The 57,671-nt window shown below is 36.1% G+C and carries 61 protein-coding genes, 2 tRNA genes and 3 pseudogenes (2 of these 66 only partly in view); 21 read left to right on the forward strand and 45 right to left on the reverse strand.

All coding sequences use genetic code 11. From position 1 onward, the window contains the following. A protein-coding gene (gene msrA / locus HUE58_RS03100) for a peptide-methionine (S)-S-oxide reductase MsrA (protein ID WP_174605586.1) crosses the window boundary here: on the reverse strand, positions 1–324 show its 5' portion. 168 nt of this gene lie to the left of the window's left edge; 324 of the gene's 492 nt are visible here — the first part of the coding sequence; it begins with the start codon at positions 322–324; the stop codon falls past the left edge of the window. 846 nt (positions 325–1,170) lie between these two features. Here msrA and HUE58_RS03105 point away from each other — a divergent pair. Then, positions 1,171–1,641 carry a hypothetical protein gene (locus HUE58_RS03105; RefSeq protein ID WP_174605587.1) on the forward strand — a complete coding sequence of 157 codons (471 nt, stop codon included), beginning with the start codon at positions 1,171–1,173 and terminating at the stop codon, positions 1,639–1,641. 67 nt (positions 1,642–1,708) lie between these two features. Here HUE58_RS03105 and HUE58_RS03110 read toward each other — a convergent pair whose 3' ends face one another. The 16 genes and pseudogenes from HUE58_RS03110 to HUE58_RS03190 all read right to left on the reverse strand — a co-directional run bounded on the left by HUE58_RS03110 (position 1,709) and on the right by HUE58_RS03190 (position 17,121). Then, positions 1,709–1,996 (reverse strand): integration host factor subunit alpha, encoded by a 288-nt coding sequence (locus HUE58_RS03110; protein WP_174605588.1) that lies wholly within the window; start codon positions 1,994–1,996, stop codon positions 1,709–1,711. Continuing rightward, a complete protein-coding gene (gene pheT, locus HUE58_RS03115; RefSeq protein WP_174605589.1) occupies positions 1,996–4,362 on the reverse strand; it encodes a phenylalanine--tRNA ligase subunit beta in 2,367 nt (788 codons plus the stop codon). The genes HUE58_RS03110 and pheT overlap by 1 nt, the downstream gene beginning before the upstream one ends. Beyond that, the gene (gene pheS / locus HUE58_RS03120) at positions 4,359–5,372 is read right to left on the reverse strand and encodes a phenylalanine--tRNA ligase subunit alpha (protein ID WP_422851478.1); all 1,014 of its coding nucleotides are present in this window, start codon (positions 5,370–5,372) and stop codon (positions 4,359–4,361) included. Before pheS ends, pheT begins: the two co-directional genes overlap by 4 nt. Before the next feature lie 7 nt (positions 5,373–5,379). Further along, positions 5,380–5,832, reverse strand: a complete 453-nt coding sequence (locus tag HUE58_RS03125; protein WP_174605591.1) for an outer membrane lipoprotein — start codon at positions 5,830–5,832, stop codon at positions 5,380–5,382. Between the two features lie 22 nt (positions 5,833–5,854). Then, entirely contained in the window at positions 5,855–6,214 is a 360-nt protein-coding gene (gene rplT, locus HUE58_RS03130; RefSeq protein WP_174605592.1) for a 50S ribosomal protein L20, read from the reverse strand. Between the two features lie 17 nt (positions 6,215–6,231). After that, a complete protein-coding gene (gene rpmI, locus HUE58_RS03135) occupies positions 6,232–6,429 on the reverse strand; it encodes a 50S ribosomal protein L35 (protein ID WP_071563888.1) in 198 nt (65 codons plus the stop codon). A gap of 60 nt (positions 6,430–6,489) precedes the next feature. Beyond that, a complete protein-coding gene (infC, locus tag HUE58_RS03140; RefSeq protein ID WP_174606229.1) occupies positions 6,490–7,023 on the reverse strand; it encodes a translation initiation factor IF-3 in 534 nt (177 codons plus the stop codon). Then, on the reverse strand, positions 6,999–8,915 hold the full coding sequence (thrS, locus tag HUE58_RS03145) for a threonine--tRNA ligase (RefSeq protein ID WP_174605593.1): 1,917 nt from the start codon (positions 8,913–8,915) through the stop codon (positions 6,999–7,001). The genes infC and thrS overlap by 25 nt, the downstream gene beginning before the upstream one ends. Before the next feature lie 77 nt (positions 8,916–8,992). After that, a pseudogene (locus HUE58_RS03150) lies at positions 8,993–10,391 on the reverse strand (type I restriction enzyme endonuclease domain-containing protein); the annotation flags it as partial. Positions 10,392–10,528: 137 nt separating this feature from the next. Next, positions 10,529–10,843 carry a virulence RhuM family protein gene (locus tag HUE58_RS03155; protein WP_174605594.1) on the reverse strand — a complete coding sequence of 105 codons (315 nt, stop codon included), beginning with the start codon at positions 10,841–10,843 and terminating at the stop codon, positions 10,529–10,531. After that, positions 10,836–11,987: pseudogene (locus HUE58_RS03160) on the reverse strand (N-6 DNA methylase). Before HUE58_RS03160 ends, HUE58_RS03155 begins: the two are co-directional and overlap by 8 nt. 7 nt (positions 11,988–11,994) lie before the next feature. Then, complete coding sequence (gene recJ, locus HUE58_RS03170) at positions 11,995–13,689, reverse strand: single-stranded-DNA-specific exonuclease RecJ (protein WP_174605596.1); 1,695 nt, start codon at positions 13,687–13,689, stop codon at positions 11,995–11,997. After that, positions 13,679–14,230: an Lcl C-terminal domain-containing protein gene (locus HUE58_RS03175; protein ID WP_174605597.1), complete on the reverse strand. Its 552-nt coding sequence runs from the start codon at positions 14,228–14,230 to the stop codon at positions 13,679–13,681. Before HUE58_RS03175 ends, recJ begins: the two co-directional genes overlap by 11 nt. Then, a complete protein-coding gene (locus tag HUE58_RS03180; protein ID WP_174605598.1) occupies positions 14,223–15,209 on the reverse strand; it encodes an NAD(P)/FAD-dependent oxidoreductase in 987 nt (328 codons plus the stop codon). Before HUE58_RS03180 ends, HUE58_RS03175 begins: the two co-directional genes overlap by 8 nt. After that, on the reverse strand, positions 15,206–15,664 hold the full coding sequence (gene lspA / locus HUE58_RS03185) for a signal peptidase II (protein ID WP_174605599.1): 459 nt from the start codon (positions 15,662–15,664) through the stop codon (positions 15,206–15,208). The genes HUE58_RS03180 and lspA overlap by 4 nt, the downstream gene beginning before the upstream one ends. Then, positions 15,661–17,121 carry an MFS transporter gene (locus HUE58_RS03190; RefSeq protein WP_174605600.1) on the reverse strand — a complete coding sequence of 487 codons (1,461 nt, stop codon included), beginning with the start codon at positions 17,119–17,121 and terminating at the stop codon, positions 15,661–15,663. The genes lspA and HUE58_RS03190 overlap by 4 nt, the downstream gene beginning before the upstream one ends. A 92-nt stretch (positions 17,122–17,213) precedes the next feature. On the opposite strand from HUE58_RS03190, the gene HUE58_RS03195 reads away from it, so the two are divergent. Beyond that, on the forward strand, positions 17,214–17,996 hold the full coding sequence (locus HUE58_RS03195) for an enoyl-ACP reductase FabI (RefSeq protein ID WP_174605601.1): 783 nt from the start codon (positions 17,214–17,216) through the stop codon (positions 17,994–17,996). 720 nt (positions 17,997–18,716) lie between these two features. Here HUE58_RS03195 and HUE58_RS03200 read toward each other — a convergent pair. From HUE58_RS03200 to HUE58_RS07335, 11 genes are all read right to left on the reverse strand, one after another. After that, on the reverse strand, positions 18,717–19,007 hold the full coding sequence (locus HUE58_RS03200) for a hypothetical protein (RefSeq protein ID WP_174605602.1): 291 nt from the start codon (positions 19,005–19,007) through the stop codon (positions 18,717–18,719). Between the two features lie 277 nt (positions 19,008–19,284). Further along, positions 19,285–21,138, reverse strand: a complete 1,854-nt coding sequence (locus HUE58_RS03205) for a SurA N-terminal domain-containing protein (protein ID WP_174605603.1) — start codon at positions 21,136–21,138, stop codon at positions 19,285–19,287. A gap of 161 nt (positions 21,139–21,299) precedes the next feature. Further along, positions 21,300–21,376 (reverse strand) — tRNA-Asp (locus HUE58_RS03210). Between the two features lie 9 nt (positions 21,377–21,385). Beyond that, positions 21,386–21,461: transfer RNA gene (locus tag HUE58_RS03215), tRNA-Val, on the reverse strand. 55 nt (positions 21,462–21,516) lie between these two features. Continuing rightward, entirely contained in the window at positions 21,517–21,792 is a 276-nt protein-coding gene (locus tag HUE58_RS03220; RefSeq protein ID WP_174605604.1) for an HU family DNA-binding protein, read from the reverse strand. 149 nt (positions 21,793–21,941) lie between these two features. Then, on the reverse strand, positions 21,942–22,472 hold the full coding sequence (locus HUE58_RS03225; RefSeq protein WP_174605605.1) for a DsbE family thiol:disulfide interchange protein: 531 nt from the start codon (positions 22,470–22,472) through the stop codon (positions 21,942–21,944). Then, complete coding sequence (gene ccmE / locus HUE58_RS03230; protein ID WP_174606230.1) at positions 22,469–22,894, reverse strand: cytochrome c maturation protein CcmE; 426 nt, start codon at positions 22,892–22,894, stop codon at positions 22,469–22,471. Before ccmE ends, HUE58_RS03225 begins: the two co-directional genes overlap by 4 nt. Further along, entirely contained in the window at positions 22,894–23,064 is a 171-nt protein-coding gene (ccmD, locus tag HUE58_RS07225; RefSeq protein ID WP_174605606.1) for a heme exporter protein CcmD, read from the reverse strand. Before ccmD ends, ccmE begins: the two co-directional genes overlap by 1 nt. Before the next feature lie 3 nt (positions 23,065–23,067). Then, positions 23,068–23,805 carry a heme ABC transporter permease gene (locus HUE58_RS03240; protein ID WP_174605607.1) on the reverse strand — a complete coding sequence of 246 codons (738 nt, stop codon included), beginning with the start codon at positions 23,803–23,805 and terminating at the stop codon, positions 23,068–23,070. Positions 23,806–23,928: 123 nt separating this feature from the next. Then, positions 23,929–24,588 (reverse strand): tRNA (adenosine(37)-N6)-threonylcarbamoyltransferase complex dimerization subunit type 1 TsaB, encoded by a 660-nt coding sequence (gene tsaB / locus HUE58_RS03245; protein WP_174605608.1) that lies wholly within the window; start codon positions 24,586–24,588, stop codon positions 23,929–23,931. A 26-nt stretch (positions 24,589–24,614) separates the two neighbouring features. Continuing rightward, positions 24,615–24,749: a hypothetical protein gene (locus HUE58_RS07335; RefSeq protein ID WP_174605609.1), complete on the reverse strand. Its 135-nt coding sequence runs from the start codon at positions 24,747–24,749 to the stop codon at positions 24,615–24,617. A gap of 506 nt (positions 24,750–25,255) precedes the next feature. Here HUE58_RS07335 and rpsF point away from each other — a divergent pair. From rpsF to der, 11 genes are all read left to right on the forward strand, one after another. After that, positions 25,256–25,597: a 30S ribosomal protein S6 gene (rpsF, locus tag HUE58_RS03255; protein ID WP_174605610.1), complete on the forward strand. Its 342-nt coding sequence runs from the start codon at positions 25,256–25,258 to the stop codon at positions 25,595–25,597. Then, complete coding sequence (rpsR, locus tag HUE58_RS03260; RefSeq protein WP_174605611.1) at positions 25,597–25,851, forward strand: 30S ribosomal protein S18; 255 nt, start codon at positions 25,597–25,599, stop codon at positions 25,849–25,851. Before rpsF ends, rpsR begins: the two co-directional genes overlap by 1 nt. 9 nt (positions 25,852–25,860) lie before the next feature. Then, the gene (gene rplI / locus HUE58_RS03265; protein WP_174605612.1) at positions 25,861–26,304 is read left to right on the forward strand and encodes a 50S ribosomal protein L9; all 444 of its coding nucleotides are present in this window, start codon (positions 25,861–25,863) and stop codon (positions 26,302–26,304) included. Between the two features lie 102 nt (positions 26,305–26,406). Beyond that, entirely contained in the window at positions 26,407–27,852 is a 1,446-nt protein-coding gene (gene dnaB / locus HUE58_RS03270; RefSeq protein ID WP_174605613.1) for a replicative DNA helicase, read from the forward strand. A 15-nt stretch (positions 27,853–27,867) separates the two neighbouring features. After that, complete coding sequence (gene alr / locus HUE58_RS03275) at positions 27,868–28,917, forward strand: alanine racemase (protein WP_174605614.1); 1,050 nt, start codon at positions 27,868–27,870, stop codon at positions 28,915–28,917. Then, positions 28,914–29,615 (forward strand): metallophosphoesterase family protein, encoded by a 702-nt coding sequence (locus tag HUE58_RS03280; protein ID WP_174605615.1) that lies wholly within the window; start codon positions 28,914–28,916, stop codon positions 29,613–29,615. The genes alr and HUE58_RS03280 overlap by 4 nt, the downstream gene beginning before the upstream one ends. Continuing rightward, the gene (locus tag HUE58_RS03285; RefSeq protein WP_174605616.1) at positions 29,606–29,842 is read left to right on the forward strand and encodes a hypothetical protein; all 237 of its coding nucleotides are present in this window, start codon (positions 29,606–29,608) and stop codon (positions 29,840–29,842) included. The genes HUE58_RS03280 and HUE58_RS03285 overlap by 10 nt, the downstream gene beginning before the upstream one ends. A gap of 145 nt (positions 29,843–29,987) precedes the next feature. Continuing rightward, positions 29,988–30,878, forward strand: coding sequence for a 5'-nucleotidase (locus HUE58_RS03290; RefSeq protein ID WP_174605617.1), 891 nt, complete (start codon positions 29,988–29,990; stop codon positions 30,876–30,878). Positions 30,879–31,334: 456 nt separating this feature from the next. After that, on the forward strand, positions 31,335–32,603 hold the full coding sequence (gene hisS, locus HUE58_RS03295) for a histidine--tRNA ligase (protein WP_174605618.1): 1,269 nt from the start codon (positions 31,335–31,337) through the stop codon (positions 32,601–32,603). Further along, a complete protein-coding gene (locus HUE58_RS03300; RefSeq protein ID WP_174605619.1) occupies positions 32,600–33,217 on the forward strand; it encodes a YfgM family protein in 618 nt (205 codons plus the stop codon). The genes hisS and HUE58_RS03300 overlap by 4 nt, the downstream gene beginning before the upstream one ends. 6 nt (positions 33,218–33,223) lie before the next feature. Then, positions 33,224–34,624 carry a ribosome biogenesis GTPase Der gene (der, locus tag HUE58_RS03305; protein ID WP_174605620.1) on the forward strand — a complete coding sequence of 467 codons (1,401 nt, stop codon included), beginning with the start codon at positions 33,224–33,226 and terminating at the stop codon, positions 34,622–34,624. Between the two features lie 391 nt (positions 34,625–35,015). On the opposite strand, the gene HUE58_RS07135 is transcribed toward der, so the two are convergent. Together HUE58_RS07135 and HUE58_RS03310 are read right to left on the reverse strand one after the other, a co-directional pair. Beyond that, complete coding sequence (locus tag HUE58_RS07135; RefSeq protein WP_277997987.1) at positions 35,016–35,138, reverse strand: hypothetical protein; 123 nt, start codon at positions 35,136–35,138, stop codon at positions 35,016–35,018. Between the two features lie 211 nt (positions 35,139–35,349). Continuing rightward, a complete protein-coding gene (locus HUE58_RS03310; protein WP_174605621.1) occupies positions 35,350–36,987 on the reverse strand; it encodes a CTP synthase in 1,638 nt (545 codons plus the stop codon). Between the two features lie 80 nt (positions 36,988–37,067). Here HUE58_RS03310 and msbA point away from each other — a divergent pair, with 80 nt between their 5' ends. Next, positions 37,068–38,789 (forward strand): lipid A export permease/ATP-binding protein MsbA, encoded by a 1,722-nt coding sequence (gene msbA, locus HUE58_RS03315; protein WP_174605622.1) that lies wholly within the window; start codon positions 37,068–37,070, stop codon positions 38,787–38,789. Between the two features lie 222 nt (positions 38,790–39,011). On the opposite strand, the pseudogene HUE58_RS03320 reads toward msbA, so the two are convergent. The 10 genes and pseudogenes from HUE58_RS03320 to HUE58_RS03370 form a co-directional block, all read right to left on the reverse strand. Continuing rightward, positions 39,012–39,550 (reverse strand): annotated as a pseudogene (locus HUE58_RS03320) (glutamate synthase-related protein); the annotation flags it as partial. 724 nt (positions 39,551–40,274) lie between these two features. Beyond that, positions 40,275–40,472, reverse strand: a complete 198-nt coding sequence (locus HUE58_RS03330; protein WP_174605623.1) for a multinuclear nonheme iron-dependent oxidase — start codon at positions 40,470–40,472, stop codon at positions 40,275–40,277. 34 nt (positions 40,473–40,506) lie between these two features. Further along, positions 40,507–40,662, reverse strand: a complete 156-nt coding sequence (locus HUE58_RS07340; RefSeq protein WP_422851484.1) for a multinuclear nonheme iron-dependent oxidase — start codon at positions 40,660–40,662, stop codon at positions 40,507–40,509. 198 nt (positions 40,663–40,860) lie between these two features. Further along, the gene (locus HUE58_RS03340) at positions 40,861–41,028 is read right to left on the reverse strand and encodes a hypothetical protein (RefSeq protein ID WP_174605624.1); all 168 of its coding nucleotides are present in this window, start codon (positions 41,026–41,028) and stop codon (positions 40,861–40,863) included. A gap of 322 nt (positions 41,029–41,350) precedes the next feature. Continuing rightward, positions 41,351–41,578 carry a pyridoxal-dependent decarboxylase gene (locus HUE58_RS06855; protein WP_246260726.1) on the reverse strand — a complete coding sequence of 76 codons (228 nt, stop codon included), beginning with the start codon at positions 41,576–41,578 and terminating at the stop codon, positions 41,351–41,353. Between the two features lie 258 nt (positions 41,579–41,836). Then, complete coding sequence (locus HUE58_RS03350; RefSeq protein ID WP_174605625.1) at positions 41,837–42,901, reverse strand: anthranilate phosphoribosyltransferase; 1,065 nt, start codon at positions 42,899–42,901, stop codon at positions 41,837–41,839. A 4-nt stretch (positions 42,902–42,905) separates the two neighbouring features. Further along, on the reverse strand, positions 42,906–43,202 hold the full coding sequence (locus HUE58_RS03355; protein WP_174605626.1) for a Rieske (2Fe-2S) protein: 297 nt from the start codon (positions 43,200–43,202) through the stop codon (positions 42,906–42,908). Between the two features lie 5 nt (positions 43,203–43,207). Beyond that, a complete protein-coding gene (locus tag HUE58_RS03360) occupies positions 43,208–43,816 on the reverse strand; it encodes a transglycosylase SLT domain-containing protein (protein WP_174605627.1) in 609 nt (202 codons plus the stop codon). Next, entirely contained in the window at positions 43,813–44,127 is a 315-nt protein-coding gene (locus HUE58_RS03365) for a cold-shock protein (RefSeq protein WP_174605628.1), read from the reverse strand. Before HUE58_RS03365 ends, HUE58_RS03360 begins: the two co-directional genes overlap by 4 nt. A gap of 8 nt (positions 44,128–44,135) precedes the next feature. After that, a complete protein-coding gene (locus tag HUE58_RS03370) occupies positions 44,136–44,636 on the reverse strand; it encodes a class I SAM-dependent methyltransferase (RefSeq protein ID WP_174605629.1) in 501 nt (166 codons plus the stop codon). A 15-nt stretch (positions 44,637–44,651) separates the two neighbouring features. Here HUE58_RS03370 and HUE58_RS03375 point away from each other — a divergent pair, with 15 nt between their 5' ends. From HUE58_RS03375 to HUE58_RS03385, 3 genes are read left to right on the forward strand one after another with little or no spacing between them, the layout of a single operon-like run. Further along, positions 44,652–45,134, forward strand: a complete 483-nt coding sequence (locus HUE58_RS03375) for a redoxin domain-containing protein (RefSeq protein WP_174605630.1) — start codon at positions 44,652–44,654, stop codon at positions 45,132–45,134. Continuing rightward, the gene (gene ung, locus HUE58_RS03380) at positions 45,131–45,790 is read left to right on the forward strand and encodes a uracil-DNA glycosylase (protein WP_174605631.1); all 660 of its coding nucleotides are present in this window, start codon (positions 45,131–45,133) and stop codon (positions 45,788–45,790) included. The genes HUE58_RS03375 and ung overlap by 4 nt, the downstream gene beginning before the upstream one ends. Next, positions 45,790–46,827, forward strand: a complete 1,038-nt coding sequence (locus tag HUE58_RS03385) for a 4-phosphoerythronate dehydrogenase (protein ID WP_174605632.1) — start codon at positions 45,790–45,792, stop codon at positions 46,825–46,827. Before ung ends, HUE58_RS03385 begins: the two co-directional genes overlap by 1 nt. On the opposite strand, the gene HUE58_RS03390 is transcribed toward HUE58_RS03385, so the two are convergent. The 4 genes from HUE58_RS03390 to nirB are packed head-to-tail and all read right to left on the reverse strand — an operon-like array spanning position 46,824 to position 53,851. Continuing rightward, positions 46,824–48,281 carry a molybdopterin oxidoreductase family protein gene (locus tag HUE58_RS03390; RefSeq protein ID WP_174605633.1) on the reverse strand — a complete coding sequence of 486 codons (1,458 nt, stop codon included), beginning with the start codon at positions 48,279–48,281 and terminating at the stop codon, positions 46,824–46,826. The genes HUE58_RS03385 and HUE58_RS03390 overlap by 4 nt on opposite strands. A gap of 9 nt (positions 48,282–48,290) precedes the next feature. After that, the gene (locus HUE58_RS03395) at positions 48,291–49,991 is read right to left on the reverse strand and encodes a bifunctional protein-serine/threonine kinase/phosphatase (protein WP_174605634.1); all 1,701 of its coding nucleotides are present in this window, start codon (positions 49,989–49,991) and stop codon (positions 48,291–48,293) included. Positions 49,992–49,993: 2 nt separating this feature from the next. Further along, positions 49,994–51,460, reverse strand: coding sequence for an MFS transporter (locus HUE58_RS03400; protein ID WP_174605635.1), 1,467 nt, complete (start codon positions 51,458–51,460; stop codon positions 49,994–49,996). A 15-nt stretch (positions 51,461–51,475) separates the two neighbouring features. Next, the gene (gene nirB / locus HUE58_RS03405) at positions 51,476–53,851 is read right to left on the reverse strand and encodes a nitrite reductase large subunit NirB (protein WP_174605636.1); all 2,376 of its coding nucleotides are present in this window, start codon (positions 53,849–53,851) and stop codon (positions 51,476–51,478) included. Positions 53,852–54,147: 296 nt separating this feature from the next. On the opposite strand from nirB, the gene HUE58_RS03410 reads away from it, so the two are divergent. Further along, the gene (locus tag HUE58_RS03410; protein WP_174605637.1) at positions 54,148–54,597 is read left to right on the forward strand and encodes a molybdenum cofactor biosynthesis protein MoaE; all 450 of its coding nucleotides are present in this window, start codon (positions 54,148–54,150) and stop codon (positions 54,595–54,597) included. Positions 54,598–54,602: 5 nt separating this feature from the next. Here the strand turns inward: HUE58_RS03410 and mobA are convergent, their stop codons facing one another. Continuing rightward, positions 54,603–55,184, reverse strand: coding sequence for a molybdenum cofactor guanylyltransferase MobA (gene mobA / locus HUE58_RS03415; protein ID WP_174605638.1), 582 nt, complete (start codon positions 55,182–55,184; stop codon positions 54,603–54,605). Positions 55,185–55,264: 80 nt separating this feature from the next. On the opposite strand from mobA, the gene HUE58_RS03420 reads away from it, so the two are divergent. The 3 genes in view from HUE58_RS03420 to moaA are tightly spaced (each overlapping or abutting the next) and all read left to right on the forward strand, a layout consistent with a single transcriptional unit that may run on beyond the window. Then, entirely contained in the window at positions 55,265–56,533 is a 1,269-nt protein-coding gene (locus HUE58_RS03420; protein ID WP_174605639.1) for a molybdopterin molybdotransferase MoeA, read from the forward strand. Further along, positions 56,530–57,042, forward strand: coding sequence for a cyclic pyranopterin monophosphate synthase MoaC (gene moaC / locus HUE58_RS03425; RefSeq protein WP_174605640.1), 513 nt, complete (start codon positions 56,530–56,532; stop codon positions 57,040–57,042). The genes HUE58_RS03420 and moaC overlap by 4 nt, the downstream gene beginning before the upstream one ends. Continuing rightward, positions 57,035–57,671: the 5' portion of a GTP 3',8-cyclase MoaA gene (moaA, locus tag HUE58_RS03430; protein ID WP_174605641.1), read on the forward strand. The gene runs 359 nt beyond the window's last position; the window shows 637 of its 996 coding nt (coding positions 1–637); the start codon lies at positions 57,035–57,037; the stop codon falls past the right edge of the window. Before moaC ends, moaA begins: the two co-directional genes overlap by 8 nt.

Raw genomic sequence — 57,671 nt, forward strand, 5'->3', positions numbered from 1 at the left:
TGCTTGAGATTGCTGCTCGTCGTTGGTATAAAAAATGGCAGAACGATACTGCGTGCCACGATCATTACCTTGTTGATTTAGTGTGGTTGGGTCGTGCGTTTCAAAAAAAACGTTTAATAAAATCTTAAAAGATACTTTTGACTCATCAAACTCAATCTTAACCACCTCAGCATGCTCAGTTGTGCCTGTACAAATATCTTGATAAGTAGGGTCAACAGTGTTGCCATTGCAATAACCAGAGGTGAGCTTAGTAACCCCCTCAATGCGTTGAAAAATTGCCTCAACACACCAAAAACATCCACCAGCAAAGTAGGCTATTTGCATGTATGATTGTCCACTAACAAATTAAAGTATTAGTATAACTGATGAGCAGTGATGACCATCAAGCAACACAGCTATTTTTGCAAAAAAACTACAAACAACTACCCAGAACGACTTTAAGATATGTTACCAGAGAGTGCATATCTGAAAACCAACAATAAGATTACTCTATTTAAAAGGTAAATTTTAATGTTTCAGATCAGTTTTTATGTCCCTGAAACAAAACTAGAACTTGTAAAAAATACCATGTTTAAAGGGAGTGCTGGCAGGTTTTCGATGATTATGAAAATTGCGCTTGGCAAACGATTGGCATGGGTCAATTTAGATCCATTAAAAACGCTAGTCCCGTAATTGGGCGCTTGGATAAACTTGAAACTATTAAAGAATATAAAGTGGAGATGATATGTACAAATGATTATCTTAACTCGGTTATTAGTGCCATGAAATTCGCACACTCTTACAAAGTAAGTAGTTTACACTGTTATTAAAATGGAAAACCAATGGATAGTAGTACACAAAAACCTTTTGAATTGAACATAGATTTATGCTGAGCTTATTACTTTCATATTGATGGAAAAAAGTTGTAGAACGCATCAAAAGCTTATCGCCACTTGAGGCGCAAATACACTAGACCATACTCTATCACGGTGTTATCCACTTTGACTGGCATTATACAATTTGGCATTTTAGGCTTGTTTATTGGCTCTATTATTACCGCGATGGCCATTAGTATTTTTGATATTTATAGCATAAGATATAATGAAGATAGATTTGACTCATAAGCACGCTTACCAAGAATGGCTCATTATATTTGATTATAATAGTGGATTATAACTAAACGTCGTAACCATGCTCAAAAGACTTGTTGAATTTTTACAAAACAATTATCCTGATGCCAATATTAATGAACATTTAGATGCAAAATATATTCAGCTTAACAATCCTCAACTTAAGCAAATTGCTAATGCACTTCAAAGTGGCGAATTAAGCATAAAATCTGCATCAAATTGTAGTGCAAGCCACTTTATTTTTCATTTTGGCTCAACCCTTGTTTTGCTACAAAAAGATACAACAAATTCAGATATAGCCTATCAGGCAGAACTTGCGTGGGAAACTGACTTTTTATCGGTTAGATCTGTTAGAGACAAAGCCAAAGGTTTTTATTTTATAAATTTTGAATTTGATGATGATTACAACACAACCTTACAAGAGACAAAAAAAACCATCAAAGATCATGTGAGCAATACTGCTAAAAATCAAGAAATTATTGACAAGATAATGCCGATATTAAAAGGTTTTATGTCAGCCATCACAGATTAACAAGTAATTCTAATAATATTGGGAGATTTTAGCACTGCAATTTGCACTTTTTAAGATATGTTTACGATTATTTGCCTTTTTGGGTGGCTGATTTAAGCTTTGGTCCTGATTTAAATACCACCACTTTTCTGGCTGAAATTTCAACCACTTCACCAGTTTTAGGGTTTCTACCCGGTCTGGCAGATTTCTCTTTAATCACAAAGTTACCAAAACTAGACAACTTTACCGACTCTCCAGAGGCTAGCGTTTGTTTGATTTGGTCAAAAAAGTCATGTGTAATTGCTAATGCCTGAACATAGGTTATGTCCATGCTTTTTGCTAATGCGCTGGCAATATTTTTTTTAATAATTGACATTATCTAAGTGTGGCTGAATATTGAGTTTGCATTAACAGCAGTACTTCATCAACTTTAGCATTAAGTTGAACCTCTGTTAATGTGCCTTTTAGTGACTGATAAGTTAAATTAAGTGCAACACTTTTTTTACCTGGCTCAACACCCTCACCTATGTAAACATCAAACAAGTAAACATCAACAAAATATTGTTGTTGCATAGTCTTAACGCTTTGAATTAACTCAGCCACAGGGACAGCCTCATCAAGCACTAAAGCAATATCACGTCCAGATTGTTGGTATGTTGAAAGTGCTTTATATTGAGTAATATTGCGCGATTTTATACTGGCCAAGTCAATTTCAAACAAATAACATTTAGGCAATGATAATTGTTTTTGCACTATTGGTGATAACGCACCTATCCAACCTACTTGTTCACCATTTAATATAATTTTGGCTGTTTGTCCTTTTTGTAAGGCTGTGTGTTGTGCTGCTTCAAAGAAAAATTCAGCATTTGTTAATACCAGTAATGATTCCAAATCAGCCTTAATGTCAAAAAAATCCAAGGGTTGTAAATCAGCTGACCACTGTGCATCAAAGCGATTACCTGTGACAATAGCGGCTAATTTATTAGATTGTTCATCCGCCTTAATGCCGTCAAAACATAGGCCAATTTCAAAGAACCTAGCATCTGTATGTCCGCGCCTTTGGTTAGATTCTACTGTTTGTAACAAGCCTGATATGAGCGAGGAGCGCATGATTGACATATCGGCTGAAATTGGGTTTGAAAGCCTGATTTTTTTTGCATCTGGACTGATTAAATTTTGGTACTTTTCAGAAATAAAACTATAAGTAATAACCTCTTGGTAACCACGATTAACCAAGCTTTGCATAATATCATACTGGTCAATATCAGCCTCAGAAGTGGTGCTAATATTGGCCTCTAAAGACAGTTTTTGTACAGGTAATTTATCATAACCATATAGCCTTGCCAATTCTTCAATCAAATCAACAGGAATGCGAATATCAAATCTAGCACTTGGTGGAATAATAGTCCATGAATTATTGGTTTGTTGTGATATTTCAAACCCGAGATTAATAAATTTTTGCTCAATCCACTTTGCATCTAACTCAAAGCCTAAAACCTTTTGAATTTTTTCTTGACTAATGGTAATTGGCTTTAATTCTGGCAATGTGCTTTTGTCAATACAGGCATTATTAACTTTACTTGCTTGACCGCCACAAATATCAACAATAAGTTGTGTGGCACGATCCATTGCCAACTCAGTCATTTTAAAATCCACACCACGTTCAAAACGCAAGGATGACTCGGTATGTAGGCCATAGCTTCTAGCTTTTCCTGCAATGGATACTGGTTCAAAAAAAGCACTTTCTAGTAATATACTACTAGAACTATCTTGAGTAGAACTATCCATACCGCCCATAACACCTGCAATAGCAAGCACTGAGTTACTATCAGCAATGACCAAGGTATCTGCTTTTAATTTTAGTGTGGTTTCGTTCAACAGCTCAAGTTGTTCACCAGATTTTGCCATTCTAACTTTGATATCACCTGTTAACTTTGACAAATCAAATGCGTGCATTGGCTGACCCAATTCTAGCAAAACAAAATTGGTAATATCGACCACAGGGGAATAGAGTTGTTGACCAGAGTGCACTAGCTTATCAGCCATCCACTTGGGCGTTTTAACTGTATTGTCAATATCTGTGATGGTTCTTATTAAATACTTTGGACAAGCTTGTGTATTACTAACACTAGCGCCAATGGCGCAATCGCCCTGTGCAAATACTTCAAATTTGGGCAGATCAAAAGCCAAACTATAATGAGCACTCACTTCACGAGCAACACCTAAAATTGAAAAACAATCACCACGATTAGGTGTGATGTCTAATTCAATAACATAATCATCAAGATTTAAGTACACTCTAATATCTTGCCCAATAGGTGCATCATCTTCAAGCTCAGCAATGCCTTGTGATAAATCAGCCATGCCTAATTCAGATTTTGAGCAAATCATGCCAAACGACTCAACACCTTTCAATTTGGCTTTTTTAATCCTTAAACTATCTGACAATTGAGCACCAACCGTAGCAACAATCACTTTCAAGCCTGAGCGGATGTTTTTAGCGCCACAAATAATTTGTAAATTTTCAGCCTCACCCACATCAACTTGGCACAAATTTAGCTTGTCAACATTAGGATGTTGATTACAAGAAACAACACAACCTACAACAACACCTTTAAAAGCTGGTGCAATAGGCACAATACCGCCAACCTCAAGCCCTGCCATGGTTAATTCTTCTGTTAATATTTCATCAGTTACATTAGGATTGACCCACTCACGCAACCAACTTGATAAAATATTCATCTAAACTGTCTCAAGAAACGACTGTCATTTTCAAAGAAAAGGCGCAAATCATTCACACCATAACGCAACATTGCCAAACGCTCAATTCCTATCCCAAATGCCAACCCAGTATAAATCTCTGAGTCAATATTGACTGATGACAACACATTAGGATGAACAACACCACAACCCAACACTTCAAGCCAACCCGTTTTTTCACACACTCGACAGCCTTTACCGCTACAAATAACACATTCAATATCAGCTTCTGCAGATGGTTCGGTGAATGGAAAATACGAAGGACGAAAACGCACTTTCAACGCTTCTTTTTCAAAGTAAGCACGTAAGAAATCAATCAACAAACCCTTAAGTTGTGCAAAATTTGCATGTTTATCAACAATTAAACCTTCGACTTGGTGAAACATGGGGGTGTGTGTAATATCTGAATCGCAACGATAAACTCGCCCAGGTGCAATGATACGCACTGGTGGTTTTTGTTTTTCCAATGTGCGAATTTGCACAGGGGATGTGTGCGTTCTTAGTACCGTATTTTTATCAAAATAAAACGTATCATGCATAGCACGCGCTGGATGATGCTCAGGGATGTTAAGTGCGGTAAAATTATGAAAATCGTCTTCTATTTCAGGGCCTAGTGTCACTTCAAAAGCATTCTTTGCAAATAAGGATTGAATGCGATTAAGCGTTATTGTAATTGGGTGCAATCCACCCATCTCAGCATGTCGCCCCGGCAGAGATACATCAATTTTTTCTGCCAATAGAAACTTTTCTAATACAATAAGTTCTAAGTGATTTTTTTTATCAGTTAGTAATGTTTGTATTCTAATTTTAGTCTGATTAATGGCTTCACCCATTGTAGGACGTTGCTCTTTTGAGAGTTTGCCTAAGCCTTTTAATAAAGCGGTTAGTTCACCTTTTTTACCTAAAAAACTAATTCTTAAATCTTCAAGCTCTTGTAAGTTTTGTGTTTTTGCAATAGAGGTCTTAGCCCTATCAAGAATAGCGCCTATCACAATCAAACTATTGATGTGTCAGACGCACTGTTTGTCCACCTTGAATAGCATAAACCTGATCGCCAACTCTTAGTCCTTGTTGAGACTTTTGCACAAAAGCTTTGATTTGTCCATTACTTAACTTAAGTAAAAATTCAAACCCAGTTTCAGTAGTTGTATTTTCTTCAACAGCCCGACCCGCTATAGCACCAAGCAAACCACCTACAATAGCGGTAGGTATTTTATCTCTTCCACCACCCACTGCACTTGCCGAAACAACAACACCTAAAGCTTTAGAGCCTGATAATTTAATAGGTTTAATAGAAATAATACGCCCTTCTAGCGCGCTAGATAATTGACCAGTTTCGGCAGAAAAATATGTATTTGCACCTCTTTCATCTTGAGTAAATCGATTCATTGACGATTGACAAGATGAAAGAAATATAACGAATAACGCTAAAAAAACAATTCTATTCTTCATACCTAACTCCTACTATTATTTATTATGCAATCAAAGCCTGTTTTGCTTGATCTGCAATTCTTGCAAATGCCGCTTTATCAAAAATAGCAATGTCTGATAAAACCTTACGATCAATTTCAATACCTGCTTTGCTCATACCATCAATCATTCTTGAATAGCCTAAACCATTATTACGTGCCTCAGCATTAATACGCACAATCCAAAGCCGGCGAAATTGACGACGTCTTTGACGACGATCACGATACGCGTACTGTCCTGCTTTAATAACCGCTTGTTTAGCAACGCGATATACCTTAGACCTTGCGCCATAGTAACCCTTGACTTTCTTTAAAATTTTCTTATGTTTTGCGTGCGCTTGCACACCTCTTGATACTCTTGCCATTTTCTTCTACTCCTAAATTAACTATACGGTAACATTTTACGAACCATTGGTACATCGGCTTTCTCAACCGTGTCTGGTGCGCGCAAACTGCGTTTTCTAGAAGTACTCTTCTTGGTCAGAATATGACGTAGGTGGGAGTGTTTACATTTATAACCGCCACTGGCAGTTTTTTTGAAGCGCTTTGCAGCCCCCCTATTGGTTTTTAACTTTGGCATCATTTACTCCTTTTATTACCCTATCAGGCTTTTTTTATATTTTCAGACTTTTTTTAAATCTTACTTTTTCTTTGATTTGGGTGCCAGCATCATGCCTAGCTGACGACCCTCTAATTTTGCCTTTTGTTCTACATTGGCAAATTCCTCTGTGTCCTTTTCAATTCTGTCTAGCATTTCCATGCCCAGTTCCTTGTGTTGCATTTCGCGACCGCGGAACCAAATACTCACCTTCACCTTGTCACCATTATTTAAGAACTTCACCAAGTTCTTAAATTTAATTTGGTAATCACCCTCTTCAGTGCCTGGACGGTACTTAATAGTTTTAACTGTGTTTCTTTTTTGTTTTTTTTTGGTTTCTTTCTTTTGCTGCTTTAATTCATAAAGAAACTTGCCAAAATCCATAATCTTGCAAACAGGTGGCTGAGCATTGGGAGAAACCTCTACTAAATCTAGCCCAGCCTGCGTTGCTTTTTGCTTTGCAATATCGGTATCAACAATACCAAGCTGCTCGCCTTTAGCGTCAATCAATCGAACTTCTGCTACTCTAATGGTGCCATTAATTTGAGTTTTTACTTTATTTGTTTTTTTAATAATGTCTCCTGGTTTACCTTTTCTACAAACACTTCAATATTCATTGCACCTAAATCTTCACCGCCACGTTTTCGCACTGAAATTTGACCTTTTTCCATCTCTCGATTACCCACTATTAAAATATAAGGATAACGTTGTAATGAATGCTCGCGTATTTTAAAGCCTATCTTCTCATTTCGCAAGTCCGAAATGATCCTAAGTCCTTGTTTTTTTAACTTTTTAGTCATACCAACAACAAAATCTGCTTGTTTTTCAGAAATATTAATAATAACTGCTTGAATAGGTGCCAACCAACAAGGGTACGCGCCTTCGTAATGTTCAATCAAAATACCCACAAATCGTTCTAGTGAACCCACAATTGCACGATGTAACATGACGGGGGTTTGCTTTACACTATCTTCATCAATAAATTGCGCACCTAAACGTTCTGGCATAGAAAAATCAACCTGCAATGTACCGCACTGCCACTGCCGATCCAGACAATCTTTTAATACAAACTCAATTTTAGGTCCGTAGAATGCGCCTTCACCCTCCTGCAACTCCCATTTAATGCCCTTAGTGTCAAGCGCCTCTTCTAACGCTGCCTCGGCTTTGTCCCATACCTCGTCTGAACCCACACGATTTTCTGGACGGGTTGAAAGGTTGATATCAACCTTATCAAAGCCAAAATGCTTATACACAGCAAAAGTCAAATCAATAAAGGTTGAAACCTCATCTTGAATTTGCTTAGATGTACAAAAAATATGACCATCATCTTGTACAAAATTACGCACACGCATAATACCGTGCAACGTACCTGAAGGCTCATTACGATGGCACGAGCCAAACTCTGCTAAACGTAGTGGCAAATCACGATAAGATTTTAGACCTTGGTTATAAATTTGGATATGTGCAGGGCAATTCATGGGTTTTACAGCATAATCACGATTTTCAGAACTGGTGGTAAACATAGTATCGCCAAATTTATCCCAATGGCCTGATTTTTCCCAAAGACTTTTATCAATTAATTGTGGTGTATGTACCTCTTGATAGCCATTATCTTTGAAAATATCACGCATATATTGTTCAAGCAATTGGTACAACGTCCAACCTTTAGCGTGCCAAAACACCATGCCAGGCGCCTCTTCTTGCATGTGAAATAAATCTTGAATTTTGCCAATTTTACGATGGTCACGCTTTGAAGCCTCTTCCAATCTGTGCAAATGTGTCTCTAAATCTTGTTTAGTTGCCCAAGCCGTGCCGTACACACGTTGTAACATTTCATTATTAGAGTCACCACGCCAGTAAGCACCTGCCAATCTCATTAATTTAAAGGCTCTTAGCTTGGCAGTTGAAGGCACATGTGGCCCACGACAAAGGTCAATAAAATCCCCCTGCTTATATAAAAACAGCGTTTGATCAGCAGAAATTGATTCAATAATTTCAGCCTTGTAGTACTCGCCCTTATCTTTAAGAAATTGTACCGCTTCATCACGACCCATCTCAAATCTTTCAATCTTAAGATTTTGTTTGACCAGCTTGTGCATATTTTTTTCAATTTTAGCTAAATCACCCTCTGAAAAACCATCTGAATATGCAAAATCATAATAAAAACCATTGTCAATCACAGGACCAATTGTCACTTGTGCATCTGGATAAAGCATTTGCGTGGCTTGTGCCAATAAGTGCGCTGTAGAATGGCGAATAACTTCAAGCCCTTTCTCATCACTCGCTGTAATAATCGCAAGACTAGCATCCGCCTTAATTAAAAACGATGTATCAACCAACTCACCATCAACCTCACCAGCCAATGCCGCTTTAGCCAAACCCGAGCCAATAGACTTTGCTACTTGCGCAACGCTAACGGCTTGCTCAAATGTTTTTTGGGTTCCGTCTGGCAAGGTGATAATCGGCATGGAAAAAGTTATAAAAATAAAAGATGAACATTCTACTTTATTGATTCGCTTGAATAATGTTTTTTAAAATTTTCAGCCTACTCAAAAATATCCTTGTAAATTTCGTCCCGTTCTACAGGTGGATAGCCGTATTTATCTAACAATAATATCAGCCCCACCTTTAAAGCAGATTTAATATCGTCTTGTTTATTCCAATTTAATAAGTTTGTCCTCAGAGTATTTAAAATCATATTTAATGCACAAGTCTTTTAAAATATCGTAAAACGCTTTTTACTCAAAATCAATCCCTAGCGCATCACCTGCTAATCAACTCTTGTTTAATTTGTTAAATTAAACAAGAGTTGATTAGCCATTTCTTCGTAAACTTCACTACGCAACACGTCATCTTCTTTTCTTTCATTATAACGCTCAATCAAAGATTGCATTTTTTTAGGAAAATCAACCCCTTTAATTTTATTAATTTCTTCAACGCCATCACTTTTTAAAGCATTTCTTATCATTTTACGAACTTTGGTATTCATTTGAGCAGTGTCAGGTACATTGCCTTTTATTAGCTTAAAAACGATTGAACGAATGGCTAAATAAAAATGCACAAAATCCCTTTCTACTTGCATTAATTGCTCACCACCTGCACAAATATCATAAGCGGCTTAGGCGTTTTACCAACCCCATAAAACGAATTTCAAACACTTTGGTTAGTTGCACGTATTCAACCGCCCCGTTCAAAGTATCTAACTATTCTAATGCAGTGCTATTAAAATAGTTAGAGCTTTCAAATTGATGAAAAACTTTAGCCAACAAATCCAAATGATTTCTAACGATGATTAAAGATTCTTCTAAGTCTTCAAAGTTTTCTCTTTCGCCTTGGTTGTATTAACTAAAGTAAGGTTAATTTGCTTTTTAATATCAATATAATCAATCACCAAGCCTTTGTTCTTTCCCTTAAATTTTCGATTAACTCGGGAAATCGTTTGAATCAAGTTGTGCTGTTTGATTGACTTGTCAATATAAATTGAATCCAAAAATGGCACATCAAACCCTGTCAAGCATATATCAACCACAATGGCTATCTTGAAATTAGATTTTTCATTTTTAAATTGCTTATCCAACTCTTGTGTTAATACTTGCAAGCAGTCTGGGTCGCTAAGAATAACATTCATAGTGGCAGTTGCTTTTTTGCTGGCTTCTATCTAATATTCATTCGCCCCTTCTTTTATCGCTATTTCATAGTAGGCTTCTATTTTCTCTAATTCGCTATTGTGCAATGCAACTTTAGCTGTTCGCCCTTCATAAACAATTCGCACTGTTTATTTCATCTTTAACCGATTGTATCATAGTGTAGGCATCGACAACTTTACCAAACACCTATAAAGTTACTTCTATTGGCGTGCCTGCAAATCCTACAAAAGTTACATTGGGAAAAGAGTCATGCAAATATTTAGCAAAGCCATAAGTCTTTTTTACCTCGTTAGACGTGTTGTTCTTTTGGTTAATAATTCTATGTCTTAACTAACCCAACCTGTCCAGTTCTTGTATAAATTATATCGTCAAAATATGCCAAACATTTTATTGGATTGCTGCTGATTCACTCATCATTAACCCTTATTAGTCGACTACTCTATCATCAATTTATCAAAAATGATTGCATCAAGATTATAAAATGCTATTGTTCTTTTTAAGGCTCTACTGCCTTCTTTCTGAACTATTGGGAAATCTCCAATAATTGTATTTTTATCTAACTCATCATTGTTGTAAATATTTTTTAAGTGCTCATTGACGGTACTGACATCCACTTCAAAAAGTGTTGCCATTAATTTCTGTAAAAACCAAACAGTGCCATCTTTGTATTGGGTCTCAATACTATTTTTGTCTTCTTGTGTTATAAATATCAAAAATTCTTCCGTGCTATTTCTAATTAATTTACTCATAACCCAAGCCTTTTAGATTTTGGTCTAGTTTTTTGGCCTCACTCATTTGTTTAAATAAGGTTTGAGTTAAATTCTTGCATTAGAATTTCAAAGACCTCTGAATCGTCCTCTTCTTCTTCCACGCCGGCATATCACCCACATAATCATTGGCTTTAATCTCATCCATGGTGGCAGATTTACAAAAGCCTAAAATGTCTTGATAATTGCCATCTTTTGCTTCAACCTCTCCAAGCGTGGATAGGTTTGGGTAATTTTTCGAATATCCTCTATGATGAGCTGTTTATGCACACGGTCAATCATCGAGCCTAGGTTTCTAGCATCAATAAATAAAGTTTTACTGGGTTTTATTACGGGTCAAAAACCATAGGCACACAGGGATTTGCGTAATGTAGAAAAGTTGCCCCGGCAAGGCAATCATACAATCAACCAAATCATTATTGATGATTTGTTGTCTAATACCGCCTTCTCCTGAGGTATTAAAACTCATTGAGCCATTTACCAACAGAAATCCTGCCGTGTCACTGACCGAAAGTTTGCTTAACATATGCATATCATATCCAAGCGTAGTTAGCATTGCCAGGAGGTAATAAACTCAACACTTTGTACAAACATACCTCCTGAACCACAGGTTGGATCATAAATAATACTTTGGTAGGGTTTGAACATTCGGGTTAGCAATTGCACCACGTATTTTGGCGTGTAAAACTCGCCACCACCTTTGCTTTCTTTAGAGACAAAATGTGATAAAAAATACTCATAAACCCTACCAACAATATCATTTTATGCATCATTCAAGGTGTTAATATCATTAATTTTATCAATCAGTACAGCCAGTTTTTCAGTGTCTAGCCCAGCCCTAGACGAGAAAAATAATTATCAGACAATGCACCTTTTAAAGCGGGGGTTTTTCAATCGTGCTGAGTACGGTATCAATTTTTAAAGCAATGTCGTTTGTTTGACATTTTTAATGATAAAGTCCCAATGTACATGCTCTTTTTCTGAATTTTGCAAATTTATCACTGGCGAATTTTAAGAATATTAAGTCCAGCACCACATGTTTATACTCTGATGATTCAACCAAGCCACGTAATTTATCGCACAATTGCCAAAGGGTTTCTTCAATTGATTTTGATTTTTGTTTCATGATTTAATTATATATTGTGAATTTGTTCAATCATAAGTTGTAATGAAGTGCTACCTCGCCATTCATTAATGGATAGTTTGTAGGTAATTTGAGCTTTTGTGTTTTTAATAGGTGCTTGAAAAAATGCAATGCCATCATATACAGTGTTATTGTTTGTAAATTTTAAACGGCATTTTAAGTGTTTTTCGCCAACCACTTTTTGCTCAACCAACTCAAACTCACCATAAAAAATTGGTTCATCAAACCCTTGACCCCAAGGTCCAGCATCAATTAATAATTGTGCATTATCTAAAGACAATTCAAATGCCTCTAATTCACCATCGGTTAACAGTTCAACTTTGGGTATTTGATTGCCTAAATGAGTTTGAATAGCATTTGCAAAAGCTTGCTTAAAACCAGTGAAATTTTCAGGCTTGATGCTTAATCCTGCTGCCATAGCATGACCACCAAATTTTAAAATTAAATCAGGATTTTGCCTATCTAATAAATCTAATAAATCTTTGATATGTACACTGGGAATAGAGCGAATAGAGCCTTTTAAATCATTACCCGACTGAGAAAATACCGCAACTGGACAATGGTAATCCTCTTTAAGTTTACCAGCAACAATACCGACAATGCCTTCATGCCAAGATGCATCAAACAAGCTGATGGCAAATTTATCCTCTGTTACTTCTTGCGCATCCACAATGGCTTGCGCCTCATCTTGCATACGGGTTTGCTTTTGTTTGCGCTTTTGATTAAAGACTTCTAACTCTTGGGCGTAACGTCTAGCATCATTCATATTTTCAGTTAGCAAGCATTTAATGCCACGAGAAATATCACTCAAACGCCCTGCTGCATTTAGGCGTGGTGCGACTGAAAAACCTAAATCACTGGCACACAGGGTTGCACTGGGTCGATTTGAGATTTCCAGTAATGCCAAAATACCAGGGACGCATTTTTTTTGCTGGATACGCTTAATGCCTTGGTCAATCAAAATTCTATTATTTTGGTCAAGTTTTACCACATCAGCAACTGTGCCAAGTGCAACTAAATCCAATACATTTCGCAAATCTGGCGGAGTGATTTTATGATTGATAAAATAATCACACTTAATCAAATGAGTTTTAAAAGCTGAAAACAAGTAAAAACACACGCCAACACCTGCTAAATTTTTGCTTAAAAATTCACAACCCTTAAGATTGGGGTTGATAATGGCATCTGCTTGTGGCAGGGTTTTACTGGGTAAGTGATGATCAGTGATAATCACCTGAATACTTGATGATTTTGCCAGTTTTACCCCGTCAAAACTTGAAATGCCATTGTCAACTGTGATGATCAAATCGGGTTGTTTTTCTTGAATAGCTAATTTTACAATTTCCTCGCTCAAACCATAACCATGCTCAAAACGATTAGGCACTAAGAAATCAACAAATTTTACCCCCATCATGCGTAATGACTTAACTGCTACAACAGATGCAGTTGCCCCATCACAATCAAAATCGCCAACAATCAAAATACGTTTTTGATTAAGTAGGGCCTGCTCAAGTAAAATAAGTGCGACATCTAGTTGGAGGAAATTAGGTTTTAAAAGATGGACAAGATTCAAAGATAAATGCGACTCATTAATACCACGAGCGGCGTAAATTTTCTTTAAAAAAGTATGAATGTCATCTGAATATGAATCAAATAAATTTTGGTCTATTATTCTAGTAAGCATCACTTACTGCTCGAATATGAGCATCAAAAGATTTGTCAGAACCTTTGCTACCACCATAGAAAAATGGCACATCAATTGCAATATCAACATCTTGCTCATCCGTACTCCAGTAAGATTTGCGCTTGGCATTTGGAAAAAAATCTGGATTGATAAGCAAGTCATTATCGCCATAAATCAATAAAGTTCTCAATTCTGATTCACTGGGTAAGCGCCAAGCGCTTTGTTTACATAACTTAACTGTATTTAACGTATTAATAAACGCTTGAGTATTACAATTTTTGCCCCAGTGGCAATAATGGCTATAATCGCCATTATCAACTCCTGATTTACCATCAAACCAAGTGTAGGTGTTGTTCATATCTTGTAACCCTTTATCACTTAATTTGACCTCCCATACCAACTTAGATTGCTGGTCAAGTACACACTGATGATTTCTAGATTCGCTTTCAAGAATATTTCCTTGCGCTGAAACCTTAATTAACTGTGCATTGACAATTAAAGTACAAATAAAGAATGACAAAAAAGCGGTTATTTTATACATTGATAATCAGCTGTTTAATTTTATCTGCACTGGCAGATGCCATATTTAAGCCATTGCGAAAATGCCCAGTATTTATTAATAAATGCTCAAATTGCTCATGCTTACCCAGTATAACCTTACCAGAAAGGCTTGCCGGTCTAAAGCCAGACCAATGGTGCTCAATTTTCGCATTAAGTAAAGCTGGAAATCTTTGATAGGCAAATTCATGGAGTAATTTTTGCACACTAATATCAGTACGACCATCAAAACCAACATTTTCCATGGTAGAGCCCACCAGTATTCGCCCATCTGCCCTTGGAATAATGTACCTACCTTGATCTAATACAATGTTCTCTACTACGTCCTTAGTTGATTGTAGAACAATCATTTGTCCTTTCATCGGAAAAACCTCATCAGTAAGTCTTAGCCACTTAGAGCTCCATGCGCCAGAACAAACAACAATATCCTGTGCAAAATAATCTTTATTCTTGGTTTTCACGCCAATTACTTGGTTGTCTTTTATCAATAAATTATTTGCCTGAACATACTCAATGACATTCACCCCTTTATTCAAAATATCAACCTTCAAGGCTTGTAATAACCTTGGATTTCGAACCTGAGCAATGTTAGCAAATAAGGCGCCATTAACATGAGGCTGATAACTAATCTGATATTTATCCATCCATTGTGTCGCTAATAACGAGTCATATTCATCCATCATTAACAAGCCAGATTGGATATATTGCGGGTCAATACCTGTATCTTCAAAAATTTGCAGACATAAATCTGCATAAACTGCTTGTGAGGCAAAACTTAACTCATTGGTCAAATCATCATAACGCCAAGGATACAGTGGGCTAATAATGCCACCACCCGCCCAAGACGACTCTTTGCCACACTCACGCTGATCTAGCAAGGTAACACTAGCACCTGCTATTGCTAATGTTCTCGCACTCATCATGCCAATAATACCACCACCAATCACCAAACAATCACTCATTTTTTCCAATCCAGTATGATTAATAATATCACACCAATACTGATAAAAATATCAGCAAAATTAAAAATTGGATAATTAAATCCATCGTAATGAAAATCAATAAAATCAACAATAGACCCATTAGCAATTCGGTCAATCATATTGCCAAGTGCGCCTGATAAAATAAGTGCTAAACTGATAAGTTTAAACTTATGTTTCAAGGGTGTTCTTAGCATCCAAACACTAATAACAATACTGGCAATAGCAGAAACACTTGATAAAAAATAACGCTGCCAACCACCACTATCAGCCAAAAAACTAAACGCTGCACCGTAGTTATGAACAAAAGTTAATGATAAAAATTCATTAATAGCAAGCGAATAACCAACGCCTAAATATTCATAAGCCAGTAGTTTTGTTAGTTGGTCAAGCGCAATCAGTAGTATAACTAATAAAAAATAATGTCTTGTTTTCATGCTTTATTTGGGTTAAATTTTAATATAACAACAATTGGTATTACAAATCCCACACCAATAACAACCCAAAGCAAACTACCAAGTTCTGTGTAATTTTGTGTACTAATCACAACACCATCTGTCATAACCTCTCGACTGACAACAAAAATTTTGTTTAAATATTTGGTAAGTAAACCAGCAGCAGCAAGTGCAATGTTCATTAAACTTGCCATTAAGGCAAACCAAGTGCCTTTTTTTCCTTCTGGCGCATGAATAGCCACTAATGTTAGCATTAACACTTGAGAGATATAATTAAAAGGTGAGGAAATAGCCGTGTCAACCAATGCCACAGTACGCGCATCAACACCTAGCCAAATGTGCACATCGTAATACATCGCCACAATAGGTATTGATAACAGGGTGCCTATAATGGTTAAAAAGATTAATACTTCAACAATACTCCTTTTAATGATAAATTTAGCAGAAAACCACATACCAGCAAGCGCAATAGCACCAGCAATAGCAGATAATTTAGCAAAAAAAGCCTCATCAAAACCAAGTACATCAATTTGCCACCAATTAAGACCTGCACCCACTGATGGCATTGCTCGATAAACAAAAATAACAATCATTGCCATTTTAATGTGCATAATAGTGCGAGCATCCAAATCAGTAATTAATCCTCGAAGAAAATACAGCACCACGCTAAAAGAAACAATAAAAACAATTTCTTGCGAATAAGGCACGTCGTTATACCCCATCAGTACAATAAAAACAGCAAATGTCAAACCGCCAAACAATACTTGCTTGTTAATAGGTGATACAGTTACTATATTTAACTTAACCAAACTGATGCCTAAGATTGACAATAAAGGCACAAACAACGCAATCATAAACACCACTTCACGATTATCTTTAAAAACACTAGCCAGTTCACCACCAATCCAGCTTGTTAAAAAGATAGCCAAACCTAATGAAAGTCTTGATAAAACCTGAATGGTGGCAAGTTCTTGGTTAATTTTATCCTTACTTTGGGATTTATCAACAACCTCTGTTGTCATAGTGTCAGCAACCACATCTTGTATCACAAACCCTACTACAGCGATGACACTGGCAATAATATAAATAAACTTTTTAGAAAAATCCTGCACAATAACGTAATCACCAATAACAGCAATCATTAATACAGAACTTAATGTAATTAAAGCAGCACCAATATAAACATAAGACTTGCGATTAGAGCCAAAAATTTGAATACTATCAATCATTTGCCCAAAAATCATCTTAACAGTCCAAGGAGTGGTTAACCATACAGCAAGCTCGGCCAAGTCAGAAGCTGACATGTCTAACGCCTCTTTCACCCAAAAATTTTCAGCAATGGCAGTAAAAATACTACTACCATAGGAGAAATAAATCAGCAACAGGGGAGCGTAGCGTATTCTAAGCGCTCGAATGGGGATTAAGAAAATATCCAACATTTATAAAATAATAATAGCAAGAAACGATTAATCATTATAGGTGCTGTGTAGGTTATAATTTACTTTTCTGTTAATAACAAAATTGGAGATTTATGGGCTTCTTAACTGGGAAAAAAGCGCTCGTTGTTGGTGTGGCGTCAAATCGCTCTATTGCTTGGGGAATCGTTGAGGCTATGGCTAAACAAGGCTGTGAAATTGCACTCACCTACCAAAATGAAAAACTCAAAAAGAGAGTTGATAAATGCGCCGTAGCTTGCCACTCAAATATTGTCATTGAATGTGACGTTGCTAGTGATGAGGGTATTGAAAGAACCTTTAAAGAATTAAAAAATCATTGGGATAATTTTGATATTATCGTTCATTCGGTCGCCTTTGCACCACGTGAAGCGCTAGATGGTAACTATATTCAAGCAACCACTCGTGAAAATTTTACCACGGCGCATGATATTAGCTCATACAGTTTTACTGCACTTGCAAAAGCTGCTTATTTCATGCTTAATGACAATGGCGCTTTATTAACAGTTAGTTATTTAGGCAGTATTCGCGCTATTCCAAATTACAACATAATGGGTGTAGCCAAAGCCTCACTTGAAGCTAATGTTCGTTATATGGCAGCAGCTTTAGGACCTGAAAGAGGTATTCGCGTTAATGCAGTCTCAGCAGGACCAATTAAAACTTTAGCAGCATCTGGTATTAAAGATTTTGGCAAACTGCTTGATTATGCCGCAGATAATTCTGCACTTAAACGCAACGTAACTACTGAAGAAGTGGGTAATACCGCTGCATTTTTGTGTTCTGATTTAGCCTCAGGCATCACTGGCGAAATAACCTATATTGATTCTGGTTATAACTTTTATGACAAGGGGCCAAATTAATAAATAAAGGTAATTATCAATCAAACAAGCCCTGCACTTTTTTAGAGTCAGGGCTTGTTTGATTGTCTGCTGAATGTCTCTAAAAATCTATAGCGACTAACAAAGAATTTTTTAAAGGTATCCTATTGTTGATACTGGTTTTTAACTTGTTTTTAAGATACTTTTTATATCTTCTTAGCAGTGAAAAATAGTCATACGTTCTTCATTTGTTTGAACCAATGGCAAGAGTGTAATTGATAGGGTGGCAATTATTAAAGTATATGCACTCTCTTTCCTTAATGGAAAAAATGGCACAATTTCAGGATATTTTTTGCTTATTTTTTTTATTTCATCATACTTACCAAAAATAAAATACGGTATTTATCGGATTTATAATGACGCTCATTAAGCGAAAAATCACAACGTTGCAAATAAGCTGGCTTAAAATGATAGCCTGTAATGGTTTTATCAAGTGCTGATCAAGCATATGAAAATTTCGCATTAACACGCTCAATCAAAAGCTCTTCATGTCCTGAAAATATTGAGCCAACAATATTATGTGCAATATTAAAGTTCTAATTACCACAACCCTTGCTCAACCATTTCTTGTATTTTTTCTATTAGGTCACCAGCTGATTGGCTCAGTTTTCAAGCATCACGCTTACTACCTTGCCCATAACCCCCTCCCCTTCTATAGCTGTTGCTCTACATGGTAGCATACGCCCAATCTAGGATCTAGTTTCAAAAATACTTGCATATTCCTAAAATTACAAAAGCGAACCACAACTTTTGCTTTTCATCGCCAATTTCAAACTCTCCTAAACCTTGAGGTAACGCCCTATTAAACACTCTGGTAAAAGATATCATCTCAGTATCTTTAATACCACTAACAATGATATGTTTAATCATTTGCTCTTCTACTGAATATAAAAAGCACTTGATTGGCAAGTGCTGTGGTGAAATTTCTCTGTCCTTTTGCCAAGAAAAAAAATTTCCAGTGCCCTGTGTGTGTCCGCCCCCAAAAAAAATCAATCCCGTGGCGCCTTGACAATATTGCTCATAAGTATATTACCTTTAATAGGTGTTGTGTCGTATTTTGGTGTTTGATTCCAGCACGCAAAAATCTAATTAATTTAGCCGCCTGAGCATCAGACAAGTTAGATTCAGGCATAATCCGACCTGATCTACTACTCAATATAGGCAATAACATCAATATCAATATTAATTTTATTTTCATAAATTGAAAGAATATTACAATATTTAAAAAGTTTAAAATAAACAATTTATTTAAAGTAAAAATAATTCTAGATTATAAATTTCTACTGAAAACTTTAATTTTTGCTTGAGATTTAAGCGTTTCAAGGATATTTGCAAATACTTCACTTGATTCAAAGCTTAATAAAGAGCTTTCAAGAGTAGCATTAATCGTCTTTATATCTGTCGTTTTAACGCCTGATAATTTGATTACAACCGTATTATTCTCATCCAAATTTTGAGCGCCATAGCTAGAATTACCATTAGTTGGCTTGGACAATGCAAACACTTTATTGATAATAGCCATCTCAACTTTGTTGGAATCTCGTTTCACCCAATCAACATGATGCCATTTAAGTTTATTCTTATTCATTAGTTTTTTGAGTATGTCTTTATCGTTGTGCGTCAATAAATCAACAATATTCTTGGCAAGATTATCAACAAAAGTTTTAGCCAGTAGTATCATTAAATGTGCATTAATTTCATCTTTAACTTCAATAAAGGATTTTTGTCTTTGTGCTAATTTTTTTTGTGCGCGGATAACCATTAATTTATCTTTTGATAATTCCAAAATTTCTGAGTTTTCGCCCTTGTTAAGAACCACGTCACTAAATGCAGTAGTAACAATTTTTTGGTTTAATTGAGTACTACTCCTGTCAAAAAAATCACTTACCTGAAGCTTTAAATCCATTTGATCAACAATTTTCTCTAAACTTGCCTCGTAAGCCAAGTTGGCCAATTGTTCAGTTAAGCTGTAAAACACTTTTTGTGCTTGTGCTTGAGTGTATAAATCAAGTAATTCAGATTTAACTGCATCAAACGGTTTAAGCGTTTTGGCTTTAATATTGTTAAGTTTAATAATATGATAGCCAAACTTAGATTTAACCAAATCACTAACTTCAGCAAGTTTCATTGCAAATACTTTTTTCTCAAATTCTGGCACCATAACACCACGAGTAAAAAAGCCTAAATCTCCTGCGTCAGATTTAGAGTCTGTGTCTTGAGAGTATTGCCTAGCAAGTTTAGCAAAGTCACCACCGCTGTTTAATAGGGTAATAACTTTTTGCGCAGTTGATTCATCTTCAAGCAAAATATGTTGTGCTTGCCTTTCTTCTTCTATGGTAAAGCGTTCTTGTTCATCTTCATAAAAATTAAATAATTCATCGTCACTTACTTTAATATTTTTTGAAATTTCATTTAATGACAACTCAACAAATTCTATTTTTACTTGCTCTGGTGCGAAAAATAACGTCTTTTTATTATTATAAAAATCTTTGACACTTTGCGCATCAACCTTAACTTCTTTAACGTAATCATTAGCGTGAATAGCAATATAACTAAATTGTCGCTGCTGATCATTCAATTTTTGTAATCTTAGAAGTTGTGTTGGTGTTACGAAAGCAGAATCTAATAAATTGTATTTGATTTGAGTTTGAGTTAATTCTTGTAACTTTATCGCCTCATATTTTCTTGTCGTATAACCATTAAGCCTTAATAATTGCTTATATTTTTCTAATGAAAATCGTCCCTTTTCTTTGAATAAATTATTGGCTTGAATAATAGTATTAAGTTCATTGACAGTTGTTTCATACAACAATTCGCTAGATAATTGCTCAAGCAAGTATTTGTCAATCATTTGATTAAGAATGGATTGCTTTAACATGGCATCAAATTCTATGTCATATTTTTTGTCCAGTTCTTGTTGCAAGCGTCTTTTTTGCGGATTGAATTCTGTAAGAAATTCTGCTTTTGAGATGTCAGCACCATTAACAGAAGCAATAATAATATTTGAAGTACCAGTGAAGTATTCACTAATACCAAATAAAGCAAAAGGAATGGTAATCAAACCAACGACTAAATAAGCAAACCAACCCTTAGTTTTGGTTTTGTTTCTAATTGAACCTAGCATAATGATGTGTGTTAACGGCTAATTGATTAATAATCTAAAAACCTTTCATTTAATAAGAAACGGGAATTATAAACGAAAACCTTTGTATGCTTACATGGGTTTTGTTATGTTTCGAAAATTCGGATGTTAGACAAATCGGAAACCATAACAAAGAAAAGTTATGGCGGAGCGGACGGGATTCGAACCCGCGACGTCCTGCGTGACAGGCAGACACTCTAACCAGCTGAGCTACCGCTCCGAAAAATTTTGGTGGGCGCTACAAGACTCGAACTTGTGACCCTCGCCTTGTAAAAGCGATGCTCTACCAACTGAGCTAAGCGCCCAAAAAAAATATGCCCAATACTGTGAAAGCACCGGACATATTATACTTAAAAAATTCTAAGAATTAACCGATTCTTTAAGTAATTTACCTGCTTTAAATGCAGGCACTTTAGAGGCCTTAATTTGGATTGCTTCGCCCGTTTGAGGATTGCGACCAGTACGTGCTGCACGATCACGGACAACAAAACTGCCAAAACCTGTAATGGCTACATTATCACCAGTGGCTAATGCTGAGGTAATTGCGCCTGTCATTGCATCCAATGCACGAGCTGCATCTGCTTTTGTTAAGTTGGAAGTTTGTGCAATTGCTGCAACTAAATCTGATTTATTCATTGACTTTATTCTCCTGTGTGTGAATCTTATTTTGATTAAAAAACATCAAGCTCTAAATTAAACTTTGGTTAAATTATCCATTAAATATCAGCACTGTCAATGGACTTTAATAAAAAAATATACCAAATTTTATCTTGCACTATTTTATTTTATCTTGCACTATTTTTTAGCTGGCTAATGAGTGGCAAAATTTGCCTTTCCCAAATCCCTGGCGTTAATTCACCAATACGCTTAAAACGAATAATACCTTGCTGATCGGTGATAAAAGTTTCAGGTGTTGCATAGACACCTAATTCAAGTCCAAGCTTACCTGATTGGTCAAACACAATCAAATCATACGGGTTGCCAAGTCTAGTTAAGAACATATTGCCATCCTTTTTGGTGTTTTTGTAATTAATCCCTAATATTTGTAATGAGTCGGTTTTGGCTATTTGCATCAACATTTCATGTTCTGCTCTACAAGTAACGCACCAAGAGGCCCAAACATTAACCAAAGATATTTTTCCCTGTAACTTATCTTGAATGGCGTAAATTTCACCAGTATTAAAGTCTTCAACTTCTAAATTTGGAAATGTTTTACCAATTAAAGGCGAGGGTAATTTTTTAGGGTCAAGCCCAAGACCTATATATAAAAAACCAGCCAATACAATAAATAAAACCAAAGGTAAAAATTTTTTCATTGTTTGTTTTTGGTTTTTTCCAGTGCATCCGCCACTTCTGGTGGCATATAGTTTTCATCATGTTTGGCAAGCACTTCAGTTGCCATGAAAACACCGTTAACTAAAGAGCCAGTCGTAATAATACCCTGACCCTCTTTAAATAAATCAGGCAAAATTCCCGAATAACTAATACGAAAGGTGTTGGCATAATCAGTGACGTCAAACATAACCTTAATACCATCACGCTTAACACTACCCTTAGCAACCATACCGCCTAAACGAAAACTTTTACCTTTTGGGGCCTTGCCTTCAGCGACATCAGTAGGAGAAAAAAAGTACAGTAAATTTTCGTTAAAGGCTTTTAAGCCTAAATAACCTGCTAAGCTCACACCTATTACCAGTAAAGCAACCAGTGTCATTCTATTTTGTCGTTTTGTCATGATCATTTCTCTCTTAAATATTTAATGCGCAACTGTTTGATTGCATTTTTATGAATGGAACGAGTGCGTATAAATAAAGTTGCAATCACAATTAAAGTTGTCAAATAAGAAAACCAAATATAAAAAGCATACTTTCCATACGGAAGAAAAGAAAAATATTCTGCTAAGGTCACTGCCTATTGTTCCATAATTATTTTTTTAACCCAGCTAGAGTTTTGCTCTGTCAGCAACACCTCATCTCTAGCCCTCATTAACATAAGTGCGCCATATAAAAACTTAAATGCCATACCCATTAATAATAGTGCAATCAACATATCAGCATCTTGAATGGCCACTTTATTGACACTGAGTGACGCACCTTGGTGTAAGGTATTCCACCACTTAACCGAATAATGAATAATGGGCAAATTAACCAAACCCACAATAGCCAACACTGAAGAGGCCTTAGATGCAGTTTTAGGATTATCAAATGCATTGTTAAGTGACATATAAGCCAAATATAAAAACAGCAAAATTAACTCTGAGGTTAAACGTGCGTCCCACACCCACCAAGTGCCCCACATCGGTTTGCCCCAAACTGCACCAGTAACCAAAGCTAAAAAGGTAAACGCCGCTCCAATGGGTGCTGATACCTTAGCAACCACATATGCTAATTTAATTTGCCAAATCAGGCCAATACCACCTGAAATCGCCAATACCAAATAAATAAACATACTCATCCATGCAGCAGGTAGATGAATAAACATAATGCGATAACTCTCACCTTGCTGGTAATCAATGGGTGCAACAATCAATCCCCAGTATAAACCCACCAATGTTAAAACAATAAAAGGAAATAAAAACCAAGGGATAATTTTTTGACTAATTTGGTAGAAGTTTTTAGGCGAAGCAAACGCTTGAATCCATTTCCACATAAATCAATCCTGTTAATTATTTAGACTTGAAACCTTTGTATAAATAGGGATGATTAGAAAAATAACAATTTTCATCAACTTGATTTTCCATATTTATACAAATATCTTAACTTATAAAACATATTATTTTAGCGACTTATGTGCAACATTATTACGCAAATAAGTTGGCAACGCTAACTTATTGCTAAAATTGATGTTTTTGTTAACATAGGTTAAGTAAAGCGCTATAAGGTTTTCAGCCTTTGGATAAAAATCGGCAATATAAGTACCAATGCCCGTTTGTTGAATAAGTTCATTTTCATAAGCACCCCATCCACTACCCACACCAATAAAATCTTTTTCAAGTGTGTCCACCTCATTAGGCTTTTGTAAACTTTCCTTAGATAAGACTTGGTTTTGATAAATACCCCAATATACCTCGCTCATACGCGCGTCAAGCGCAATGGCAACCTTGTTGGTATTGTATTTTTTAAACGCACCAAATCCAAGCAACTCAAGTGTTGAAAGACCCATTGTAGGAATGTTATGTGCCAATGATATGCCCTGAACCACACTAACGCACATCCTAACCCCTGTAAAAGCACCAGGGCCTTTGGTGTAAATAATACCACTCAAAGCAGATGGTGATAATTGACCGGCTTTAAAAATCTCATCACAAAGTGATAATATTAAACCTGAACTTTTCTCCACACCTTGAACAAAACGAGAAAATATTTCACCTTGAGTATGAAGACTCACTGAGCACGTATCAGTACACGTATCAATTGCTAATAAATTCATCATTTTGTTATTTTACAATTTTCTCAAACTTATGGTAGATAGATAAAATCAATTGCTTGCGATTGCTTGCGTTTAAGTAGTCTTAACAAATGTCTAACTGGATGGTAATAATCAGGACCTTTAATCAAAGCCAGAAGGGTAGCTATTTCTTTTAATGATAACAATGCCAGCTCTTTATTAAAATAAAACCGAGTAACATTGGTAAAATCATTAATACTCGCATTGCCTTTTTAACCTAAATATACAGTATTCATGTAACAATGTAAGTATGGATTTTTTATCAAATAAATGCTTCATACAATAATACCATACCATCTAATGCTTTTTAGCTTTTCGCCCAAAACTTAAAGTATCTACGCTTACCTTGTAAGAAAATGCATCATCAAATAACTGACTTAAATGGTTTAAATACACAGCAAAAATCACCGCACTTAGCAAAATTAAAGTGATGAAAAATTTAACAATGGCTAGCTGTTTAAACAAAATAAAAAAACAAGGTAATAAAAATTTAACTGAATTTTAACAAAATCCATCCGTAAAAGATTTTTTCATACAAGTATATAAACGCTAAACAATTGTTAAAAACAAATAACTAGTATAAAATATCCCTTTCCTTGCTTGAGAGCGCGGCGTTCCAAGCTACTATAATAGCCATAAGGAGGTACAACTCATGAGACATTATGAGATTACATTGATTGTCCACCCTGACCAGTCAGCCCAGGTAGGCATAATGATGGACAACTACAAAGAAATCATCATCACTGGTGGCGGTAAAATTCACAGAAAAGAAGACTGGGGGCGTAAACATTTAGCTTATCCAATCAAAAAAATTTATAAAGCACATTACTTAATGATGAACATTGAATGTGACCAAGAGGTGCTTGATAAACTTAATTATAATTTCCGTTTTAACGATGCTATTCTTCGAAATTTAATAATTTCTGAAGATGAAGCAATCACCACACCTTCAATCATGATGATTAGTAAAGACAAAGAAAAAGGGAGGTCATAATGGCCAAGCAAGTAAAAAGAAAACGCAGACCTCAAATTAAAATCAACACTTTTTGCCGTTTTACGGCAGCAGGCGTTACAAGGATTGATTATAAAGATGTTAATACACTACTTAAAAATATTAATGAAAGTGGAAAAATCACACCATCAAGAATGACAGGCACCAGTGCTAAATTTCAACGTCAACTAACAACCGCCATTAAAAGAGCTAGATTTTTAGCCCTTATTCCTTACACTGACAAACACAAGAAATAGGAGTCTATCATGCAAGTAATTTTATTAGAAAAAATCCAAAAATTAGGCAACTTAGGTGATTTATCCAATGTTAAAGCAGGCTATGCTCGTAACTTTTTAATTCCTAAAAATAAAGTTACGCCTGCAACTAAAACAAACTTGGCTGAATTTGAATTAATTAAATCCGAACTTCAAGCTAGAGCAGCCGAAACACTTAAAAATGCACAAGTAGTTGAGGCTAAGATGATAGGTACTGTTTGTACCATTCAAGCCCATGCAGATGAAGAGGGCAAATTGTTTGGCTCTATCAATACCACTAATATTCAAATAAGCCTGGCAGCAAGCGGTTTTGAAGTTAAAAGACGCAATATCAACATGTCTGAGGCAATTCGCCATACAGGTGAATATGAAATCAGTGTTGATTTGCATACAGATATTACGGTGAATATTAAAGTTGTTATTAGTGCCTCTTAAGAAGCATAAAAACCAACTCATTGTTCCCCATTGTGCATTAAAATTAAAAAAACTCCTTACACGAGGGTTTTTAATTCTCTAAAAAAGTGTTTTTAAAAGCCAATGGATATCAAAAACACCAAAATACCACCCAATTCAATCGAATCAGAACAATCTGTTTTAGGTGGCTTATTGCTACACAATGAGGCATGGGATCGTATTGCAGATATTTTAACCGAGGCAGATTTTTACAATGCCTCGCATAGAATGATTTTTAATGCCATTACCATCCTATTGCAACACAACCAACCTGCTGACATTCTCACAGTTAAAGAGCAAGTTAAAAAAACAGGCTCTGAAAAAACCATTGGTGGCTTTATCTATTTAGCTCAAATTGCTGAAAACACTCCTAGCATTTCTAACATTGAAGCTTATGCTAAACACGTACGTGAATTATCTGTTTATCGCCAACTGATTGTTATTAGTCACGAAATTGCTGACACTGCCTATCATCCAAAAGAAATTGAAGTTCAAGAGCTTATTAACCTTTCTGAGAAAAAAATATTTGAAATTGCCGAACAAGTGACTCGTGGAAGACAAGACATTAGCAATGTAAAAGACATTATTAAAGATGTTGTCAATCACGTACACGAAATGCAAGAATCTAGCGGCATAAGTGGTTTAGAAACTGGCTTTAGCGAATTAGATAAATTAACTTCTGGCTTGCAAAATAGTGATTTAATTATCATTGCTGGACGCCCCTCTATGGGTAAAACTGCTCTTTCAATGAACATTATTGAGCACGTTGCTATTACTGCTAAAAAGCCTAAACCAGTTGTAATATTTACTTTAGAGATGTCAACCGAACAGTTAGTAATGCGTATAATTTCATCATTTGGCCATATTGAAGGCTCAAAACTACGCAACATCATGACTGAAACTGACTGGAACAGCTTTAATCATACCGTATTAGCCTTGGGAAAATCCACGGTTCTTATTGATGAAACCCCTTCCATTACACCAACAGAAATTCGCGCAAAATGTCGGCGATTAAAACGCCAATATCCTGACTTGGCACTAATTATGGTAGATTACTTGCAACTGATGACCGTACATGGAAAGAGTGAAAATAGGGTACAAGAAATTTCTGAAATTTCCCGCTCTCTTAAAGCCTTAGCCAAAGAAATTAACGTACCCGTACTTGCTTTGTCACAACTTAACCGTGCTGTTGAATCACGCCCTAAGGCTGGTAAAGGTCGTATGCCACAAATGTCTGATTTACGTGAATCAGGTTCAATTGAACAAGATGCTGATATTATTGGTTTTATCTATCGCGACCAACAATATCATGATGACACCTATTCCAATCCAGAAGAGGTCGGTAAAGCAGATTTAAAAATTGTCAAGCATAGGAACGGTGCCACTGGTACAATCAACTTAGCTTTTATTGGCGAATATGCACGATTTGAAGATTTAGCCAACGAGGACCAATTTCACGGTATAGTTGATGAGCAAATAGACACAGTTTATGCACATAATATAGCTAATTTTAAGCAAGAGCCTTTTTAATAAAAAATATTACCCATGCACGCCATTGCCTCAATTTCTCAATCAGCATTAAAACACAATCTTTCAGTTGTAAAAAAAAATGCGCCTAATGCTAGGATAGTTTCCATGGTGAAAGCCAATGCTTATGGCCATCATATTGATTTAATTGACCCAATTATTAATCATTCTGATTTGTTAGGTGTTAGCGAAATCTTGGAAGTAGAAAAATTACGCAAAACAACAAATCAGCCAATTTTACTTCTATCAGGCGTCATTAAAGACCAAGAACTACAACAAGCCATTAAACTAAATTGCCAAATTGTTATACACCATAAAACTCAACTATCCATTATTAATAATACCAAACAGAGTATAGATATTTGGATAAAAATTAACACAGGTATGAATCGATTGGGCTTGTCTACCAATGAATACAAATACTGTATAAAGTTACTAGAAAATAATCCACTGATTAATATCCAATGTGTCATGAGCCATTTCGCTTGTGCTGATGAAATTAACCACCCAATGAATCAATCCCAGCTCTTTGAGTTTAAAAAATCAACACACGCCACCGTCAAACGCTCAATAGCAAATTCTGCTGCAATTTTGTCAAATTCAGCCTCACACTTTGATTATGTTCGCCCTGGCATTATGTTGTATGGTGTTTCTCCTTTTGATATTATTAATCACAATCTTAAACCAGTTATGCAATTATCAGCGCCAATTATATCAATTAAAATCATCAAAACTGGTGATTCAGTTGGCTATAGTGCTACTTGGACAGCCAACAAACCAACAACCGTAGCAACTATCGGCATTGGCTATGGCGATGGCTACCCGCGCCATGCTAAAAATGGTACACCTGTGCTAATTAATAACACCTTATGCCCACTTATTGGTCGCGTGTCGATGGATTTAATTTGTGTTGATATAAGCAACATTAATGCCAGTGTTGGAGATAACGCGATTCTTTGGGGTAATCAGCAATTACGCATCGAAACCATTGCAAAATGCAGTGCTACTATTGCTTATGAACTACTAGCAGGTGTTAGTTCCCGAGTTACCTTTATCAATGCTATATGAGCCATAGCTTTGTTCAAATTAGTGATTGCCATATTGATGATCTTGAAAACACTATGGGTGTTAATACCCATGTCAATTTAAAAAAAATCATCAATAAAATCATCAACATCAACATTGATGCCTTATTAATTAGTGGGGATCTTACCCACAATGGCACAATCACTTCTTACAAAACTTTACAACAAATACTTTCTCCTGTCCAAACAAGGCTATTAGTCATATCTGGCAATCATGATATTGATAACAATTTAAATGCTATTTTTTCTAAAAATTTATCCAGCCAATTCACACTGGGAAAATGGGAAATTATCGCTACAAATTCCGTGCAAATATCAAAGACTAGTGGATTTTTAACAAAAGATGAACTTATAAAACTAGACTTTAATTTAACACAATCAACTGCTAAATATATACTCATTGTCTTACACCACCCTATCGTACCAATGAACAGCACTTGGGACGATTCATTATCTTTAGAAAACCCAAAAGCATTGTTTAACGTGCTTGATAAATACCCTAAAATACAAGCTATACTATTTGGTCATACGCATCAAGCAGCTGAATTTAGTAGATTGGGGGTAAAAATTATTTCATGCCCATCAACTGCCTTGCAATTTAACAATGAAACTAGGATTGGCTTTAACCATTACACGCTGCATGATAGTGGTCAAGTAACAATTGACACACAATGGATATAGAACAACATTTTTTAAAATCTTTATACAATCAGAAAGAGCCAAAAACTTACACCCAAGTTTCGCAGTTGTTTGAATTGAACTATCAAAAAATTTTAAAACTTATGCCACTATTAAAGCAAACCTCTGATGATTATGTCATTAAGCACAATAGTGAAAACGACTTACATTTTATTGTAGAAGAGAGGTTTACCCACACAGATGTTTTCACACTAATGCACAATTATTAGAAGTCATCTCTGTGTGCAATCAAACCAGCCTTAATCGCACCCGCCCATATTTAGCACAATGCTCTGATATGAATATACAATGGGAGTTAAATACATCTATCGATAAATGGTTGGATTATTGCTTAAATAAGTACCAAGAAAAAGCATGGCAAACACTATAAAAAAAAAATTGATTATTGCCATCTCATCAAGAGCCTTATTTAATCTTGATGAATCGCATAAAATATTTAAAGAACAAGGGGTTGAGGCTTACGCCGAACATCAAGAAGAAAATGAGAAGGTTGTTTTACAATCTGGGGTTGGTTTTTCACTGGTCAAAAAATTACTAGCCCTCAACAGCACAAGAGATCCCATTGATGTCATCCTGCTTTCACGCAATAGCGCTGACACGGGCCTACGTATTTTTAATTCCATTGAACATTACGGCTTAAACATTTCAAAAGCAGCCTTTACCTGTGGAGAAAGCACGCACAATCTTGTCGGTACATTTGAGGCAGATTTATTCTTATCAAGTAATTATCAAGATGTACAAAAAGCCTTGGAATCAGGTTTTGCAGCAGCATCAATCCTCGGTTCTGACTCACAAGAACCACACGAAACTCAGTTGCGTATCGCTTTTGATGGCGATGCCGTTATTTTTTCAGACGAATCAGAGCGAATTTTTCAAGAAAAAGGCTTAGAAGCCTTTTCAGAAAACGAAAAAAACTTAGCTAATATTGCACTCAAAGCTGGCCCATTCAAATACTTTCTAATGTCATTACAAAAAATACAATCTGCCTTTCCAGCAGCAAACAATCCAATTAGAACCGCCCTAGTAACCGCACGCTCAGCACCATCACACAAGCGTGTTATTCACACCATGCGTAAATGGGGTATTCGTATTGACGAATCTTTCTTTCTAGGCGGGCTAGACAAAGGCATATTTTTAAAAGAATTCGGTGCTGATATCTTTTTCGATGATCAGCGCCAACACTGTCAATCAGCCTCCCAATACGTACCTACAGGGCATGTCCCTAATGGTATTAACAATCAATAAGCTTAAATTCAACTTGCAAGTTGAATTTAAGTGCTACACCTTTTCTAGGTGTCTGCCAACACTCTTAAACCCTAAATCTCTGCCAATCATCTTAACCAAGATTAGCAATAAAATAATCACTACCACACGATAGCCCTTTATAAATATTACCCCTTAACATGTCAATGCTTTTTCTACCATGTTTGCACGGCACTTGGATTGTTTTCAACATAACGAAAGGCATGGTAACTGTATTGCTCATAAGTGCTAGATAACATCATTGACATATAATTTAACTTCAAAGCCTAGCAAAACAGACAGGACAACTGCATCAAATCTATGCTAAAGCTTTAAATCAATCCAAATTAATATTGGCCTAATGCAATAAAATGAAAAAGATAAATAGCGTATTTTATTTTTCTAATCCGTAAGATAGAAATTGGTAAAATACTTAAGACTTCTAACACTTACCAATAAATGAGTAAAAAAATCCAAGCCATTCGTGGCATGAACGACTTATTACCTAAAGACTCTGCGTTTTGGCTGTCGTTAGAAAAGACAATTTTTGATTTGTTTATTAGTTATAGTTATCAAAATATTCGTACGCCAATCGTTGAAAAGACGGATACCTTTTCTCGTGCGATTGGCGGGGCTACGGACATTGTTGAAAAAGAAATGTATTCGTGGAGAGAGTCAGGTGGTGAATCATTAAGTTTAAGGCCTGAAGGTACAGCGGGTTGTGTGCGTATGATGATTGAGCATAATTTGCCCAGAGAGGGGATTCAAAAAGTTTTTTATCAAGGGGCGATGTTTCGACACGAGCGTCCGCAAAAGGGGCGTTATCGCCAGTTCCACCAAGTGGGGCTTGAGGTATTTGGTGCAACTAATGTCAAGGCGGATGCTGAACTTATAATGGTGATGCGTGCTTTGTGGCAAGCTTTGGGTTTGAAAAATATTGTATTAGAGATTAATACTTTAGGCTCTAGTGAAGCTAGAGCTGCTTATAAAAAAGTATTGGTTGCGTATTTTAATCAGCGCAAAGACCGGCTTGATGAAGGCAGCTTAAGACGATTAAACACCAATCCCTTGCGCATCTTGGATAGTAAGAATAAAGCGATGCAGTCTTTAATTAGTAATGCACCTAAGCTAATGGATTATTTAGACAAAGAATCTGCACAACATTTTGAGCAATTTAAGACTTATTTAGACGCCTTGGATATTGCTTATGTAGTTAATACTTCCTTGGTTCGTGGGTTGGATTATTACAACCGTACTGTGTTTGAGTGGACAACAACTGATTTGGGTGCACAAGGTACAATTTGCGCTGGTGGCAGATATGATGGCTTAGTTGAGAAAATGGGCGGTATACCGACACCAGCAGTTGGTTTAGCAATTGGTTTAGAGCGCTTGGTGTTGCTATTAGAGGCACAGAACCTAATGACAGTTGAGTCTACTTTGTCTATTTATTTGGTTGCATTGGGTGAAAAAGCGCAGATTAAATCGATGCAAATAGCAAGTACTTTGCATGATACATTACCTAATGCAATCCTTTATAATGACATCACTTTAGGTAATTCTAAAAATCAGTTTAAAAGGGCAGATAAAGCCAAAGCACATTTTGCGTTAATCTTGGGCGAAGAAGAGTTAAACAACAATCAAGTTAGTATCAAGCCTCTAAAAGGTCAAGGGGCGCAACAAACCATGGATTTAGAAGAGGCGATTAAATATTTTAAGGAAAGCAAATGAAAAATTTTATTGAAGTAGATAAGACTGAAGAAGAACAGGTCGAACAAGTTAAACGCTGGATTAAAGAAAATACGCTACAAATTGTTGTTAGTGTTAGCTTGGGTTTGGGTAGCATTTGGGGGTTTGATGCTTATAAAAATTATCAACACTCACAACTGATTGAAGCACGAAATATTTACTTAGCACTTACCTCAAATCCTAGCGACACACAAGCTTATGAACAGCTAAAAAACAACCATGCAGATAGCGGTTATCTTGATCAAGCAACCTTGATCTTAGCTAAAAATGCAGTGGCTAATAAAGATTATACACAAGCGCTTGAATATCTTACTCCGTTGAGTGATGCAAGCAATGTCTCTATTGCTAAAGTTGTCAATATGAGAATAGCCAGCCTACATTTAGAAATGGGCAGTTATAAACAAGCACTTGATGCGCTAAATACTGCGCCTAATAGTGCATTTAACGGCTTGTATAATCAACTTAAAGGGGATATTTATTTAGCTGATAATCAAATTGACAATGCTAAAAAATATTATAAATTAGCATTTAATCAAATTTCTAAAGATTCTGGATTGCAAAATTTGATTAAAATTAAGTTAAACGACCTTAACTAATCAGCCATGGGTTTGCCTATTATTTGCCTTGTTGGACGGCCTAATGTTGGCAAATCCACGCTGTTTAATCGCCTAAGCCGTTCATGCCAAGCATTGGTGTCTGATTTTGAAGGGTTAACTCGCGATCGTCAATACGTAGAAGTACTTTTAGATGATGACACGCAAACTTTTGCCACAATTATTGACACAGGCGGACTTACCAATAAAGACAATCTAGTTGACAGTGGAATCCAAGATCAAGTACTGAACGCGTTAGAAGAGTCAGATGTTATTTATTTTATGGTCAGTAGTCGAGATGGTGTGATTGGTCTTGATTTAGAAATCGCAGCACGCCTTAGAAAGCTTAAAAAAAAAATCATCTTAGTTTGCAATAAAGCTGAGAGCTTAAACCCAACCTTAGCTGCTGAATTCTTTGAGCTTGGAGTGGGTGAGCCTATACTGATTTCAGCCGAACATGGCCAAGGCATTGCTGATTTAATTGACGCTACCTTGCCCCTACTACCTCATCAGGCCACCATTGAGGAACTAGGGGAAATAGAAGGTATTGCTGTGGCCGTACTTGGCAGACCTAATGTGGGTAAATCAACATTAATTAACCGTATTTTAGGGCAAGAGCGCGTACTGGTAATTGATTTACCAGGTACCACACGTGATAGTATTTATATCCCTTTTGAACGCGAAGGGCAAAAATATACACTCATTGACACGGCAGGCATTCGTCGTAAACGCTCAACTCATGAAAAAGTTGAAATATTCTCTATTATTAAGGCTATTGACGCCTTAGAAAAGGCTCATGTTGTTATTCTTGTATTAGATGCACAAACTGGGGTGACTGAACAAGATGCAACCCTATTAGGCATGATTTCAGATAAAGGTAGAGCGCTACTCATTGTCATTAACAAATGGGATGGTTTGGATGATTACCAAAAACTAGAAGTTAAACGAAAACTAGAAGTTAAACTTTCTTTTGTAAATTATGCCAGTGTTCATTATATTTCTGCCCTACACGGCTCTGGTGTCGGTAAATTATTTGCACCCATTAACCAGTCTTATCAAAATGCTGGTGGGCAATATCCAACCTCAGTATTGAATAAAATTTTAGAAAAGGCCAATCAAGGTCATCAGCCACCACCTGTTAAAGGCAGAAGGCTAAAAATCAAATACGTCAACCAAACTGGTGTGTTTCCGCCAACGTTTACTTTTCATGGTAATCATCTACAAAACGTGCCAAATGCCTATGAGCGTTATTTAAAGAACTTTTTTATTAATGCTTTAAAGTTAACTAATACGCCTATCAAAATTGAATATAAAAGTGGCGACAATCCTTTTAAAGATAGAAAAAATATATTGAGTGCTAGACAAATTGCTAAAAAACGTCGTTTAATGAAATTTGTTAAAAAGCGTTAAAGGTACCTCTAATAACCCAAAATTCTTGTCAAGAAGATAGATTCTTACTTTAGAATAGATTTTAAAAAATTAGTCATATAAAGGGTTCTAGCTGGTTTTTTTAAAAATTCATTATAAAGTGAAAGGTCGGTTTTTGATGAGTGTTTTAGATTTTTAGAGATACCCTTAAGATATTCTTGATATGAGTATTGCACTAAAGACCACGCTTACGTTGCTCTTGCTTGGCTTTTTTCTACCTCAACATAAGCGTTTACCCAAAATTTCAAATAAGGATAAAAACTCACCACCCTCACCCGCTTTAAGAGTCGATGCATCTTGATGAAAAAACACAGCATTATTCGCCAATAGCGTTTTATAATCCTTATTTATCTTGCCGCTGTGATAGTACTGTTCAGTTAGCTTTGTGTAACGTATTAAGCTTTTTATCAAGTAATTTTGATAACATTAATTTACCTTGTTTTTCACTGGTATGTTTGGCATTTATATGTGCCAAAATAGCTGCCAACTTCATCATCAGAGCGCACTACCAATTTGCCTTTAAATAACCCTGTGTAAACAAAAACTTTACCACCACCAATGGTAAAAGCATTTCACTGTTGCTTGTTAATATAGATGTACTTCCCAAGGTAAATCTGTTCTGTGTGTGACTTTTAAAAGCTGATTAAACACACGTTGAACACGAGAAAAATAAAAGAAACAGTCAGATCAATATTTTTATAAACAGATTAGGACAAAATAAGGTCATGCGCTTTATTAGCAGCTTTAATAAAACTTTCAAATAGTGGATGCCCATCACGCGGATTTGAAGTGAATTCTGGATGGAACTGACAAGCCACAAACCAAGGATGATTTTTAATTTCGACCATTTCGACCAAAGTACCATCGATAGAACGCCCAGAGACGATCAAACCTGCTGTTTCCAACTGTTTAATTAATGAATTATTAACCTCATAACGGTGGCGGTGGCGCTCAGTAATAACTGACTTAGTGTAAATCTCTTGTGAATTAGTACCCTCAACCAAAGCGCATTCTTGCCCTCCAAGGCGCATTGTGCCACCAAAATCTGAGTCTTTATTTCGAATTTGTTTGTATCCATCAACATCTTGCCACTTTGTTATTAAATCAATAACAGGATAAGGCGTACTTCCATTAAATTCTGTACTATTAGCGTCAGTCATATTCGCCATATTGCGCGCATATTCAATCACAGCAACCTGCATACCAAGACAAATACCTAAATAAGGCACATTGTTTTCACGGGCAAATTTAACTGTGGCAATTTTGCCTTCAACACCACGATTACCAAAACCACCTGGCACTAAAATCGCATTCATCTCAGATAAACAATCAGTGTCATTTTTTTCAATCTCTTCAGAATCAAAATAATGGATGTTAACTTTTGTTTGTGTGTGTGTACTGGCGTGAATTAAAGCTTCAGACAAAGACTTGTAAGATTCCGTCAAATCCATATATTTTCCCACCATGGCAATATCAACACTAGATTTAGGGTGTTGTAATTTCTCAATCACATTGTCCCAATCGCTCAAATCGGTTGGCTTGCAGTCTAATGATAACTTTTTCACCACCACATCATCCAAACCTTGCTCATGCAAAGCTCTTGGTACTTTATAAATCGTATCGACATCTAGTGAGGTAAACACAGAATCTTGAGGCACATTGGTAAATAGTGCAATCTTGGCACATTCGGCGTCTGGCAATGGATGCTCAGATCGACAAATTAAAATATCGGGCTGAATTCCAATGCCTCTAAGTTCTTTAACAGAATGTTGGGTTGGCTTGGTTTTTAACTCACCTGCGACTTTAATATAAGGCAACAAGGTTAAATGAATAAATAACACATTATCACGACCCAACTCAAAACCCATTTGCCTAATTGCTTCCATAAATGGTAGCGACTCAATATCACCTGCGGTACCACCAATTTCAACCAAAGCAACATCAGCCCCTTGTGCACCTGCCCGAGTCAAACGCTTAATCTCATTGGTAATATGTGGAATGACCTGAACAGTATCGCCCAAATACTCACCGCGACGTTCTCGCTCAATGACATTTTCATACACACGACCTGCAGTAAAATTATTTTTCTTGCCTAATTGAGCGCGAATAAAACGCTCATAATGACCCAAATCAAGATCTGTTTCAGCGCCATCGTTGGTTACAAAAACCTCACCATGCTGAAATGGGCTCATGGTACCAGGGTCGACGTTAATATAAGGATCAAGTTTGAGCATGGTAATATTCAAACCACGTGATTCTAAAATTGAAGCTAATGACGCACTTGCAATGCCCTTTCCTAAGGAGGAAACTACACCACCAGTAATAAAAATGTATTTTGTTGGCACAAGAAAAGTAGCAAAGTTGAAAGGGTCATGATACCCAAAACTGTGTAGAATATGGGGCTGTTAAGATTAATTATTCACAAATGCAATACAAACAATTCATCTCTCATTTATTTATTTATTTAAAGCCACACGTTGGAAAACTTATCTTTACTTCAGTCATGATGATGTTGGCAACAGTGCTTGAGAGTTTGGTGCCAGAAATCACAGGCAGAATTGTTGATGAGTTGTTTGCAACTGAACGTGAATCAAAAACTGCGTTTATTTATGCTTTTGCTCTGTTTGGTATTGTTGTTCTTAGTTCACTATTTACACTTACTTCTACTGCGGTTAGTTCTTGGGTGTCAAACAAAATGATTATGGATTTACGTATCACCATGTTTGCTAAATTATTGAAATTATCTAAGTCGTATTTTGATCAACATCCTACGGGGAAAACGTTATCTAAACTCACTTTTGATGTTGAGCAAATTGCAGCCAGTGCCTCAACTATTTGGCTGGATTTTATTAAATCATCAATGACTGTTATTATCCTAATTGGCTATTTATTTTATAAAAACTGGCAATTGAGTTTAACTCTTTTAGTGCTTTTACCGCTGGTGTATTTAGCCGTTAAACTCTCCTCTAATCGCATGCGTCGTTCGAGTGTTAATGTACAAAAATCAATGGGTGATATGACGCATTTACTTAATGAAAATATTTCTGGTAACACCTTGGTTAAGATTTATCACGCCCAATCCCAAATAAGTGAAAAATTTAACAGTTTGATTAAAAATATCCGTCAACAACGTTTTAAAGTTGATATGACCAGTAGTTCTAATACCGCTTTTATTAATGTTTTAATTGGGTTATCTTTAAGTAGCGTGGTGTATCTTTCCTCTACTTCACTACAAATGAGTGCAGGTGAGTTTTTGTCTTTTTTCACTGCCATGGGTATGCTACTTAAACCTGCCAAAAGTTTGGTCAATATTAACAAACCTTTACAAAATGCAATGGCAGCAGGTGAAAGTGTGTTTGGGCTTATTAACGAAAAAGAAGAATCTAATGCTGGCACTAAGAAACTAAAAGAACCTAAAGGTGCCATTCAATTTAACGACGTATCATTTGCTTATAACAATAATACGACCGTGCTTAAACGTATCAATCTAGACATCAAACCAGGTGAAACAATTGCATTTGTTGGTGCAACAGGCAGTGGCAAAACCACTATTATTCAATTATTGATGCGCTTTTATTCGCCAAAACAAGGCTCTATCACTATTGATGGTGTCGATATTAACCAGTTTGAAATTGATTCATTGCGCTCAAATGTTGCCTTTGTTGATCAAAATGTGCAACTATTTAATGACTCTATTAGAGGTAATATTGCTTTGGGACAACTAGGCACCATGCCAGATAAACAAATCAAACACTCAGCAATTGCTGCCAATGCTGATGAATTTATTCAACAACTAGAACATGGGTTCGATACACAAATTGGAGAAAATGGCGTATCACTTTCAGGCGGCCAACGCCAACGACTTGCTATTGCAAGAGCAATTGCTAAAGACAGCCCTATTTTAATTTTAGACGAAGCCACCTCAGCATTAGACAGCACTACCGAAAAACAAGTGCAAAATGCAATCCATGAAATGCAAAAAGACAGAACCACTATTATTATTGCCCATCGACTAAGCACCATTCAAAAGGCCGACCGCATTATTGTACTGCGCCATAGTAGTATCATTGAACAAGGCACTCATCAAGAACTATTAGACCATCAAGGTGAATATGCTCAACTGTACAAGCATCAATTTGAGGATTAATGTTTAATAACAATCATTTTATGCTCAAACATATCATGCATAGTATGATTAATGCTGGAATTTGCCTTGCAATCCCGCTTTAATGGATTTTTGTCCTGTAATGGTTACCAATTAGTATCACACTAATTGAGCATAAGCAATAGCAGTAACTTAAGTTACTTGCATCTGAACCTAACGTTGAAACACACACCAGCTTTGCCGGTTAAGCGCCCATAAGTTGCTGCCACGAATTTCAGCAATTTTCTTGGTTACTTTTTCCTTTGGTAAAATACCGCTCTTACCTGCTTTGGTACCTTGACTCATCTTAATTTCAAACATTTTCACTTGGTTATACGCAGCCCAATCTTAAGCAATTTTTCATCGCTTAATTTGCCCATTTCATCACGCACGCCATATTTAGCCGTGCCAATTTGAAAAACAATATCTGTACCACCTTCGTCTGTGCTGTGCCAACAATTTGCCATTCTTGCACCATTTGACAATGCCAATACCACAGGCCTTGAAATGGCATCAAAACTCATACCTGATATATTAAAAACTGATTTTGCCCGATAAGGTTGTTTACAAAAATTCCTTCCAATAGTAATAGAGCGTGTCTGTGTCTCTATAGCCATCTTCATCTAAAGTAGGAAAAGGACAATTAGCAAAAAGTACCGTACCAAATAGGATTGAGATTTTTAGTTGAGTCAAATGCAACTGTAGCATTGTTGTTATTTCCTGCTCTATGCGCCCAATCTCTCTGCACGGTTAAAGGGCATTTTCATTTTCATTGATAGCTCCTTTTTATTAACAATATTTCTTACAAATTAAATGGTCCAATGACAACTTTTCCTGCCCATAAACAAGCGTTAATAGCAACATAGTACCCTAAAGCTTATGATCATAAAATCCACCTTCCCACAAAACAGGATAGGACAGCCACTGCAATAATATTAAATAAAAACAACATGAGTGCTGTTAAACGTGTTGCCAATTCAAGCAGTAAAAATATAGGTAAAACAGGCTCTGCTGCTGTACCTAAATAGACTACTGACTCCCAAAGAATAAAGGGTGCGTTGTATCTGATTCAAATAGATATAAGGTTAAATCCCAAGCATTAAGTTTAATCTAGCCAGCACGAAAAAAAGCATCTGCAACATGGAGACGCACAAATAATTTAAGAGAATCGTTGCTAAATATATAGATTTTGTTAAAAACTGTATTACGTAAATAAAGTAATTTTTTCCATTTTCTCCCCCTGGTGTTAAGAAATCTAACTGACTTATTTTACTAACCACGATTTCTAATTTTCTCTTGGCTATTAGAATATACTGCGCTTGCTTATTAATAACATCATTAGAGAAAGTGGTTTGGATGACTTTAAGCATTGAGTGTCTTTTGCGCTCCACCCAATAAAACTGATAAAGCTAATAAAGCTAATAAAGCTGGAATGTTATTATCCCACTCAATTAGAGTAGGTTTTTGACCAAACTTTTGAATAGTTTTTTAGTACAAATTCCACACCTGCTCACTTACTTTAGAGCCGTGGTCATCAATATAGACATCGCCTTTCTCATAAGTGTTTATCGCATACCCTGCTAGATGAATCTCAGCCACATCCTCACTATTAACAGCATTTAAGCAATCAAATACATCATAAGCAAAATTTTGACAACTGACATAAATATTATTAATATCAAGCAATGACCCGTAACCTGTTAAGCTGGACGATTGACCATTAATATCCCCCCCAATTCAAATGCTCGGAAAACAGTTTTGGCTTATATCTATTAATAGCGCGCTTTAGCTGGTTTAAATGATTCTGATTCAACTTATCGAACGAGCCTAAAAACAATCCAACGCCGTACAAACTTAATGGATAATGTTGCGCTATTTCCTCTACTTGATAAGTATGCTTACCTTGAGAGAAGAAATTTTCAGCATGTACTTCTAATCTGGCTTTTCATCAACAAATTGTACCAAATTCTGATGTCTTAATCCTATGCCAACACTATTGGATGTTATTATCAAAACTTCCGTCAAGGTTTTTTGACCCTACCAGTACTTTAGTGACACTTAAACCTTTATCAATTCAACCATTATTAATACCGCCACTCAATTCAAGAATATGTTGATAATCTATTTTGGTATCTAAAAACCTACCAATAATCTTGGTACGATTGGAGTGAGCGCAAACCAAAATAAATGGCGTACCTTTGGTCTTAACAATGTTAGATAAATTGCTTAGCCACTTTTGCATGTTGTAATTACCTCTGTTGTCAAAAAATGTTAACTTAAGTGTAGCAGGAATAATGCCATATTTATCGACTTCATCTTGTCTTCAAACATTAATAATTACAACACCTTCAGCTATTTTTTCTTCTACTTTCTTAGTTGAAAGTGTTGTAGAATCAGCAAAATCTTCTATTAGCAATTAGATTTTTTAAGTGAGCTTGAACAAGAACAAACTCATCAACAGCTCAGTGCCTAAAACAAATCAAACCACCTTGTTGTTTGATTTGTTTATCAAGTAATATTGTGTTTATTGAACCATCTTTAAAAGTAGCTATCTTAATTAAATGTTAGATGCCAATGCCCAATATATTAGCCGCCTTGTCTAACGGACAATGCACATTTACATTGACAAAGGCAAATAAAGGTTTCTTGATTAAATAGCCCTTACTTTTTACCTCTTTCAATGCCTGGTTACGCGCAACCATTATGGCAATCATATTGGCATTACTCGACCTTCTTGTCATTTGACCTTTGCCGTTTTTAAAGCCTACTATATCAAGTATTTGCTCAATCATATATTTTTTCCATTAACGTCGCAACAGGTTCAGATTCAAAAGTGCAACGTGAAGTATTTGCTCAGTGCAGTCACAATTTCATCCACAATGGAGGGTTGATTGGCGCCCGACCACATACGATTGGCAAAATTAGGATGGCTAGTATTAGGAGAATATTCTAAAATAGAAAAGATATATAAGGGGCCTTGCTGCACTATTAAATTTATACGGCAATGAATCTAGAAAAACATACGATACTCATAAGAATTAACAACAACATTATAAACGATTCAATGCTTTACCAGAATCTAAGGCTACTCTTGTTATGTCGGCAGCTTCAACTAATGAAGTGGCTTTTTTAGTGTGCCAAAGAATCAAACTAGAAGCTAAAACCAAACCATCATAAAACAGCCCTTTTTCACCCGATAAGGCAGATTTTCCTAATTTAACTGTGTAATCTGCCAAGGCTTTAATGTCACTATGTACATCTAGTTCGCTAGGAAATGAAATAGTGCGTATGTCTTGATTAATGCCCAACGACTTAGGGTCAATATCTACTCTCTCTTGCTCAACCAAGCCTTGATAAGAAATCATTAAACCTTTTTGTCGAAGTGAGGGAATTACACCACCCTCAACGCCACGAACTAACAACGATGTATCCATACCCGAAACAGTTACCAAGTGTGCATAAATAGGGGGATAAGGCTTATGCACATAACCCAAAATAGAATGCGTTTTTTTGCCACGCAATACTCCAATTAAAGTTTCTACTGTGTTAATCACACTGCGTTTAATGATTTGATTACGCAAAGGCACAAGGTTGTGTAAGCCTTGGCAGTAGTTTGCTTGATCAATATATGACCAACCAATATTGTCATCTTCAAGCCGAACTTTTGCTTGTGCAGTTGAACGGTCAACCTCTAAACCCAGAGCCTCATTAATATGTCGATGAGTGAGTCCATATTTTGGTGATACACTGTCCAAGCCATGAATAACAGTAGGCAAACCAAGCTCAGCCAACAATGGCGGTAAAAATGATGAAATTGGAACAGAGCGATTATAACCACTGTAAGGATCGCCTAAATCTACTAAATCATCAACCATAACTTGCTGTTGATCAGACTCGCTAAGAATGGCAGCAAGAATGCCCTCATTCTCTTCACGTGTTTCGTGCTTCATACGAAGTGCAATTAAAAATATAGCTGATTGCACCTCATTAACCTCGCCACGCAATATACCTTGCATGCCTGCTTTAGCTTCTTCAAAATCAATATTTTTACTCAAATCAGGGCCTGTTGCTATGCGTTGAATAATTGAGTGCATGAGTGTTCTAGATGTTTCCATAATTTTAAATATTAATATAAATTCTATTATTTTCTTGCTTGATAGGGTAAACGCATAAATTATCAACATCTATTTGTGCGCTATCCCCTGTGGTCAAATCAAAGCTAAATCCATGTAGTGAACATTTAATTCGATTGCCTTTTAAACAGCCTAACGTCAATTTAATATCTTCATGTGGACAACGGTTATCTGCACAATACAACTCACCTTGACTAAGTGTAATCAATAAATCCCTGTTCTCTACAATAACTTCAACCATTGTGCCTTCTTTTAACGCTTGGTCTAGAACTTTTACCCACATAAAATCTAAAAGAGTCTCCAAACATTATTATCATCCAATTGAGAGGCGCATTGTTTAAGTTGGTGTTTATAACGCTGTGCATTGTCATCAACACCACGCGCTATTTTTAGCAGCCATGGCTTAGCAGAATAAGTTTGTTTATTAAAACCAGCGTGTCCTTCATGATAAGCAAGGTACTGATTGTGAGTATCTGATTTATCAATACCAGAACGCTTACTGGACTGATTAATGTACCAGCCAATAAAGTCTATAGCATCGTCAAAATCATCACGATTGGCATTTTGATTGCTCGTTTTTAGCTGATACCATTCCCAAGTTGTGTCTTTAACTTGTGCAAAACCATAGGCACTACTTGATCTAAGCCATGGCACGACGCCAAACAACTTATTTCTTGGTGGTCTTGCATCTGATGCAAAGTGCGATTCTTGATACATAATAGCCAACTGTACATGCATAGGTGAACCATACTTTTTCTCGCTAGCTTTAACCGCTTGATACCAACTCACCTGTTCATCCATTAGATGGCAAATATTGCTCACTTGCACGGCAGGTGTTGAAAAACACCCGCTAAGTGTTAATGAAATTAACGCAATGAGTAAGTATTTTTTTATCATACAAATATTTTATAAATAACAATCGCTTGAATGACAAACAAAATGACAAACATACTTTTAACAGCATTATTTGATAACGACCCAGACTCAGAATTAGGCACCTTAGCATCTTTTTCTAGATTAACATCCATTGCCACCCAACCCTTCTCAGAGTTTTGTACGCTAAACACAACGCGTGTATTAACTTTTAGACGAGATTTATTAAAAATATTTTTTTGATGAATGAAATATTTTTCACCATCATCACCCGTAATAAAACCATATCCTTTAGTGCCAAATTGCGCCACCATTCCTTTTATTTTCTTTGCCATTTTTTCTCTTATTTTTTACGCAAACAATACGTTGCTTTTTCAAAAAAATCAACATTTACACGTTGAAACTTGGGCTCATTTTTAATGTCATTAAAACATTGTAACTGCTGACATTCAAACCCTTTAAAAAGTAAAACTACCTCCGCCTTATTAACCGCATAAGGCGGTCCACTCATTTGTGATTGAGGATAATTTAAGGTTAATAATAGCATCCTGCAATCAGCAGGTATTATAGCGTATAAGTGAGATGCATATTTCGCTCTTAAAGCCAAAGGTAGTGCGATTAAAGACGCTCTATCATACACAGCACTAACATGATTCAAAATACTGGTATCAAAATCAAAATAATCATCACAATAAATATCAACGCTTTTTCCACATAATGGCACAAATACACAAGCATTAGTACTTAGTTTTAAACAAGCAATAAATTCAATTAGTCTTGAGTTAGGTTGATTTTTATGCCAGCCTATTTTCCATTCGTGCCAGCACGTTATCCAATCAGTCATATATAATAATAATCCATGATAAAAAGAAAAACAATTTTACAATGGCTACTGGTTATTATTGCTATTTTTAGTTTTCGTGCTTATCAGCAACATAACTTGAGTAGTGGCATTGTACCAAGCTTTAATAGCAAGACTTTAAGCGGAGCGATTGTTTCATCACACTCAAGTGAGCCAACTTTAATACACTTTTGGGCGACTTGGTGTGGCATTTGCCAACTCGAAAATGACAATATTCAGAATATAAGCCGTGATTATAGAGTGCTTAATATTGCCATGCAATCTGGCTCTGATACTGATTTGCAAGCATACGCACAAAAGCATGATATGAAAACAGACATTATCATTAATGATAATTCTGGCTCTTTAGCAAGGCTACTTGGCGTTAAAGCTACGCCAACAAGTTTTTTCATCTCAAAAGATAGTCAAATTAAATTTAGCGAGGTGGGTTATGTGAGTACACTGGGTTATCGCTTAAGATTATGGTGGATAAGTTTATGAACATACAAAACTGGCATTCAAGCATCAAAACATTACTTGAAACACATTCAATGATTGATCTAAAACAATTTTTACAACAACAAAAACAAGCCAAAATAGTTATTTTTCCCCATTCTAAAAACTGGTTTAAAGCGTTTAAGTTAACTGCGTTTGATAAAGTTAAGGTTATTATTCTTGGACAAGACCCTTATCACGGATTAGGGCAAGCTCATGGTTTGAGTTTTTCAGTCGCCCAAGGCGTAAAAAAACCACCATCGCTTGGCAATATCTTTAAAGAGTTACATCATGATTTAAATATTGAGCCCAGCCAAAGTGGTGATTTAACACACTGGGCAACACAAGGTGTTTTACTACTTAATAGTGTTTTAACTGTCGAAGCTCATCAAGCAGCTTCCCATGCTAATCAAGGTTGGGAGGTATTTACTGATGGTATTATTAGAACTTTAAGCGAAGAAAGGCAACATTTAGTGTTCATGCTTTGGGGTGCTTATGCACAAAAGAAAACGGTACTTATTGATAAGGATAAACACTTAATTCTTACTACCACGCATCCTTCTCCTTTATCAGCACATCGTGGTTTTTTAGGGTGTCGGCATTTTTCAAAAGCCAATGATTATCTTAAAATACACAATCAACAAGCAATTAATTGGTCATAATGAAATTAGTTATTGACAATACTTGCTATGCCTATAAGGAAATTTTTGACTGTTTTGGTGAAATTACTGCCATTGCTGGTAGAGATATTAACGCCAGCTCGGTTAAAGATGCAGATGTATTAATTGTACGTTCGCGCACCCAAGTTAATCAGGCGTTATTGAGCGGTAGTCAGGTGAAGTTTGTCGGTTCAACAGTTGTTGGGCTGGATCATGTTGATCAAGACTATTTAAAGGCCAAGGGTACTCAATTTTTCTCAGCCCAAGGTTGCAACTCAATGGCAGTAGCTGAGTTTGTGATAAGCACCATTGTTAATTTAGCAAATGAGTTGAATTTTAACTATCAAAAGAAAACTTTGGGTATTATTGGTGTCGGTAATGTGGGCACAAGATTGGCAGAAAAATCCAAGTTGATGGGCATTAAAACCTTGCTGAATGATCCACCACGCCAAATGCATGAAAGTCTAGACAACTTTGTTGATTTAAATACAGCATTAAGCGCTGATATTGTCACTTTCCATACACCATTGACCGTTGATGGTAAGCATCCATCCTATCAACTACTTAATGAAAATAATTTTCATCACATCACAAATAAAACTATTCTTTTTAATGCAGCACGTGGCGGTGTGATAAAAGAAGCAATATGGCAAAAGCATAAAACACTTGCTAATATTATTGACTGTTGGGAAGACGAACCTAACATCAACCCAAGTTTACAAAATACTGCCTATTTAGCCACGCCACACATCGCCGGACACTCAGTTGATGCAAAATTTATGGGTAGTTTTATAGTATATAAAGCATTATGTGCTTTCTTAGGTGAGAAAGAAGATAAAAATATCAGAAATTTAATTAATTCTGGTGAATTATCCATAGATGGGGGTAATTTAAAAGACACTTTAAATGAAATTTATGATTTTCAACAAGATGCAAACGCCATTAAAGATATCAACAACTTTGAAGACTATCGTAGAAACTACCCCATTCGTTATGAATGGCATCATTTTAAAAGCAAAACTGCCCTTCCGATTGCTTAACCTTTAAAACAAGGTTGTTTAGAATATTTATCCAGTTCAACGGTTTTGTTTTTAAACAACTCAGAATTGCTTACATGATGCATAGAAATAACTTCATTAGAAGCCTTTGTCATTTTATTAAGAGTTTTGCTTTTTCCTGTCCGTGACATTGAGTGCCACTGTGTCAAAAGTCTAACATTGTTAACTGGATCATTATCGGTACGGTGAGTAACTTTAATATCTACCAACTTTTCTTTAACTTGAATTCTAGGCTGCCAAGATTCATCAATATCCATTTGTTGCCAAATATCATCTGCTGATTGATAATCAAATCCATCAAGTCTTAATTCTTTAGCAAGTAAGCAAATAATTTCCCAATCAGGTTTCGAATCGCCAGCAGGTGGTAAAAAGGCATTTTGTTTTAAATATCTACGTTCTGAGTTTCTTATGTGCCCTATTTTTTCTGACCAACTGCATGCTGGCAAAACGATGTCTGCATCATCAGTAGTTAGGGTTCTTGTAAAATCAGACACAATTAATGTCTCAAATTGTCGATAGTTAATCATACTATGTGCAGGATTTGTTGCCATTACCCATAAGGTTTTAATTTGATTACTGGAGAAAAATTCAGTAGCAGTTAAATCATTGGTTCGTATGCCAATTTCACGACCACCCATGGCGTTACATTGTCCTGTTAAAGACAACACGCCACAACCAGGTTTGTTGATATTACCAGTGATAATATGTGCATTAATCAAAGCATTGACCTTGTCAGTTGCATCGGTTGATTGGGTTAATCCTTGTGAGTAAACACTGAGTACTTTTTTGTCTTTAAACCAAGACTGGTGTGGTAGGTTATTAATAATACCCATGTCTTTGCCAGGTTCAACTTGAATAAATAAATCAGATCTTTTAGCTGTGGTACTTTCATAGACATCAACACAAACCACAAAAGCCTTGGATTTTTTAATATGGTTAAACACAATAGGGTGACAATCCGCAGTATTACTGCCAATAATAAAAATAGTTTGTGCTTGATAAATATCATCAAATGACACAGGTACAATATCAGCACCATAGGCTCTTTTATTGGCTTCAACAGTAGAGTACATGCACAACCTTGAATTACTTTCAATATTGTCAATGCCGTAAGCTTCTGAAAATTGTTTAGCAACATAAAAATCTTCCATTAACATTTGTCCGGACAAGTACAAAGCTATTTGATGTTTTGGTGTTGATCTAAACGCTTTGGCCATGGCTTTAATGGTCTTGTCCCAACTGCCTAATGATGGATTAATTAATCTCGCATTATCTGTGCCTACTGTTTCTAATAAAGTCTGCCCTTTAATACAAAGCATGCCTTGATTAACAGGAGAGTCTTTGTCTCCTGTTAATTTTAATACAGATCCCGTTCGGGTAATTTCAATGCCGCATCCCACACCACAGTAAGGACAAGTTGTCTTAAAATTCATCATTCTTTTCTTTTACTTAATAGCCAATATTAACAATAAAATAAAATTTAACGCAAGCAACAGTGTATTTAATGGTCGGTATTTTGTTAACTTTGATTTTGATTGTTTGTTCTTTTGAGGTAATAAAAATACTGAATTTGGATGTTCCAAATCATATAAAAATTCTGATAAAGCCTCATACCTTTGCGTATAATCCAGGCAACACGCTTTGCGTATAGCACCATCAATCCACACAGGCAAATTTGAATTGTATGTCAACACTGGCTCATAAATTAAATTAGATAGTTTCTTAATATTCAGACTCTTATCTAATTTATTTTGATAAGGCAGATGAGATGAAAACATCTCATACACAATCACACCTAAACTAAATTGATCAGAGGCTTGTGAAACACTTTCATTTAAAATTACCTCTGGTGCAGTATAACCTTGCGTGCCCTGATTACCTATGAAATTAATAGGGTTAACCAATTCTGCCACACCTGCAATTCTAGCTGAGCCAAAATCAATAATCTTAATTTGACCAATTTCATCAATCATAATATTTTCTGGCTTTAAATCACAATGCAACATTTCTTGACGGTGAAATGCTCGAAGCCCTTGAATAATTTGCTTCACAAAATTAACCACCATTTCAATATCAGAATGCTTATTTTCATCCATCCACGCTCGCAAAGTTTGTCCTTTAACATACACCATGGCATAAGCCAAAAAGTTAGCCTTTTTATGACTGTTATAAATTTTAACGACATTCGAGCTGTGCACTCGTTGCCCTACCCACTTTTCATACATAAAATGTTGTAAGTATTCTGGATCATCTTCAAAATTAACAGAAGGGGTTTTAAGGGCAACTAACTGCTCAGTATTAATGTCTTTAGCTAGATAAAGTTGCATTTTTGCACTTGAAATAATTAAAGATTCTATCTCAAAGCCATTGATTTTCATTCCCTTGGTTAACTCAGGTGGTACAGGTTTTTGGGTTAATTCATCAAATACTTCACTTAAATTTTTTTCTGGCAGTTGCTCAATCGTTATGATCATAGCCGAGGCATTATCTTGAGAGTCTTGCTTAATTGCTCGCTCAACAATCTTATCAGCAGACGAGGATTTGTTCATTAATGTTGCTAGCAATGCATCTTGTAAATAATCATGCACACCATCAGTTGTCATTAAAAATTGATCACACAGTTCAAGATCAAAAGTTTGGTAGTCAACATTAATGCTTAGATCAAAACCCATCGCCCTTGATAGATAGGTTTTTTTCTTGTTAAAGCTTAAAATATGGTCTTTAGTCAGTTGTGTTAACACTCCTTTTCTATAACGATAGATTCGTGAATCTCCTACATGAAAAATATGTGCTATATTTGATTTAATAATAACTACACTAAGTGTAGATAACATGGATGAAATTTCACCAAAACGCATTGATTGAGAATATAGCCAATTATTAAGTGCTGAAATGACTTGACCAGCTGAATGCTCAACACTCCAAGATTCAGGGGTTGAATAATAATCACTTAAAAAACCCTTAACACAACAGCCGCTTGCTTCTTTTGCTCGCTCGCAAGCACTCACACCATCGGCAATAACGCCTACAATCCCTTTATATTCTAGTACTTGAGGATTGGGTACATAATAGGCGCAGGCATCTTGATTTTCCTCCTTAACACCTCTCATGCAATGTGAATTAACAATAACTTTTAATTGTTTCATAACTAATTTAGCTTGATTATTTCAACCGTGCCATCGTCTAAAATCTCAGTCATATGTCCTTTCGGCTCTTCTAAAAAGAGAACAATCAGTACTAATACTACCGCACTAACCATTCCAATTAGTATAAAAAACTCATCATAATCTACCAAAGAATTTACAGTTAAGAATAATACTGCACCCACATTGCCAAATGCACCTGCCATGCCTGCAATCTGACCTGTTAGCCTTCTTTGAATCAGTGGCACCATGGCAAATATTGCACCTGAGCCTGCTTTGGAAAAAATACCACCAACAATTGTCAACACTACCACTAAATAGATAGACCAACTTTGATCCACGTTGCCTAACGCTAAAAAACTTAAAGTAATGCCAGAGAAAAGGACAACTAATGTTATCTTTCGGCCGTATTTATCACTCAAATAACCACCACCTGGCCTGGCAAATAAATTAATAAATGGATACACACCTGCCAATAAGGCCGCTGTAATTTTGGGCAACTCAAACCAATCAACATAAAACATAGCCAAAACTGAAACCACAGCCAATTCAGTACCAAAAGTAACCAAATAAGCCCAATCCAAAATCGCCACCTGTTTAAATTTATATTGATGTTGCTTAAGCACAGAATTCTTTAAATACTGTACATTAACAGTCCAAGTTTTAAACATTTGAAAAACAAACATCAATACCAAAACAATATACACGCTAAATTCCACATTTGATGAAATCATATTCATTTTTTTAGGTGATAATTTCCAAGTGAGTAGCGACAAAGCAAGGTATAAGGGTATGTTCATTAAAATATACAACACCAAATCCGAATAGCTACTCACTTCCATTATGCCCATTTTTTTAGGCTTAAAATAAGTTGATCCTTTGGGCGTATTGGCAACATTAAAGTAATAAAAAATCCCATAACCTATTGCCAACACACTAGCAATGGTAATCGCATAACGCCAACCATCAATTTCGCCAAAACTACTTGCGATAAAAGGTAATGACAGGGCTGCACCCGCCGAACCAAAATTACCCCAACCGCCATAAATACCTTGTGTGGTACCCATTTGTTTTGCTGGAAACCACTCAGAAATCATACGAATACCGACCACAAATCCAGCGCCAATAAAACCTGACAAGAATCTAAGCAGAGCAAGTTGTTCGTAAGACTGCATCCAACTAAATGCAATTGAAATAAGCCCGCCTAAAACTAAAATAGAGGAGAACATAATTTTAGGCCCAAATTTATCAACCAGCATACCAACCACAATTCTTGCTGGAATAGTCATTGTAACATTAAGAATCAACAGCACTTTTGCCTGTTGATCGCTCAATGATAAAGCTTGTTGTATGAATGGCATCATTGGCCCGAGGCTAAGCCATACAACAAAGGTCATAAAAAAAGCAAACCAAGTTAAATGTAAAATGCGATACTTACCCTTAAATGAAAATAGATTGAATTTATCTTTCATCATTAACTCCTTATATTATGCTGAACGCCTATGGTCTGTTGTTTCCCATGGATTTTTAATGGTTCTGGGTAGCAAATCTGCGTAATGTTTGATCATTGAAGGCGTCTCTAGTTTGGATTGAATATAGTCTAGACCCACGCGCTCTTCAAAATGCATCACGCGTTCAAGATAATTAGCCTCAATACGATATAATTGCACAAAAGCCTTAAGATACTCAATCACCTCTTCTTCAGTTTCAAAAAATCTGTCTTTCAAACAGGCCTTAGTTCGAATCCCGCAAGCACCTGCCACATGAATTTCATAACCTTTTTCAGTACAAATCACACCAAAATCTTTAATCGTAACTTCGGCACAATTACGGGGGCAACCACTCACCCCCATTTTAAATTTGTGTGGCATAAAGTGTGACCAGACAGCATCTTCCATTTTAATAGAAAGCCCCATAGAATTTTGCGTACCCATCATACAATGATTTATGCCAACACAAGATTTACATGTTCTAGTGGCTTTACCATAAGCATAACCAGCTTCCATGCCTGCCTCGGTCATCTCATCCCACATATCGTTTAAATCTTCCTTGGGAATACCTAATAAATCAATGCGCTGCCCGCCAGTTACTTTAATCGTGGGAACATCATATTTAACAGCAATATCAGCCAACGCCTTAAGTTCTTTAGGTGTTGTCAATCCACCTTGTATTTGTGGCACAATAGAATAAGTGCCATCTCTTTGCTTATTGGCATGCATTTTTTCATTATGCGGTCGTTCATCATCATTATGGAGATACGCTTCATTAAACTGTGAAGATAAATAGTAATTAATGGCAGCACCACAAGCCTCGCAAGTGTTGTCAAAATCAAGTGCACTTCGAATGTCATTAACACTAACAACTTTATCTAATATTCTAATATAGTGACGCACTTCTTCTGTTGAGTGTTTTGTACAATCACACAAGGCATCTTTACTTAATATTTCAGAACCAGTAATAAAGCTAAATACTTCTTTAGCTACTGAAGTACAACCACCACAACCTGTCGCACAATTTGTTTCTTCTTGTAATACCTCAAAAGTATCACAACCACCTACCACTGCACTTACAATGTCGCCTTTAGTAACACCCATGCAACCACATACTTGTTCATCCTCGGCCATCTTCTCAACACCTTTGGCGCCTGTGCTTGAGTCGTCAATATTAATATCACCAAATAGTAAAGTTTTGCGAATGCTGCTAATGTCTGTTGCTTTTTTGATTAAGTCAAAATAAAACAACCCATCTGTTGAATCGCCAAATAAAACTGCACCAACCAATTTGTTATCTCTAATAGACAATCTTTTACGAGTGTTAAGTGCATGGTCCTTTGAACACATGACCTCATCTTCAGGATTATCAAACTCCCCTGCTGAGAAGACATCCACACCTGAAATTTTCAGCTTGGTAGAAATATCTGAGCCTGTGTACATACGATGAGACACCTCACATATCTGCTCAGCACACACGAGCGCCTGTTCAAACAGTGGTGCCACCAAACCATACGATATGCCTCGGTGCTTAATACACTCACCCACTGAGTAAATAGCGGGGTCGGAAGTCATCATTGTATCATCCACAATAATACCTCTGTCTGTCTGTAACCCTGCAGCTTTGGCTAAAGAATCTTCAGGAATAATGCCTACCGACATAACAACCATATCAACATCCATTGCCGTTCCATCCTCAAATTCTAAGGCTTTAACTGTATTTATTCCAATAATTTTATTGGTTATCGTACCTAGCTTGAATTTAATATTTTTCTGTTCTAATACTTTTTGCAACAAGCCACCAGATGAAGCATCCAGTTGCATATTCATAATAGAATCCATGTTACCAATCACAGTGACATCAAACTTTAACTCATTGAGCCCATTAGCAGCTTCAAGCCCTAATAAACCCGTGCCAATTACTGCTACTTTTTTAGCTTGAGCAACTTTTGATTGCATATACTCAACATCATAAATATCTCTAAACGACACCACACCTTCTAACGTTTTACCTGGCAATGGCAAAATAAAAGGCCTTGATCCTGTGCAAATCACCAATCGATCGTATACTACTGAATATGATCCTCTCTCATTGGTTAATAAAATACTTTTATTTAATCTATTAATAGATGACACCAAGCAACCTGGCTTAAAGGTAATGTTATTTTGAGAAAAATAAGACTCATCATGCGTCTTTATATCTTCAAAATCTTTCTCCCCTGCTAAAACAGGTGAGAGCATAATTCTGTTATATGGTAATACCTTTTCCTCACCAATAATGGTGATTTGATACATCAGTGGATCAATTTTTAACACCTCATCAACCACCTTCATGGCACTCATTCCCGACCCAACTATGACTAAATTTTTCATGCTATTTTCCTGCCTTGTTTTAATGTTTTATACTTTTTATAAAGCAAAAAAGTCGATTGTCATATTTATATAGATAGACAGAAAAATACAATAATCAGCTTCAATACCCAACTGCTAACTCTACTTTGAAATTGACGAAAAAAAACGTTTACTTAACAATCCCATCAAGAAAAATTAAGTAAACGTCTGTGTTCATTAGCTACCCTTCATTAGGCAACTGCGTGAAATTATATCAAAAAATTAAGCTCAAGTGGCTTAATTTATTATAATATTTTTATTACTAGGGAGTTTTTAACATGGATAAAATAATCATACAACAACAAGATTTTAACTTAACAACAGAGATAGCACTGGTCAAAAACAACGATTCTGATATTGGCGCAGTGGTCAGTTTTATTGGTTTTGTACGTGATTTAGATCACAATCCAATTCAAAAAATGACGTTAGAGCATTACCCTGGGATGACTAAAAAAGCACTAAAATCCATTGTTGGTGAAGCCAAAAAACGTTGGTCTACTGGCAATATAACTATTATTCATCGTGTGGGTGATTTGAATATTAATGATCAAATTGTATTGATTATTACCAGTAGCAAACATCGTCAATCTGCTTTTGCATCTTGTGAATTTATCATGGACTATTTAAAAACTCAAGCACCTTTTTGGAAAAAAGAATACACTCAAAACAAAAATAAATGGGTTAAAGCTAAAAGTAGTGACAAAAGCCAAAAAACCCGTTGGGAATAATCTTACTACTTAATCTTAAAATCTTCAGGTGAATTTAAGTTAATAAACATATCTACTTGGTCTGAAAAATCAACTTCTTGTGCATGATTACTCTTAAACCACATGCTCATTTTACGATTACCTTGTGCTAAAAATTCGCTCAAATTACCTTTTAAACTGACACTAATTAATGAAAAAGTAGGGTGCATTTTTTGTCCCTGTATTGCCACGCAAATACTCACATCAGATTGTTGCATATTTTTTAAAAATCTAACCACAAGACTTTGATTAATAAATGGCCCATCACACGGCACGACCAATAAATATTTTGTCTTGACTTTAATCAAAGCCGATAAAATACCAGCAAGTGGTCCCTGAAAGTCAGGCAAACTATCAGTAATAACCTTACCAAATTTTTGATATGCATCAAGATTTCTATTGGCACTCACTAATATACTATGTACATCTTGATAGATAATATCAACCACATAACTAATCAAAGGCTTGTTGTTAAATAAAATTAAACCTTTATCCTGATGGTTCATACGCATGGCCTGACCACCTGAAAGTATGACAGCAGTGATGTCACTTTTAATAATGCTTTTCATATGGGTATGTTGTTGTCGAATGTATAGGCTGTATGATACAATCAAACAATTAACTTTAATTATAAACTATAAAATTTACCATGGACAACCAAGAAGTTGATTGTGGAGGATGCGACACAATACCACAACCCTTACTTTCTATTGATGAGGCCTTAGAAATATTAACAAGTTCTGCTAAAGTTACTAATAGTACTCAATTAATAGAACTTGATAATACATTAAACAGAATGCTGGCTATTGATATACATGCCAATATTTCTGTTCCTAGTTTTGATAATTCTGCCATGGATGGCTACGTTATTAATCTTAAAGAAAATCAAATAAATACATCAGGTGGATTTACATTTAAAATTAATGATCGTATTCCTGCAGGCAGCATTGGAGATACACTAGCATCAGGCTGTGCAGCACGTATATTTACAGGTGCTCCCATACCAAAAGGTGCCAATACAGTGCTCATGCAAGAGGAATGCGAGTTGATTGAAAACAAATCAAAAATTGAAGTTTATCGACCTATTTCACTGGGTGAAAACATCAGGCCTATAGGTAATGACATCCAATCAGGTGATGTCATCTTACCCAAAGGAAAACAACTACAACCACAAGATATTGCGCTGGCTGCCTCTGTGGGCATAAACAAACTTAAAGTGTTTCATAAAATTAAAGTCGGTGTATTTTTCACAGGTGATGAGTTGGCCAAGCCTGGAGATACATTACAACAAGGGCAAATTTTTAACTCTAATCGCTATTCATTAGTAGCATTACTAAACAAGCTTGGTTGTGAAGTTATCAACTTGGGCAATATTAAAGACACCTTTAATGCCACTTGTGATGCGCTAGAGGCATTAAAATCTGACTGTGATTTAATCATAACCACAGGTGGCGTGTCTGTTGGTGAAGAGGATTATATTAAGTCTGCTATAGAAGAATTAGGCCAATTAAACTTGTGGCGCATCAAGATAAAGCCAGGCAAGCCATTTGCTTTTGGCAATCTAGGGCATTGTGCTTTTATTGGACTGCCAGGCAATCCAGTTTCTGCCATAGTGACTTTTTTACTCTTTGCTCGACCTTTCATTAAAAAAATGCAAGGTGCAACTCACTATCTAAATACTGCTTTTAAAACTCAAGCAAACTTTGATTGGCACAAGCCAAAACCCAGACGTGAATTTGTGCGTGTACGCCTTGACCATGCAACCTTCCCCACTAAGGCCAATTTGTATCCAAAACAAGGCTCTGACGTGCTTAGTTCCATGGTGTGGGCAGATGGATTGATAGAAATTCCAGAAAAAACCACTGTTAAACGAGGTGAAGTTCTAAACTTTTACCCACTAAATGAGATGTTATCATGAGTAATAAATTAACCCATATTAACCAAAAAGGTCATGCACAAATGGTTGATGTGTCTGATAAACAAGTTACCATACGTGAAGCCACCGCCATGGCGGTGGTTAGTATGAAACAATCAACCCTTGAACTGATATTATCTGGCTCAAATGCTAAAGGAGATGTACTCGCTGTAGCGCGTATTGCTGGCATCTGCGCTGCAAAAAAATGCTGGGATTTAATTCCACTTTGCCACCCCTTAATGTTGTCAACAATAACGGTTGAGTTTACGCCTAATGAAAAAAATAGCACGATTGAGATTAAAACGCTTGTTAAACTTGACGGCAAAACTGGCGTAGAAATGGAAGCACTCACCGCAGCAAGTGTAACAGCACTAACTATTTATGATATGTGCAAAACAGTAGATCGTTTTATCAAAATTGGAGAAATTCAATTACTAGAAAAAAAGGGCGGAAAATCTGGCCATTGGATAAGCGATACACAGCAATCCAAACGAAAACTTGAGAATGCCTAAGTTAGTTGACAAATTTAGTAGAGAGATTAACTACCTAAGACTCTCGATAACTGAACACTGCAACTACCGATGTTTTTATTGTCGTGATGATGAACACACTCCAAATTGCAAACGTGAAGACATTCTAAGTTATGAGGATATTGAAAAAATCGTTCAACTTTTTGCACAGTTAGGCATTACCAAAGTTAGATTAACAGGGGGCGAACCGCTACTACGAATAGATATTTCTAAAATTGCTAAACTCATCAGTCGTATTGATGGTATTAATGATGTGCCTTTATCAACCAATGCACATCTATTAGAAAAATTTGCTGGAAAGCTTTATCAAAATGGCATTAATAGAGTGAATATTTCTATTGATTCATTGATTCCTGAAAGGTTCGAGAAAATTACTCGTGGTGGCGATTTAACACAAGTTATTAAAGGCATTGATGCAGCAGTACAGGCAGGCATGAGTCCAATTAAAATTAATGTGGTGGCAATGCGTGGCGTTAATGATGATGAAATTGAATCAATGATTGATTTTGCCATTAATAAAGGTATTGATATCCGCTTTATTGAAACCATGCCAATTGGATTGTCAGGCATAGAAGCATTTACTCAACACATTAGTGAAAAAAACATTTTTT

The sequence above is a fragment of the Candidatus Ruthia endofausta genome, from assembly GCF_013342985.1.
Lineage (GTDB): Bacteria > Pseudomonadota > Gammaproteobacteria > PS1 > Pseudothioglobaceae > Ruthia > Ruthia endofausta.

Coding starts and splice junctions, on each gene's coding strand:
- HUE58_RS03410 (WP_174605637.1), top strand. CDS start 54,148: ATGGATAAAATAATCATACAACAACAAGATTTTAACTTAACAACAGAG.
- HUE58_RS03390 (WP_174605633.1), bottom strand. CDS start 48,281: ATGATGAATTTTAAGACAACTTGTCCTTACTGTGGTGTGGGATGCGGC.
- HUE58_RS03420 (WP_174605639.1), top strand. CDS start 55,265: ATGGACAACCAAGAAGTTGATTGTGGAGGATGCGACACAATACCACAA.
- HUE58_RS03395 (WP_174605634.1), bottom strand. CDS start 49,991: ATGAAACAATTAAAAGTTATTGTTAATTCACATTGCATGAGAGGTGTT.
- der (WP_174605620.1), top strand. CDS start 33,224: ATGGGTTTGCCTATTATTTGCCTTGTTGGACGGCCTAATGTTGGCAAA.
- HUE58_RS03220 (WP_174605604.1), bottom strand. CDS start 21,792: ATGAATAAATCAGATTTAGTTGCAGCAATTGCACAAACTTCCAACTTA.
- HUE58_RS03205 (WP_174605603.1), bottom strand. CDS start 21,138: ATGCTAGGTTCAATTAGAAACAAAACCAAAACTAAGGGTTGGTTTGCT.
- hisS (WP_174605618.1), top strand. CDS start 31,335: ATGAGTAAAAAAATCCAAGCCATTCGTGGCATGAACGACTTATTACCT.
- HUE58_RS03375 (WP_174605630.1), top strand. CDS start 44,652: ATGATAAAAAGAAAAACAATTTTACAATGGCTACTGGTTATTATTGCT.
- HUE58_RS03360 (WP_174605627.1), bottom strand. CDS start 43,816: ATGATAAAAAAATACTTACTCATTGCGTTAATTTCATTAACACTTAGC.
- rpmI (WP_071563888.1), bottom strand. CDS start 6,429: ATGCCAAAGTTAAAAACCAATAGGGGGGCTGCAAAGCGCTTCAAAAAA.
- HUE58_RS03290 (WP_174605617.1), top strand. CDS start 29,988: ATGGCAAACACTATAAAAAAAAAATTGATTATTGCCATCTCATCAAGA.
- HUE58_RS03240 (WP_174605607.1), bottom strand. CDS start 23,805: ATGTGGAAATGGATTCAAGCGTTTGCTTCGCCTAAAAACTTCTACCAA.
- HUE58_RS03105 (WP_174605587.1), top strand. CDS start 1,171: ATGCTCAAAAGACTTGTTGAATTTTTACAAAACAATTATCCTGATGCC.
- HUE58_RS07135 (WP_277997987.1), bottom strand. CDS start 35,138: ATGATGAAGTTGGCAGCTATTTTGGCACATATAAATGCCAAACATACC.
- HUE58_RS03365 (WP_174605628.1), bottom strand. CDS start 44,127: ATGGCAAAGAAAATAAAAGGAATGGTGGCGCAATTTGGCACTAAAGGA.
- HUE58_RS03125 (WP_174605591.1), bottom strand. CDS start 5,832: ATGAAGAATAGAATTGTTTTTTTAGCGTTATTCGTTATATTTCTTTCA.
- HUE58_RS03350 (WP_174605625.1), bottom strand. CDS start 42,901: ATGGAAACATCTAGAACACTCATGCACTCAATTATTCAACGCATAGCA.
- mobA (WP_174605638.1), bottom strand. CDS start 55,184: ATGAAAAGCATTATTAAAAGTGACATCACTGCTGTCATACTTTCAGGT.
- nirB (WP_174605636.1), bottom strand. CDS start 53,851: ATGAAAAATTTAGTCATAGTTGGGTCGGGAATGAGTGCCATGAAGGTG.
- HUE58_RS03155 (WP_174605594.1), bottom strand. CDS start 10,843: ATGAGTAAATTAATTAGAAATAGCACGGAAGAATTTTTGATATTTATA.
- rpsF (WP_174605610.1), top strand. CDS start 25,256: ATGAGACATTATGAGATTACATTGATTGTCCACCCTGACCAGTCAGCC.
- HUE58_RS06855 (WP_246260726.1), bottom strand. CDS start 41,578: ATGATTGAGCAAATACTTGATATAGTAGGCTTTAAAAACGGCAAAGGT.
- HUE58_RS03370 (WP_174605629.1), bottom strand. CDS start 44,636: ATGACTGATTGGATAACGTGCTGGCACGAATGGAAAATAGGCTGGCAT.
- rplI (WP_174605612.1), top strand. CDS start 25,861: ATGCAAGTAATTTTATTAGAAAAAATCCAAAAATTAGGCAACTTAGGT.
- HUE58_RS03180 (WP_174605598.1), bottom strand. CDS start 15,209: ATGAGTGATTGTTTGGTGATTGGTGGTGGTATTATTGGCATGATGAGT.
- pheT (WP_174605589.1), bottom strand. CDS start 4,362: ATGAATATTTTATCAAGTTGGTTGCGTGAGTGGGTCAATCCTAATGTA.
- ung (WP_174605631.1), top strand. CDS start 45,131: ATGAACATACAAAACTGGCATTCAAGCATCAAAACATTACTTGAAACA.
- HUE58_RS03400 (WP_174605635.1), bottom strand. CDS start 51,460: ATGAAAGATAAATTCAATCTATTTTCATTTAAGGGTAAGTATCGCATT.
- HUE58_RS03355 (WP_174605626.1), bottom strand. CDS start 43,202: ATGTGGGTAAAAGTTCTAGACCAAGCGTTAAAAGAAGGCACAATGGTT.
- rpsR (WP_174605611.1), top strand. CDS start 25,597: ATGGCCAAGCAAGTAAAAAGAAAACGCAGACCTCAAATTAAAATCAAC.
- HUE58_RS03225 (WP_174605605.1), bottom strand. CDS start 22,472: ATGAAAAAATTTTTACCTTTGGTTTTATTTATTGTATTGGCTGGTTTT.
- thrS (WP_174605593.1), bottom strand. CDS start 8,915: ATGCCGATTATCACCTTGCCAGACGGAACCCAAAAAACATTTGAGCAA.
- lspA (WP_174605599.1), bottom strand. CDS start 15,664: ATGAAAACAAGACATTATTTTTTATTAGTTATACTACTGATTGCGCTT.
- HUE58_RS03300 (WP_174605619.1), top strand. CDS start 32,600: ATGAAAAATTTTATTGAAGTAGATAAGACTGAAGAAGAACAGGTCGAA.
- HUE58_RS03385 (WP_174605632.1), top strand. CDS start 45,790: ATGAAATTAGTTATTGACAATACTTGCTATGCCTATAAGGAAATTTTT.
- dnaB (WP_174605613.1), top strand. CDS start 26,407: ATGGATATCAAAAACACCAAAATACCACCCAATTCAATCGAATCAGAA.
- tsaB (WP_174605608.1), bottom strand. CDS start 24,588: ATGATGAATTTATTAGCAATTGATACGTGTACTGATACGTGCTCAGTG.
- HUE58_RS03110 (WP_174605588.1), bottom strand. CDS start 1,996: ATGTCAATTATTAAAAAAAATATTGCCAGCGCATTAGCAAAAAGCATG.
- HUE58_RS03175 (WP_174605597.1), bottom strand. CDS start 14,230: ATGTATAAAATAACCGCTTTTTTGTCATTCTTTATTTGTACTTTAATT.
- HUE58_RS03195 (WP_174605601.1), top strand. CDS start 17,214: ATGGGCTTCTTAACTGGGAAAAAAGCGCTCGTTGTTGGTGTGGCGTCA.
- HUE58_RS03190 (WP_174605600.1), bottom strand. CDS start 17,121: ATGTTGGATATTTTCTTAATCCCCATTCGAGCGCTTAGAATACGCTAC.
- recJ (WP_174605596.1), bottom strand. CDS start 13,689: ATGCTTACTAGAATAATAGACCAAAATTTATTTGATTCATATTCAGAT.
- HUE58_RS03340 (WP_174605624.1), bottom strand. CDS start 41,028: ATGCAAAAGTGGCTAAGCAATTTATCTAACATTGTTAAGACCAAAGGT.
- HUE58_RS03280 (WP_174605615.1), top strand. CDS start 28,914: ATGAGCCATAGCTTTGTTCAAATTAGTGATTGCCATATTGATGATCTT.
- msbA (WP_174605622.1), top strand. CDS start 37,068: ATGCAATACAAACAATTCATCTCTCATTTATTTATTTATTTAAAGCCA.
- alr (WP_174605614.1), top strand. CDS start 27,868: ATGCACGCCATTGCCTCAATTTCTCAATCAGCATTAAAACACAATCTT.
- HUE58_RS03285 (WP_174605616.1), top strand. CDS start 29,606: ATGGATATAGAACAACATTTTTTAAAATCTTTATACAATCAGAAAGAG.
- moaC (WP_174605640.1), top strand. CDS start 56,530: ATGAGTAATAAATTAACCCATATTAACCAAAAAGGTCATGCACAAATG.
- rplT (WP_174605592.1), bottom strand. CDS start 6,214: ATGGCAAGAGTATCAAGAGGTGTGCAAGCGCACGCAAAACATAAGAAA.